Here is a 53,554-nt window from a genome sequence, read left to right on the forward strand (position 1 = left end):
CGGTGCCGGCCGGCTGGTGAGCGGGCCTGTCGGGCGCGGGCGGGGCCGGTGGTGGGGGGGGGGGGGGGGGCGCCCCCCCCCCCCCCCCCCCCCCAACCCCCCCCCCCCCCCCCCCGCCCCCCCCCCCCCCCCCCCCCCCCCGCCCGCCGGCCCCCGCGCCCCCCCCCCCGGGGGGCCCCCCCCCGCCCCCCCCCCCCCCACCACTGTGTTGTGCGGGTCAGGCCCGGCCGGCGGGGGCCGGTTCGGCGGCCCGGCGGCGGCCGGTCAGCAGGTGGTCGACGCTGAGCCGGCCGGCCCCGACCGCCGCCAGCAGCAGGCTCGCCGCGCCGAGGGCGAGGACCAGCTCGTAGCCGCCCTTGTCCACGAACAGGCCGTTGCCGGCGTGCACGAAGACGAACGCGCCGAGCATGTCCAGCGCGAGCAGGACGCCGGCGATCGGGACGACCGCGCCGAGGATCAGCGCCGCGCCGCCGAGCAGCTCGACGCCCGTGGCGAACCACGCGGACAGGGTCGGCAGGGGTACGCCGGCCTGGTCGAAGAAGGCGGCGGTCCCGTCGACGCCGTTGGTGACCAGCTTCTGCCAGCCGTGGGCGAAGAAGACGATGCCGACGCCGATCCGGGCGAGCAGCATCGCGACGTCACGGACGGTGGTGGGCAGGGTCATGGTTCTGCTCCTCATGCTGGGTGGACTGCCGAACGGCCGGTCGGGTCGACGCGCGCCGTGTCGCGGGCGGCCGGCCGCGACGCGACCGGCCGACGGAACACCTCGCCGGCCCGGATCTCGGTCCGCCGGGCCTGTCGGGTGCCGCCTGGGGACCACCGTACCGGCAGATGGTTGAAGGCTCAATGGTTGACGGGGAAAGTGATTGTCGCCGCGCCCGCCGATCGCCGTCCGAGCTGCGCGGTCGTGCCCGGAGAAAGTGGCCTCGGGGTCGCCGCCCGGGCGCGGCGGACCGCCGGAACGGCGACGCGCCACCTCCCGGGGCGCGGTGTCAGCCGGCTTCGGAAGGTGGCGCGTGTCGTGGCCCGGGGGCCCGTCGGAAGGGTGGGTGGGCGGTGGACGGGTCAGGCGGCCGTGGTCCAGATCGCCTGGAAGGCGGCCGCCTCGCCGGCCAGCCAGCGCTCGATCTGCTCGGGCCGGGCGTCGGCGGGCATGTGGTGGGCCTCGCCCCGGCGGACGTCGACCAGGACCGGCTCGGCGTGCGGGAGCACCGCGTCCATGTGCCGGGTCATCAGGTGCAGGGTGGCCAGCACCGCCTCCGGGCTGGGCGGGGTCTCGTCGAAGTGCAGGCGGACGGCCTCGGCGCGACCGTCGGCGTGGCGTACGCCGAACTGGGGGTTGATCTTGACGGGCAGGTCGCCGAGCATGGCGAGCGCGTCGCGGGTCTGGGCGAGGTCGACGGCCCTCGGCTCGCCGAGGGAGTGCAGCCAGGCCTTCGCGCCGGGGACGAGGGCCTCGTAGAGCGGCCGCCAGCGGGGCTTGACCACGTCGACCACCTGTTCGAGGTGGGTGCCGCCGGTGTGGAAGGCGATGTCGGCCTTGAGCGCCTTGACGAACTGGCCGTGCGGGTTGAACCCGGAGCGGCTGGCCCGCTGCTTGCGCAGGCCTCCGACGAAGGTGGCCTTGGTCGGGCCGGTGCGGTCGACGTAGCGGGTGAAGCCGAGCAGGGTGGCGTAGGGGGTGAGTGGGGCGGAGGCGGGCGTGTTCACGGACGTCCTCCCAGGTCAGGACTTCGATTAGTACATACATTCTAATCGACGGGTGTGACATCGCCCAGGGAACAAAAGGGGCCGCCCGGGCATCCCGGACGGCCCCTTCGAAACAAATCTAGAGCTGGCCCACCGAGGTGATCCGGACCACCGCGGCGCCCGCCTCGTCGGAGGCGGCGAGGTCGACCTCGGCGCTGATGCCCCAGTCGTGGTCGCCCTCCGGGTCGTCCAGGATCTGCCGGACCGTCCACTTCTCCCGGCCCTGCTCGATCATGAGCAGCGCCGGCCCGCGCGCGTCCGGCCCCACCCCGACCGAGTCGTACGCCTCGAAGTACGGCTCCAGCGCGTCGGCCCAGGCGTCCGCGTCCCAGCCCGACGCGCCGTCCAGCTCGCCGAGGTCGTACCAGCGGCGCAGCGCGGCCAGCTCGACCCGGCGGAACAGGGCGTTGCGCACCAGCACCCGGAAGGCGCGGGCGTTGCGGGTGACCGCCGGGACGCGGTCGTCCAGCGCCTCGGCCGCCTCGGCGGCGTCGGTGGGGTTGCGCAGCCGCTCCCACTCGTCGATCAGGCTGGAGTCGACCTGGCGGACCAGCTCGCCGAGCCACTCGATGAGGTCGACCAGCTCGTCGGTCTTCGCGTCCTCGGGCACGGTCTGCCGCAGCGTCTTGTACGCGTCCGCGAGGTAGCGCAGCACGAGGCCCTCGGAGCGGGACAGCCCGTAGAACTGGACGTACTCCGTGAAGGTCATCGCCCGCTCGTACATGTCCCGCACCACGGACTTGGGGGAGAGCTGGTGGTCGGCCACCCACGGGTGGCCCTGCCGGTACATCTCGTACGCCGACTCCAGCAGCTCCGCGAGGGGCTTGGGCCAGGTCACCTCGTCGAGCAGTTCGAGCCGGGCCTCGTACTCGATCCCCTCGGCCTTCATCGCGGCGACCGCCTCGCCGCGGGCCTTGAACTGCTGCGCGGAGAGCACCTGGCGCGGGTCGTCGAGGATCGACTCGATCACCGAGAGGACGTCGAGGGCGTACGCGGGGGAGTCGACGTCGAGCAGCTCGATCGCCGCGAGGGCCAGCGGTGACAGCGGCTGGTTGAGGGCGAAGTCGAGCTGGAGGTCGACGGTGAGACGGACCCGCCGGCCGGTCTCGTCCGGCTCGTCGAGCTGCTCGACCACCCCGCCGGCGCGCAGCGCCCGGTAGATCGCGATGGCACGCCGGATGTGCCGGCGCTGGGCAGCCCGGTCCTCGTGGTTGTCGGTGAGCAGGTGCCGCATCGCCGCGAACGCGTCGCCGGGGCGGCCGATCACGTTGAGCAGCATCGAGTGGCTGACCTGGAAGCTGGACGTGAGCGGCTCGGGCTCGGCCTCGACCAGGCGCTCGAAGGTGGGCTTGCCCCAGCCGATCGACCCCTCCGGCGGCTTCTTGCGCACCACCTTGCGCCGCTTCTTCGGGTCGTCGCCGGCCTTGGCCAGGGCCTTCTCGTTGTCGATGACGTGCTCCGGGGCCTGCACCACCACCCGGCCGATGGTGTCGAAGCCGGCCCGACCGGCCCGCCCGGCGATCTGGTGGAACTCGCGGGCCTTGAGCAGCCGGGTGCGCACGCCGTCGTACTTGGACAGGCCGGTGAACAGCACGGTGCGGATCGGCACGTTGATCCCGACGCCGAGGGTGTCCGTGCCGCAGATGACCTTGAGCAGGCCGGCCTGGGCGAGGGTCTCCACCAGTCGGCGGTACTTGGGCAGCATGCCGGCGTGGTGCACGCCGATGCCGTGCCGGACCAGCCGGGACAGGGTCTTGCCGAAGCCGGAGGTGAACCGGAAGTTCCCGATCGCCTGGGCGATCATGTCCTTCTCGGCCCGGGTGCAGACGTTCACGCTCATCAGGGCCTGGGCGCGTTCCAGGGCGGCGGCCTGGGTGAAGTGCACGACGTAGACCGGCGCCTGCTTCGTCTCCAGCAACTCCTCCAGGGTCTCGTGCAGCGGCGTCATCGCGTACGAGAAGAGGAGCGGGACCGGCCGCTCGGCCGAGCGGACGACGGCGGTGGGCCGGCCGGTGCGTCGGGTCAGGTCGTCGACGAAGCGGGTGGTGTCGCCGAGCGTGGCCGACATGAGGACGAACTGGGCCTGCGGCAGCTCGATCAGCGGCACCTGCCACGCCCAGCCGCGGTCCGGCTCGGCGTAGAAGTGGAACTCGTCCATGATCACCTGGCCGACGTCGGCCCGGTCGCCCTCGCGCAGCGCCAGGTTGGCCAGGATCTCGGCGGTGCAGCAGATGATCGGGGCGTCGGCGTTGACGCTGGCGTCGCCGGTCAGCATGCCGACGTTGTCGGCGCCGAAGACCTCGCAGAGGGCGAAGAACTTCTCCGACACCAGGGCCTTGATCGGGGCGGTGTAGAAGGTGGTCCGGTCGTCGGCCAGGGCCGCGAAGTGCGCCGCGATCGCCACCAGGCTCTTGCCGGAGCCGGTCGGCGTATTCATGATCACGTTGGCGCCGGAGACGATCTCGATGACCGCCTCCTCCTGGTGGGGGTAGAGGTCGAGGCCGCGCTCCTTCGCCCAGCCGGCGAACGCGTCGTAGAGGGTGTCGGGGTCGGCGCTGGTCGGCAGCGCGGCGGTGAGCGTCATAGCGGGTCCCATGGTGCCTGGATCATGCCCCCGCGCGCCAACCGGCCCCGGCGGCGGTGGTGTTAGGAAGGGCCCCTTCTACAACAAAATCCGCTAGTAGGGGGCCCTTCCTTTCACCTTCGCCGGTAGATCAGGTCGAAGACCGGCCGGCCGGCCGTCAGGGCCCGGCGCTCGAACTTGGTGACCGGGCGGTGTGGCGGGCGGGGGGCGAAGCCGTCGTGCGCGTTGACCAGCCCCGGGTCGGCGTCCAGGGTCTCCTGCATCGCCTCGGCGTACTCGGCCCAGTCGGTGGCGCAGTGCAGGGTGCCGCCGGGCGCCAGCCGGGAGCGCAGCAGCGCGACGTGGGCCGGCTGGATGATCCGCCGCTTGTGGTGCCGCGACTTGGGCCACGGGTCCGGGAAGAAGACGTGCACCGCGTCCAGCGACGCCGCCGGCAGGCCCGCCACCAGGTCCAGCGCGTCGCCCTGCGCCACCCGCACGTTGCGCAGGCCGTGCCGGTCCACCAGGTCCAGCAGGTTGGCGATTCCGGGCGTGTGCACCTCGACCGCCAGATAGTCTCGATCCGGGTCGGCGGCGGCCATCGCGGCGGTGGTGTCGCCCATCCCGGACCCGATCTCCACCACCACCGGGGCCCGACGGCCGAACAGGCCGGCCAGGTCCACCGGCGTGCCGGGCTCGTCCGGGACGAGCAGGCCGTGGACCGGCCAGAGCCGGTCCAACGCCTCCGTCTGGCGGCTGCTCATCCGGCCGCGGCGCGGATGGAAGGTGCGGATGGTCCGGGCGGCGGGCGGCGCGGGCGCGGCGGCGGGAGAGTCGATGGAGGTCACAACGACCCGAGCGTACGCGACGACCGCGCCGGATCGGATGTGATGTTCGCCCGGGGATGAGAGGATCCATCCCGTACGGCAGACCGGGCTCCTGGTGTTGCCCGGCACTGCCTCAACGCGCCGGGAGGTGGCGTCGTGTCGGTGCACCGCGGTGGTCTGGCGCTGGCGATCGCGACCGCGCTCGCCGGCCCGCTGCTCGCGGCCCTGCCGGCCGGGGCCGCTCCGCCGACCACCGCCCTCCCCGCTGTCACCGCCCTCCCCGCTGTCACCGGCCGCCCCGTTGCCGCCGGCCTTCCCGTTGTCGCCGGCCTCCCCATCGTCGGATTGCGGGCGGAGCCCGCGCCGGGGGGCCCGCCGCAGCCGAAGCCGCCGGAGCCCGCCGTCTTCGTCGAGGTCAGCCCGAGCACCGTGCAGCCGGGCTTCCTCGTCGGCATCCGGGCCAGTTGCAATGACAACTCGATCCCCGCGATCGTGGTCTCGGACGCCTTCGGCCGGGTGCAGGTGCAGCCGCAGCGCGGGCTGCTGACCGCCGCGCCGATGGTGCGCGAGCGCACCCGGCCCGGCAACTACCGGGTCAAGCTGGAGTGCCCCGACGGGGCGACCGCCTCGACCATGCTCCAGGTGGTCAAGGCGGTGAAGCCCAGTCGCGGCCCGGCGACGGGCTTCGGCGGAGGCGACGGCGGGTTCACCGGCGGGCTGCTGCTTCCCGGTGGTCTCGCGCTGACCGTGGCCGGCATCGTCCTCGCGGTGGTCGCGGCGCGTCGCCCGCGCTCCGTCCGTGACGCCGCCCGACGCTGAGCCCGCCCATGGCCACCTCGCCCGCCCCCCAGCCGCCCGCCGCAGCGGCCCGCCGGCGTCCGCCGCCCGGACGCCGCCCCTGGTCGGTGCCGCTGGCCGTGGTGCTGGTGCTGGTCGGGGTCTTCGCCACCGGGGCGGGGCTGGGGCGGACGGCCGGGCCGTTCGACTGGGCCGCCGGCGCGGGGGAGTCACGTCCGGCCCGCGGCGCGAGCGGCGCCCTGTCGGCCAGCCGGCCCGTACGCCTGTCGATCCCCTCGATCGAGGTGGCCGCGCCGGTGGCGCCCGTGGGCGAGGCCCGGGACGGCTCGATCGCCGTCCCGCCGCTGGACCGGGCCGACGAGACCGGCTGGTACGACCGGGGCCCGACCCCGGGCGAGCCGGGCCCGGCGGTCATCGTGGGGCACGTGGACACCAGGAGCGGCCCGTCGGTCTTCTACGACCTGCACAGGCTGCGCCCGGGTGACCCGGTCGAGGTGACCCGGGCGGACCGCTCGGTCGTGGTGTTCCGGGTCGACTCGGTGGAGCACTTCCCGAAGGAGCGGCTGCCGGCGGAGCGGGTCTACGGCGACGAGGGCCCGCCGGGTCTGCGCCTCATCACCTGCGGCGGCGACTGGCTCGGCGGCCGGACGGGCTACGCCGACAACATCATCGCCTTCGCCACCCTGCTCTCCTCCCGCCCCGCCTGACCCACCCGGGACGGGTCAGGGGCGGGGCGGGACCTGCTGGACGACCTCGAACTCCAGGAGGCTGGCGCCCGAGGCGACCGGGGGGCGCCGCTCGCCCGTGCCGGCGTGGGCGGCGCGGGAGGGGCCGGCGGCCCACGCCTGGTAGGCCTCCTCGCTCTCCCAGCGCGTGTAGACGAAGTAGCGGTTCTCCCCGGCGACCGGGCGGAGCAGCTCGAAGCCGAGGAACCCGGGGGAGTTCTCCACGGCGCCGGCCCGGGCGGCGAACCGCTTCTCCAGCTCCTCGCCCGCGCCGGGAGGGACGTCGATCGCGTTGATCTTCACGACTGCCATGGCTCCACCCTAGTCACGCCGTCGGGGCTCAGAACGACTCGACCGCCGGAACCAGGTCGGCGTCCACCACGATCGGGGCGTGGTCGGACGGGCCCTTGCCCTTGCGGGCCTCCCGGTCCACGTACGCCGAGCGGACCGCCCGCGTGAACGGCGCCGAGGCGTACACGAGGTCGATCCGCATGCCCTTGTTCTGGTGGAACATCCCCGCCCGGTAGTCCCAGTAGGTGAACGGGTGGGGGCCCTTCATCGGGGTGGGCACCACGTCGGAGAGCCCGAGGTCGCGCAGCGCCGCGAGGGCCGCCCGCTCGGCCGGGGTGACGTGCGTGGAGTGGGTGAACACCGCCGGGTCCCAGACGTCGGCGTCGGTCGGGGCGACGTTGAAGTCACCGCAGACGGCCAGCGGCACCCCGCTCGCCAACTCCGTCTCCAGGGCGTCCCGCAGCGCCTCGAACCAGGACAACTTGTACGCGTAGTGCGGGTCGTCGGGCGTGCGGCCGTTCGGCACGTACACCGACCAGACCCGCACCCCGTCGCAGGTCGCGGAGATGGCCCGGGCCTCCGGCTCGGGGAACCCCGGCTCGCCCGGGAACCCCACCACCACGTCGGCCAGGCCGACCCGGGACAGGATCGCCACCCCGTTCCACCGGCCGTCGCTGTGGCTGGCCACGCGGTAGCCCAGCTCGCCGACCTCGGCCACCGGGAAGGCCCCGTCCGGGCACTTCGTCTCCTGCAGGCAGACGACGTCCGGCCCGGTGCCGGCCAGCCACTCCAGCAGCCGGGGCAGGCGGGCCTTCACCGAGTTCACGTTCCAGGTCGCCAGGCGCATGGGTCCAGCCTGCCCCATCCGCGCCCGCGCCGCCGCGTCAGCTCCCGGGGTGTCGCGCCGGCGACCCGTCAGGTGTTCGGGGTGTCACCCGGGCGGGTCTGCTCGGCCAGGAACCGCTCCAACTCGGCGCCCAGCTCGTCGGCGGTCGGCAGCGGCCCCGTCTCCTTGGCGAGCAGGCTCCGCTCGCCCCGGCCGCGCGCGAACGCGTCGTACTGCTCCTCGAGGGCCTGCACCAGCTGGGCGGCCTCGTCGGTCTGCGCGACCTGCCGGTCGATCTCCAGCCGGACCACCTCGGCGGCCGAGCGCAGCCCGTCGCGGGGCAGCAGCAACCCGGTGCTGCGGGACACGGAGGCGAGCAGCACCTCGGCGGCGGCCGGGTACTCGGTCTGCGCCACGTAGTGCGGCACGTGGGCGGCGAAGCCCAGGGCGTCGCGGCCCAGCTCGCCGAGGCGGAACTCCAGCAGGTGCCCGACGCTGCCCGGCACCTGCACCCGCTGCAACCACGGCTCGTAGCCGGCGATCAGCTCGCGCCGGGTGGCGTGCGCGGTCACCCCGGCGGGACGGGTGTGCGGCACGGCCATCGGGATCGCGTTGAGCCCCACGGTGAGCCGGACGTCCAGCCGCGCGGTGAGCGCGCCGACGGCGGCCACGAAGCGCTCCCACTGCAGGTCCGGCTCCGGGCCGGTGAGCAGCAGGAAGGGCGTCTCGTCGTCGTCGCGCAGCACGTGCAGCTCCAACGCCGGGGCGTCGTACGACTCCCAGTGGTCCTCGACGAAGGTCATCACCGGCCGGCGCGAGCGGTAGTCGAAGAGCTGGTCGACGTCGAACCGGGCGATCGGGCGGGCGTCCAGCGAGGTGAGCAGCTGCTCCCTGGCCAGTCGGGTGGCGCTGCCGGCGTCGACGAACCCGGTGAGGGCCTGGATCAGGACGGGCTGACCGAGGTCGGGCAGCTCGTCGATGAGTTCGTAGAGCTCGTGTGGGTCGAGCACCGGTGCGGACCTCCCTGGTCGTGCGTACGGGTCGCCGCGTGGGGACGGCACCCGTTCGGGGAACGTACCCGCCATCCTCGTGCATTCCTGCCGGCGGCTCCCGCGGGGCCGCTGCGTGATCAGCAATCAGGGCGTATCCCCGCAACTCCACCGTCGGGTGCCCAGCGATGACCGTGGGGTGGAGCAGCCTATCGGCCGAAAGGGTGAACTCGGGGATCGTGCACTCGGCGTCGACGCTTCGTCCCTCTTCCGTGCGACCAGGGGGCGCGCGGGTGCCACCGCGAGGTCTGCCCGGTACGCGAGGTGCGTCCCCGGCTCGCCCCGGAACGGCCGGGCCGTCCCGCGGGTGGGGGCGCTTTCGTGAAAAATGCCACGAGATCACCCGGGGTGATCGGAGTTTGGGTCTGCCTAGCCTCGGCTGATGCGTGACGACCGCACCCTCGACCATCAGATCACCCCCGGTGACCCGATCGACCGTTCGGACGATACCCCCTCGCACGATCGGCCGGCTGGCCTCCGTTCCGTCGGGACGTACGCCCGGATGCTGCTGCCCGCACCGGCCCGGGCGCGGGTCGCCCTCGCCGCCGGCGTGCTGTGCTGCCTCGGCCTGACCGCCGTCGCCCAGGGCGCCCGGGACGACTCCGCCGCCGACCCGGCCCCCGTCGCCGCCCCCTCCGCGCTCGCCGAGCGCGCCGAGGCGGACGCCGCCTCCCGCGGTCTGGAACGCGCCCCCGCCGCCACCCCCGCCAGCCCCACCCCCGCCGCCGACCCGGACACCGCCACCCCCGCCCCGAAGAAGACCAAGCGCAAGCCCGTCGACCCCGCCCCCGTGGCCGGTCTCGACAACGCCCAGATGGAGAACGCCGAGGTGATCGTGCGGACGGGGCGGAAGATGGACATGCCCCGGCGCGCGTTCGTCATCGCGGTCGCCACCGCGATGCAGGAGAGCAACCTCTACAACGTCGCCAGCGGGGTGCTCCCCGAGTCCCAGAACTACCCCCACCAGGGCATCGGTTGGGACCACGACTCGGTCGGGCTGTTCCAGCAGCGCTCCAGCAGCGGGTGGGGCGAGGTGGGGCAGCTGATGGATCCGGAGTTCGCCACCCGGCAGTTCCTCGCCGCGCTGGCGCAGGTGCCCGGCTGGCAGCAGATGCGGCTGACCGACGCCGCCCAGGCGGTGCAGATCTCGGCCTACCCGGAGCACTACGCCAAGCACGAGTGGCGGGCCACGGAGGTCGTCGAGGCGATCCTGGAGGCCGGCCAGTAGTCTTCCGCCGACCACAGTGGACGGTTGCGGTTCGGGTGTCCGGGGTACGGATGTTGTCGTTCCGAGGTACACATGGAAGAGGCACCACCGACAGGAGGACGACATGTCTCTGATGCAGCGGATCAGCACCTTCCTGCGCTCGCCGAAGGGCCAGCAACTGGTCGACCGTGGCCGGCGTGAGCTGGCCAAGCCCGGCACCCAGCAGAAGCTGAAGGGCCTCGCGGCCAAGCTCCAGAACCGCCGCTGACCCCCCCGACGACCTCTCCGACCCCCGGGAGAACCCGTGACCGATTCCGCGCCCGCCGACGGCCAGCCCGCCCAGCCCGCCGCGGGAGCGCCCCAGCCGCCGGCGGTGGTGCCGGCGCCTCCGCAGGAGGTCCCCGAGGCGCCGCCGCTCAAGCTCTGGGACCGGATGCGGGAGGATCCGCAGTACGCCCCGGAGCACCTCGCCCTGGAGGCCGTGCGCCGGCTGGGGCCGGAGGCGGCGCAGTGGGCCGCGCGGGCCCGGGCCGAGCAGCCCGGGGCCTCCGTCGAGGCCCTGGCGGAGCAGGCCGTACGCAAGTTCGTCAACCACGCCCGGCTCTCCGGCGCCGTCTCCGGGGCGGCCGGGCTGCCCGGTGCCGTGATCGACGTGGGCGTGCTGGCCTGGACCCAGGCCCGGATGGTGCTGCACGTCGCCGCCGCGTACGGCGTCGACCCGCGGCACCCCGATCGGGCCACCGACCTGCTCGTGCTGCAGAAGGTGCACAAGGTGGCCGAGAGCGCCCGGCTCGCGCTCGGGGTGGCCGCCGGGCGGGAGCGCGCCGGCGCCCTGTTCGGCAGCGGCGGGCAGAACCCGCTCGGCAGGGTGATGCTGCGCCTGGGCGTACGCCTGGCCCAGATGGCCGGGGTGCGCGCGGCGAAGCGGCTCTTCGCCAAGGTGGTGCCCGGGGCGGCGATCATCCTCGGCACCTGGGCCAACTCGTCGGCCACCAAGGACCTGGCCGTGCGTTCCCGCGCCCTCTACCGCCACTACGGCACCCTCGCCGTCCCCGAACCCCGCCGACCCTGACCCCTCGGGTCGGCTCTCCGTCCGCGCCGGTTTCCCGACCGGTCCGCGCCGGCGACGACCCGGTCTGGGTCGGTCAGGAGGCGAGGCCCGAGGCGCGCCAGGCCACGTCGGCCAGGCGGTCCTGGCCGGCGGCGTTGGGGTGGAACCAGTCCAGCGGGTTGACGAGGTCCAGGTCGAACCGCACCCGGTGCACCGCCCCGCCGTCGTAGCGGCAGCGTGAGCCGTACGCCTTGCAGGCGGCGGCGAGCTGGGCGTTGTAGTCGTCGATCCGCTCCCGGACGGCCGCCCGGCGGGCCCGGTCCAGCGGGTCCGTCGAGGCCGGGTCGGCCAGCAACGCCGGGCATACGCCCCGCTTCCAGGCCCGGACCGCCCGGGCGTCGGTGTGCCCGACCTCCCAGAGCCGGTACAGGTCCGGGATGCTCACCACCAGCACCCGCGCCTTCGGCCGGCCCTGCCGCAGCACCCGCAGGCCCCGGTCCACCTCCGCGCGGAACCGCGTCACGGGCGTCATCGCCTCGATGCCGCCCCGGCACACGTCGTTGGCCCCGATCAGCACGGTCACGTGGTCGACGCGGTCGCGTACCGCCTGCTGGGCCTGTCCCTCCAGCGACGCCGCGCGCGCTCCCGGGCGGGCGTGGTTGTAGGCCCGGCCGCGGATGGCGGGGGTGCGGTCGAGCAGCCGGCGGTAGAGGCTGTCCACGCGCAGCCCGTCCCCGGTGGACCACGAGTTGCGCTGGCACGAGGTGAGCACCAGGCAGGAGCCGAAGCCGGTGCTGATCGAGTCGCCGAGCGCCGCGATGCCGCCGGACGCGCCCGGCGACGGTGTCTCGCGCGGCGGGCGGGAGCCGGAGTCCCCGCCGCCCTCGCAGGCGAGGGCGACCAGTGCCAGCAGACAGGCGACGGCGGCGACCCAGCGTCGAGGCATCTCTTCCCCAGTCCCGCAGCGGAGAGCAACAGCGCGGTAACTGTACGCGCGGGTGGGGGTGCGGTCACCCGCTGCTGTCGGCTATGCGGCACAGCCCTGTTCCGCCGCGCCTCGACCTGCTAATGGCCGCGCCTCGACCTGCTATTGGCAGCCCGCGTGCGAGGCGGGCGACGGGGTGTCAGCGGGCCGGGCGCCACGGCGGGCGCTGCCCGTGCAGCCACCAGTGCAGGGACGCCGTGATCCGGGGCAGCACCAGGTAGGTCATCAGCGGGGTCAGCGTGAGGGTCATCAGCAGCACCCGGGCGGCCAGCGGCACGTCGGGGAGGAGCCGGCTGGTCAGCAGCGTCGCGGTGAGGCTGAGCGGGAAGAAGGCCAACCAGATCGTCACGGCCTGCTTCCAGCGCGGCGGGGACGGCGGCACGGTGAGATCGGCGCTGACCGGCACCGTCTCGACGGCGTGCTCCCGCGGCGGGTCGAACCAGCCCTCGATCCCGGTGCGCCGCTCCACCCGGGTGTGCTCCACGATGCCCTGCGCCGAGGACAGCCACCAGTGCCGCTGCGGCGACTCCTCCCACCGGCGCAGCGTCTCGTGGTCGGCGAAGCGGTAGATGATGTGCCACTCGCCGGAGCCGGGCGCGCTGCGTACCCAGCCCGAGCCGAGGAACCCCGGGAACGCCTCGGCCAGCGCCGTGCCGGCCCGCATCCAGGCCACCATCTCGCTGGTCCGGGCGGGATCGGTGCGCCGCGCGACGGCGACGGTCACCGGCAGGGCGTGGGTCATGGTCATGCCGACCATCCTCCCCGGCCACGGCGGGATCCGGCGGCTCATGGCACACGGGTGTAACGCACCTTACCGGCGGCGTGACGCGGCCCACGCGACCCGCGGCGGGGGCCCGGGTGGCCGCGGAGCGGGTTAAGCCGGCCGATCGGGGGTAGGTCCGTGCAATGACGAGATCGCAGCCCCGGCGCGCCCGTGGCACGGTCGGCCACGCCTACAGCGCGCTCAACATGCGGCTCCTGCTCGCCGGGTTCGGGCTGGTCACCATGGCCGTGTTCGCGGTGCTGGCGTTCCGCGCCGACCTGGTGTGGCTGGGGGTCCTCTGCGTGGTCTTCGCGGTGGTCGCCGTGGTCGACCTGATCATCATCCAGCGCCGCCGTGCCGCCCGCCGCCGGGAGGAGCCGGGCGCCCGCCACTCACTCTTCGAGTGACAGGAGTACGAGATGCCCATCGCGACCACCAACCCCGCCACGGGACAGGTGCTCAAGAGCTACGACCCGATGACGGCCGAGCAGATCGACGCCGCCATCGAGCGCGCCGACCTGGCGTACCGCCAGCTGCGGGGCACCACGATCGTGCAGCGCGAGCGGTGGCTGACCGCGGCGGCCGACCTGCTGGAGGCCGAACGAGACGAGACCGCCCGGCTCATGACCACCGAGATGGGCAAGACGTACGCGGCGGCCAAGGCCGAGGTCACCAAGTGCGCCACCGCCTGCCGCTTCTACGCGGCGAAGGCCGCCGAGTTCCTCGCCGACGAGCCCGCCGACGCGACGGCGGTCAAGGCCACCCGGGCGTTCGTCCGCTACCAGCCGATCGGGCCGGTGCTCGCGGTGATGCCCTGGAACTTCCCGCTCTGGCAGGTGATGCGCTTCGCCGCGCCGGCGCTGATGGCCGGCAACACCGGCCTGCTCAAGCACGCCTCCAACGTGCCGCAGACCGCGCTGCTGCTGGAGGACCTCTTCCGCCGTGCCGGCTTCCCGGAGGGGGCGTTCACCACGCTTCTGGTCGGCTCGGCCGAGGTCGACCGGGTGCTCAGCGACCCCCGCGTACGCGCGGCGACGCTGACCGGCAGCGAGCGCGCCGGCCGCTCGATCGCCCAGATCGCCGGCCGGGAGCTGAAGAAGACGGTGCTGGAACTGGGCGGGAGCGACCCGTTCGTGGTGATGCCCTCGGCGGACCTCGACCGGGCCGCCGAGGTCGCGACCACCGCCCGCTGCCAGAACAACGGCCAGTCCTGCATCGCCGCCAAGCGGTTCATCGTGCACGCCGACGTGTTCGACGCCTTCGCCGGGAAGTTCGCCGCGCACATGTCGGCCCTGCGGGTCGGGGACCCGATGGACCCCGACACCGACGTCGGCCCGCTGGCCAGCGAGGGCGGGCGCGACGAGATCCACGCCCAGGTGCGGGACGCTGTCGACAGGGGCGCCACGGTGCTCTGCGGCGGCGAGCCGCCCGCCGGCCCCGGCTGGTTCTACCCGCCGACCGTGGTGACCGACCTGAGGCCGGAGATGCGGATGTGGTCCGAGGAGGTCTTCGGCCCCGTCGCCGGCCTCTACCGCGTGTCGTCGTACGACGAGGCGATCGAGGTGGCCAACGGCACCGCCTTCGGGCTCGGGTCGAACGCCTGGACCCGGGACCCCGACGAGCAGGAGCGCTTCGCCACCGACCTGGACGCCGGCAACGTGTTCGTCAACGGGATGACCACGTCCTACCCGGAACTGCCCTTCGGCGGGGTGAAGAACTCCGGCTACGGCCGGGAACTCTCCGCGCTGGGCATGCGCGAGTTCTGCAACACCAAGACCGTCTGGGTGGGCGAGGGGGCCGCCACGGCCGGCGCGGGCGCGCACGCCGAGTAGCAGCGCGAGCGGGGGACAGCTTTAGCCGGATACCGTCATGGGTACGGAGTGACGCCATGACGGTGTTCGGCTTCCACGCGTCCCACGAGCAGATCCATCCCCGCGCCCTGCTGGACACGGTGGTCCACGCCGAGCGGGCCGGCTTCGACGCCGCCATGTCCTCGGACCACTTCTCGCCCTGGAGCGAGCGGCAGGGCCAGTCCGGCTTCGCCTGGTCCTGGCTCGGCGCGGCCCTCCAGGCCACCAACCTGCCCTTCGGCGTGGTCAACGCGCCCGGCCAGCGCTACCACCCGGCGATCATCGCGCAGGCGATCGGCACCCTCGCGGCGATGTACCCGGGCCGGTTCTGGGCGGCGTTGGGCACCGGCGAGGCGAGCAACGAGCACATCACCGGCGACGGCTGGCCGCGTAAGGACGTCCGCAACGCGCGGCTGCGGGAGTGCGTGGACGTGATCCGCGCACTGCTGGCCGGCGAGGAGGTCAGCCACGACGGCCTGGTCCGGGTCGACCGGGCGAAGCTGTGGACCAGGCCGGAGCAGCCGCCTGCGCTGATCGGCGCGGCGGTCAGCGTGGCCACCGCCCGCTGGTGCGCCGAGTGGGCGGACGGGCTGATCACCGTGAACGCGCCGACCGCGCACCTGCGGCAGATGATCGAGGCGTACCGAGGTGCCGGCGGGCGCGGGCCGCTGCACCTGCAGGTGCACCTGAGCTGGGCGCGGGAGCAGGCCGAGGCCGAGCGGCTCGCGTACGACCAGTGGCGCAGCAACGTCTTCGCGCCGCCGGTCTGCTGGGACCTGGACACGGCGGAGCACTTCGACGTGGTCTCGGAGCAGGTGCCGATGGAGCGGGTCCGCGAGGTCGTCAACGTCTCCGCCGACCCGGGCCGGCACGTCGGCTGGCTGGAGGAGTACCTGGACCTCGGTTTCGACCAGATCGCTCTGCACCACGTCGGGCAGGAGCAGCGGGCCTTCATCGACACGTTCGGGGCGGAGGTGCTGCCGAAGCTGCGCGGCGTCGGGTGAGCGGAGCGCGCCCTAGGCTCGTACCCATGGAAGCCCTGTTCGACGTCGTCGTCTTCCTCGCGATCGCGACGCTGGGCGCGGCGCTGGCCCGGAAGCTCGGGCTGCTCGCGCCGATCCTGCTCGTGGTGCTCGGCCTCGCCCTCGCCTTCGTGCCGGGCTTCCCGCAGGTGCGGCTCGACCCCGAACTGGTGCTCGTGGGCATCCTGCCGCCCCTGCTCTACGTCGCCGCGCTCGAGACCTCGGTGCCGGCGTTCCGGCTCAACCTGCGGCCGATCCTGCTGCTCGCCGTCGGGCTGGTGCTGTTCACCGCGTTCGCGGTCGGCCTCGTCGTGCATCTGATGCTGCCGGCGGTGCCGTTCGCGATCTGCCTGGCCCTCGGCGCGGTGGTGGCACCGCCCGACGCGGTCGCGGCCACCGCGGTGGCCCGGCGCATCGGGCTGCCCCGACGGGTCGTGACGATCCTCGAGGGGGAGAGCCTGCTCAACGACGCGACGGCGCTGGTGCTGCTGCGGGTCGCCACCCTGGCCAGCGTCGGTGCCGCCGTCGGCGTCACGGAGGTGGCCGTGGAGGTCGTCACGGCCACCGGCGGCGGCATCGTGGTCGGCGTGCTCGGCGCGGTCGTCTTCGGCTTCCTGCACCGGCACATCACCGACCCGCTGCTGGACAACGCGCTGTCGCTGATCATCCCGTTCGCGGTCGCCTTCGCCGCCGAGGAGATCCACGCCTCCGCGGTGGTCGCGGTGGTGGTCACGGGACTGGCGCTCGGGCACCGGCTGCCCCGGCTGATGTCGGCCGCGTCCCGACTCCAGGTCGGGGCGTTCTGGCGGTTGGCCCGGTTCCTGCTGGAGGGCCTGGTCTTCCTGCTGGTCGGCCTCCAACTGCCGGAGGTGCTGCGGGAACTCGACGAGCCGGCCGGATTCCTGGCCGCGATCACCGCGGCGGTGCTGCTCACCGTCTTCCTGACCCGGTTCGTCTGGCTCTTCCCGGCCACCTACCTGGCCCGGCTGGTGCCCAGGATCCGTCGCCGGGAGTCCCCGCCGTCGCCGCGCTACCCGATCGTGCTCGGCTGGGCCGGCATGCGCGGCGTGGTCACCCTGGCCGCCGCCCTCGCCCTGCCGCTCACCCTCGCCGACGATCGGTCCTACCCGCGCGCGCTGTTCATCTGGCTGGCCTTCGCGGTGATCGTGGTGACCCTGGTCGGCCAGGGCGCCACCCTGCCGTTGGTGGCTCGCCGGATGCAGCTGCCGCCCGACGACCCGGTGCAGGACGCGCTCTCGGCCGCGGGCGTGCAGCAGCAGGCCAGCCACGCGGCCCGGGAGCGCCTCGACGCGCTCGCCGACACCGCCCCCGCGCCCGTGGTGGAGCGGCTGCGCCGGGCGCTGGACGAGCGCACCAACCTGGCCTGGGAGCGCCTCGGCGGCACCGCGCGGGAGACGCCATCCCAGGCGTACGGTCGGCTGCGGCAGGAGATGATCGACGCAGAGCGGGAGGTGTTCCGGGACGCCCGGGACTCCGGCCGCATCCCCGAGGAGGTGCTGGTGCGCGCCTACCGGGAGCTGGACCTGGAAGAGTCGTTGCTGCGGCGGGAGGTCGTGGAGTGAGTTGTCAGCACCTGACCGGGGCGGGCGCCGCCGTGCCGGAGACCACCGACGTCTGCCCGGAGTGCGTGGCCATCGGCAACGAGCACTGGGTGCACCTGCGTTCCTGCCTCACCTGCGGGCACGTCGGCTGCTGCGACTCCTCGCCGTACCAGCACGCCTCGGCGCACTTCGCCGCCACGGAGCACCCGGTCATGCGGTCGATCCAGCCGGGGGAGACCTGGCGCTGGTGCTTCGTGGACGAGGAGATCGGCTGAGCCCGCCCGGAGTCAGGGCAGGCGGCGGGCGAGGACCTGGCCGGGCCACGGGTCGCGGCCCGGGCGCTCGACCGTGAACGGTTCGGTGGAAGTGAAGCCCTGCTGCTCGTACCAGCGGACCAGCGCGCCGTCCCCGCCCGCGTAGCAGTCGACCCGGAGCAGGCTGAGCCCGCGCCCCCGGGCCAACTCCGCGGCATGGGCGAGAAGCCGGCCGCCGATCCCCGAACCGCTGTGCGCCCTGTCGGTGACCAGCAGGTTGACGTACAACTCGGGCTCGGTGGCCGGCGGCACGTAGTCCGTCGCCGCGCCCACCACCAGCGCCCCGACCGGCCGGTCGCCGAGCGTCGCCAGCCACAGCCCGCCGCCCGCCGCCCAGGCGTCGGCCTGCGCGATCCGCCGCGGATCGGTCGACGCCGGCTCGGTGCCCCACTGGCCGCTGCGCCCCCGCGCCACCAGCCAGGCGGTCGCGTCGTCGAGCAGCCGCAGCACGGCTGGCGCGTCGGCGGGGCCGCCGGGACGCAGGGTGAGGCTCCGCCGCTCGGTCATGGTGGGCATCGTGCTACAGCGGTGAGCGTCGATTGCTGCCGCGGTCGTGCGTCGAGTGGCAGCCCGGTTGCGCGGTTCCGCGACCATCGCCCCTCCGTAGCCGCCTGGCGAACGCTGTCGAGCTGCCCCGTCCATGGGACCAACCGTGCCCACCCCTGCCCCATCTGTGCGGGCAGCTCGACAGTCCCGTATCACCTGCCCGGCCCCCGCGCTCGGCTCAGGGCCGCCGGGCGTCGGGGGCGTCGGCCCCGGCCGGGGCTCCGGGGCCGCCGGCCAGCGCGGCGAGCCGCTCGGTGGCCAGGCAGGAGATCAGGCAGCGTTCCTTGCGGTCGCCGGCAAGCTGGGCGGTCCAGTCCGTGAAGCCGCCGTCGCCGAGCTCGACCTCGTGCCCGCCGTCGCCCGCGGTGAGCCGCAGCGCGGCGTCCACGTAGTAGCCCCGGCCGCGCCGGCGCTCCGGCTCGTCCACCAGCGGCACGGTGGACGGGCCGAGCGCCGGCCGGACGGTGTCCGCGATCCGCTCGCCGACGACGGGGCTGTCGAGGACCGTCAGGCGTAGCCGCGCCGACGCCTGCGGCAGCAGGCTGGCGAGCACTGCCCGCCAGTACGCCAGGTGCAGCGTGAGCAGCCGCGCCTGGGTGCTGCCCGACCCGCTGTCACGGGCGCTCGAGACCAGCGCGAAGAGCCGGAAATGCGCCGAGAGTCCCGGCCCGAAGTCCTGCGCCCGCAGCACCCGGTGGCAGGCGGCCAGGTGCACCGTGCCGTCGGCGGGCTGTTCCCGGCGGCGCACCGCGGCCTCGATCGCGAGGGCGTTGGTGGGATCGCTCAGCACCTCGGTGAGCCGCAGGGTGGTGACGATCCGGTGCTGGCTCACCGGCGCGACCGCGGCGCAGGTCCCGAGCGGCGCGACGGGGGAGAGGTCGACGCCCGCGACGTCGGCGGGCAGCAGGTCCCACAGGCGGGCCTCGACCCCGGCCAGCACCCGCGGGTCGACCGCCGCCGGCCGGGTGAACCGGTCCGTCCGCCAGCGGCGGACCAGGTCCGCCGGGCGTACCGCCGCGGCCCGGTCCCGGGCCACCGCCAGCAGCAGCGTGCGCAGGTCCGCCGGGGCCAGGCGGGCCAGCGCGGCGCGGACGCCGTCCGGCAGCCGCCCCCACACCCGCCGCTCCGCGTCGTCCATGCCGGCCACCATCCCGTACGCCCCGGGCCCGGTCCACCGATATCGGCGCCGGCGTCCGGGACGCGGTGGCCTTCCGTCGTGCGGCGGCGCGCGACAGTGAGATTCGCCGCGCGACGCGCCGAGGTGCTGATCTCCTAGAGACAACTGCGCCCTCGGCCTGGCAGGCTGCCACCCATGACCCTGAAGCTGCGTTCCGTGGGAACGAGCGACCGTGGGCTGATCCGCAGTGGGAACCAGGACGCCCTGCACGCCGGCCCCTGGCTCGTCGCCGTCGCCGACGGCATGGGCGGGATGGCGGCCGGCGACCTGGCCAGCGCGATCGCCATCGAGGCGGTCGCTCCGCTGGACGTGGAGACCCCGGAGGACGCGCTGGTGGCCGCGTTGCAGAGCGGCATCGAGCTGGCCACCGCGCGGATCCGCCAGGCGGTCGCCGAGGACCCGGAGCGGCAGGGCATGGGCACCACGCTGACCGCCCTGCTCTTCGCCCGGACGGGCAGCTGCCTGGCCCTCGCCCACGTCGGCGACTCCCGTGCCTACCTGTTCCGGGAAGGGGTGCTCAAGCAGATCACCCGGGACGACACGTTCGTGCAGATGCTCGTCGACCAGGGGGTGATCACCCCCGACCAGGCCAGCAGCCACCCCCGCCGGGCCGTGGTCACCCAGGCCTTGCAGGGCGACGAGGTCTCCCCGGCGTACGCGACGATGGTGCCCTGGCCCGGCGACCGCTGGTTGCTGTGCAGCGACGGCCTGTCCAACGTGGTCCGCCCGGACACGCTCGCCGAGGTGCTCGCCGAGCACCCGGACCGCGCGGAGTGCGCCCGCAGGCTGATCGACCTGGCGCTGCGCGCCGGCGGGCCGGACAACGTCACGGTGGTCATCGCCGACGTGGTGGAGGAGTAGCCCGGCTCAGCGGCGGCGCGGGGTGGCGTGCCGGGTGGGCGCGGCCGTGGTCGGGTCCTCCGGCCACGGGTGGCGCGGGTAGCGGCCGCGCAGCTCCGCCCGCACCTGCGGATAGCCGGTGCGCCAGAACGACGCCAGGTCGGCGGTGACCGCCACCGGCCGCCCCGCCGGCGAGAGCAGGTGCAGCAGCACCGGCACCCGGCCGTCGGCGATCCGCGGCGCGTCCCGCCAGCCGAACGTCTCCTGGAGTTTCACCGCGAGGACCGGCGCCGCCGGGTCGGCGTAGTCGAGCCGGATCCGGGAACCGCTCGGCACGGTGATCCGCTCCGGCGCCACCTCGTCGAGCCGGGCCGCCAGCGCCCACGGCAGCAACCGGCGCAGCGCGCCGGCCACGTCGACCCGGGCCAGGTCGGCCCGGCGGCGGGCGGCGGCCAGCTCCGGGCCGAGCCAGGCCGGCGCGTCGGCGAGCAGCGCCTCGTCGCCCACGTCGGGCCAGTCGCCGCCGAGCGCGTGTCGGCAGAACGCCAGCCGCCCGCGCAGCGCCCGCGCCGCCGGGGTCCAGGTCAACAGCCCGAGACCGGTACGGCGCAGGCCCGTCAGCAGGGCCGCCGCCACCTCCTCCGCCCCGGGTCGGACCGGCCGCTCGGCCAGCTCGATGGCGCCCAGCCGCACCACCTCACGCGCCACCACGTCCTCGCCGGACCAGCCGACCTCCCGCTCGGCGCGCAGCAGCGGCCCGCCCGCCTCCCGGGCGGTCGCCTCGTCGAGCGGGGTCGCCAGCCGCACCCGGGCGGCCGGCGCGCCGGGGGAGCGGTCCGCCACCGCCACCGCCAGCCACCCGGCGCCCGCCAGCCCCGACCCGGGCGCCAGCTCCGCCGCGGTTCCGCCGCTCATCAGGTACGCCGCGCCGCCCGGCCGCCGCGCCCGGGACAGCCGCTCGGGGTGGGCCAGCCCGACCAGTAGCCCGGCGGCGAGGTCGTCGGTCAGGTGGTCCCGGCCGGGGTTTCCCGTCGGGCCGAGGTCGTCGGCCGGCCGCGCCCGGCCGGTGTCTCCGGCCGTCGCGGGGCGGTGGGTCGGGCGGCCCCGGCCGGTGCCGGCCGCCGGCGCCGGTCCCGAGGGGGCCGGGGGCAGGGCGGCGCGCAGGCGGCGTACCTCCGCCCGCCAGCGGGCCGTGGCGCCCGGGTCCGCGCCCGCGCGCAGCCGGCGCCACGCGGCGGTCAGGTCGTCGCCCGGCCCGGCGACGGTGTCCTCCGCGAGCAGCGCCACGACCTCGGCCGCCCGGTCCGCGCCCACCCGGGCGGCCCCGTCCAGCAGCGCCCGGGCCAGCCGGGGATGCGCCCCGACGGCGGCGATCGCCCGGCCCCGGTCGGTGATCCGGCCCTGCGCGTCGACCGCGCCGAGGGTGGTGAGGGCGTCCCGGGCCACCGTCATCCCCGCGGCCGGCGGCGGGTCCGGCAGGGCCAGCCCGGCGCCGTCGGGCGACCCCCAGGCGGCGAGTTCCAGGGCGAATCCGGTCAGGTCGGCGGTGGCGATCTCCGGCTCCGGTTGCGCGGCCAGCCGCTCGTGAGTGGCCGCCGACCAGCAGCGGTAGACGTGCCCGGGCGCCTCCCGGCCGGCCCGGCCGGCCCGCTGGGTCGCCGCCGCCCGGGACACCGGCACGGTGACCAGCGCGCCCAGCCCCCGGGCCAGGTCCGTCCGGGCCACCCGGGACAGCCCGGCGTCCACCACCACCCGGACCCCCGGCACCGTCAGGCTGCTCTCCGCCACCGAGGTCGCCAGCACCACCCGTCGCCGGTCGGCCGGCCGCAGCGCCGCGTCCTGGTCGGCGGCGCGCTGCCGGCCGTGCAGCGGGAGCACGGCGACCGTGTCGCGCAGGTCGGCCAGCCGGGCCGCGACGGCGGCGATCTCGCCGGCCCCGGGCAGGAAGACCAGTACGTCCCCGTCGTGTTCGCGCAGCGCCCGGCGCACCGTCGCCGCGACGTGGTCGAGCAGGCCCCGGTCGACCGGGCCGGCACCGGGCGCGGCCACCGGCCGGGGTGGCGGCGCCCAGATCCGCGTCACCGGGTGCAGGGCCGAGGAGGCCCGGACGACCGGCGCGGCGCCGCCCGCGCCGCCGAGCAGCGCGGCGAACCGGTCCGCCTCGGGGGTCGCCGACATCGCCAGCAGCCACAGGTCGGGGCGGAGCGCGGCCCGGGCCTCCACCGTGAAGGCGAGCGCCAGGTCGGCGTCGAGGTGCCGCTCGTGGCACTCGTCGAGGAGCACCGCGCCCACCCCGGCCAGCTCGGGGTCACGGTGCAGGCGGCGGACCAGCAGGCCGGTGGTGACCACCTCGACCCGGGTGCGCGAGCCGGACCGCCGCTCGCCGCGCACGGCGTACCCGACCCGTTCGCCGACGGGCTCACCGAGCAGGGCGGCCATCCGGCGTGCCGCCGCCCGGGCGGCCACCCGGCGCGGCTGGGCGACCAGCACCCGGCCCGTCACCTCGTCGGCCACGGCCAGCGGGGCGAGGGTGGTCTTGCCGGTGCCCGGCGGGGCCACCAGCACCCCGGCGCCGGCCGCGCGCAGCGCCGCGACCAGTTCCGGCAGCACCGGCCGCACGGGCAGGTCGAGGGGCACGTCCGAGAGCACGGCCCAGTCTCGCACCGCCCGCCGCGGCTCAGCCGGGGCGGGCGGTGGATCCCGGCGACGAAGGCCCACCAGGCCAGCACCGGCCCACGCCGGTCGTCGGTCGGTGCCGCGGGTTCGGACGCGGCGAGGGCCGGACCCACCGGCCCGGCCCTCGCCCACCATTTCCTAGTACGTGCCGTCGAGCTGTCCCCGCAGCTTGGTCAGCGCGCGGGCCAGCAGCCGGGAGACGTGCATCTGCGAGACGCCGATCTGCTCGGCGATCTGCGACTGCGTCAGGTTGCCGTAGAACCGCAGCGTGAGGATCTTCTGCTCCCGCTCGTCGAGGGTGGCCAGCGCCGGGCCGAGGGCGACCCGCAGCTCGGCCAGCTCGAACTCGCCGTCCTCGCCGCCGAGCATGTCGCCCAGCTCCGTCGCGCGGTCACCGTCGCCGGTGGGCGTGGAGAGCGAGACCGCGTTGTAGGCCCGCGCGCCCTCCAGGCCCTCCAGGACCTCTTCCTCGGTGAGCTTGAGGTGGGCGGCGATGTCGGCGACCGTCGGCGAGCGGCCGAGGGTCTGCAGCAGCGAGCTGTTGGCGTCGGAGATGGCCAGCCGCAGCTCCTGGAGGCGGCGCGGCACCCGGATGTCCCAGGTGCGGTCGCGGAAGTGCCGCTTGAGCTCGCCGATGATGGTCGGGATGGCGTAGCCCGCGAAGTCGACGCCCCGCGACGGGTCGAACTTGTCGATCGCCTTGATCAGGCCGACGGCGGCGGTCTGGGCCAGGTCGTCGGTGGGCTCGCCGCGACCGCTGTAGCGGTGGGCGAGGTGGTTGGCGAGCGGCAGCCAGGCCTCGATCGCCTTGTCGCGCAGGGCGGCGCGGGACGGGTGGTTGGCCGGCAACGCGGCCATCGCGTTGAGCAGGTCGGCGGCGCTGTCGGTGAGCGCCCGCGGGTCGAGCTTCTCGGTGGTGCTCGGGGCCGCTGTGGTCGCCTGCTCGCTGATCGTTGGCGCGGTCATGGGTGGTCCTCCCTGCACCTCGTCCGCGGATAGAAAGACGTGACGCTTTGGTTTAGCTTCAGATGTCCGTTCGGAAGCCACCTTAGCCCGATCGGCCCGACGAAATCTAGCCGAAAGTACGATGTACTTACGTGATTTTCCATCGCCAAGGATGCGAAAGGGACAAAATCCCATCGGATTGTGAGTCGGCTTACGCGACGCGTACGGTCAGCCCGGCACCGGCCGAACATCGACGCGTCGACATCTGGTGGGCCAGGTCGGTCGGCCGGGTGGCCCTGCGGGCGCGGATGACCGGCCGCCAATGTCGGCTTTCCGTCGTTGTCCTATGTACGGGACCGGCCGTAGCGTGCGGTTACATCCTTCCGGAGGTGCCGTGCTCGACCCCGTCGCTCCCCAGCTCGTCGTGAACAGCCGCACGCTGTTCTTCAGCTGGCTGCCGGCGGACCCGCAGGCGGTCGCGGCGCTGGTGCCCCCGGGGTTGACCCCGTGCCCGGACCGGCAGGTCTTCATCAACCAGTACGTCGTCGACGACGAGAGCCAGACCTCCGGCTTCGGCGCCCACTCGCTGGCCTACCTCGGGGTGTGCCTGGCCGGCGTCGACGCCCCCGGCGGGGCCAGCCTCGGCGGCTGGTGGACGCACTACGTGACCTCCAGCGACCGGGTCCGCGACTACGCCACCGCGCGCGGCGCGCCCGCCGTCGTCGGCCGCACGAGCATCACGCGCCGGGGCGAACACCTGGTCGCCGAGACGGCGATCGCCGGCACCCCGCTGATCCGCGCACGCTGCCAGGTCGGTGAGACGGGCCAGACGATCAACAGCGGCCACCACCGGTACTTCACCGCCCGGGACGGGGAGCTGCTCAGCGCCGTGTACCCGTTCGTCGCCGAACCGGTCGACCCGTTCGTGATCGACTCGGTGGAGTTCCTGGACCCGGGGCACCCGCTCTACGCGCTACGTCCGGAGAACCCCCTCACGATCGGCTTCGGCTTCTACTCCCCGCGCGCCTCGTTCGCCTACCCCGGCGGCCTGACCGTGTACACCCCGGAGACCGACGGCACGTCCCGGGCCGCCGGGCCCGTACGCGCCCGGGCCGCCGTGGTCTCCGTGCCGGCGTAGCCCCTCACCAGGTGCAGGCCCGGCGCGCCCGCAGCGGCCGACCGTCGGGGTCGTAGACCAACCGGTACGCCGGCAGCGCCCACGCGCGGGTGTACCAGGGCAGCCGCTCCGGCCGGTGCGGCAGCAACCGGCCCGGCGGCCGGGGCCCGACCCGCCCGGAGTCGTGCCACCGCCGCAGCGCGTCGGCGGCGGCTGTGATCGCCGCCACGGCGTCGGCGGGGTCGATCAGGTCGGCGTCCTCGCCGCCCTCGGGGTCCCGGTCCAGGTGCTCGCGCCACAGGCGCAGCCGCAGCTCCCGGGCGAAGACCCGGGCCCCGTCGCCCAGGCCGCCCGGGTCCGTCGGCGCCCGCCCGTCCCGGGTGTCGTCCAGCACGGCGCAGGAGAGTTCGCTGTCGTGGGTCCAGGACCGGCGGTTGAAGTTGTCGCTGCCGACGCTGGCCCAGACGTCGTCGACCACGCACACCTTGGCGTGCACGTACACCGGCGTGCCGGCGTGGTTCTCCAGGTCGAAGACGTGCACCCGGTCCGGGGCCGCCCGCTCGCACAGCGACAGCGCCTGCTCGCGGCCGACGGAGTTGGGCGGCAGCGCCAGCCGGCCGTCCACGTCCGGATAGCGGGGGACCACCGCGACCAGGTGCAGGTCGGGGCTGTCCCGCAGCGCGCGGGCGAACAGGTCGGCCACCTCCGTGGACCACAGGTACTGGTCCTCCAGGTAGATCAGCCGGCGGGCCCGGCGGACCGCCTTGGTGTAGCCGCGAGCCACCGTACGCTCGCCGTCCGGGGCGAAGGAGTAGCGCGGGCGGACCACCGGGTAGGTGCGCAGCACCTGGACGTGGTGCGGGCCGCAGGGCGGCGGGTCGGCCGGCTGGTCCGGCAGCGGGTCGGGGCGCAGGTCCGAGCCGCGCAGCCGGTCCCGCAGGTAGGCCAGGGGGTTCTCCGAGTCCAGCGGCATCGGGTCGGTCCACCGTTCGCGGAAGGCGGTGTCCAGCGCACCCACCACCGGTCCCCGCACCGCGAGCTGCACGTCGTGCCAGGGCGGGTGCTGCCCGTATCGGGCGGACATCTGCACGACCTGCCGGTCGCCCCGGTGGCCGGCGTCGTCCCGCCGGCTGTGGCACAGGTCGATGCCGCCGGCGAAGGCGACGTCCCGCTCCGGCGCCCGCGGGTGGCGCAGCACCACCAGCTTCTGGTGGTGCGAGCCGCCCCGGCGGACCCGCTGGTCGAGCAGCACCTCGCCGCCGGCGGCGGAGACCGTCTCGCTGAGGTTGCGGTTCTCCGCCTCGCTGTAGGCCAGCGCGTCGAGGTGGGAGCGCCAGATCAGGCCCTTGACCACCACGCCGCGCTCGGCGGCCTGGGCGAAGAGCTGGGCCACGGTCGGTCCGTCGGGGCGCAGCAGCTGGTCGGGGTCGCCCCGCCAGTCGGTGAAGTAGAGATGGTCGCCCGCCTCCAGCGCCGACACCTCGTCGACCAGCCGGCCGAAGTACGCGGCACCGTGAATTAACGGCTCCGCAAGGTTTCCGCTGGTCCAGACGGGTAACTCTGACACCGGGTTGGCGCGTTCCCGTGCGCTGAGGAACCAGTTGCGCGGTCCCACCGTTCCAGCCCCCCGAGGTCGACAACGTCCTCACGGTAGGACCCCCGTCGCGGGTCCGCATCCCGGCCGGCGCCCCCGGCGACCGGTCGGCCGACCCCCGACGCAACCCGACACGACGCGAGCAACCGAGGAGGCAACACCATGCCCGGCGAGACGACGAACTCCGTGCCCGAGTACCGCGAGCAGGCGGTGGAGAGCGAACGGGGTGCGCTGGTGGCGGTGTTGCTCATGGTGATCCTGGGCGTCGCCGGCATCTTCGCCGTCTCCTGACCCCACGCGCCGCCGTCCGGTGACGGCACCGCTCCCGACGCGCCGGTGGCGCCTCCGGTCGTCCGCCGGAGGCGCCACCGCCCGCGCCCGTGCTCAGGGCCGGGGCGCCTGGCCGTCGGTGTGTGGCAGCCGCTCGGCCGGGACGACGCCGAGCCGGCCGGCCTGGAAGTCCTCGACCGCCTTGAGCAGCTCGTCGCGGGTGTTCATGACGAACGGGCCGTAGTGCGCCACCGGCTCCCGGATCGGCTCGCCGCCCATGATGTAGAGGTCCAGCGCCGGGGTGTGGCTGTCCTGGCGGGCGTCCGCCGCGAAGGTCAGCGCGTCGCCCGGGCCGTGCACGGCGAGCTGACCCGTGTGCACCGGCCGCCCGTCGGTGCCGACGGTGCCGCGGCCACCCAGCACGTAGACCAGGGCGTTGAAGTCCGGCCGCCACGGCAGGTCGACGCGCGCGCCCGGCTGCACGGTCACGTGGGTGATGGTGATCGGGGTGTGGGTGGAACCCGGCCCCCGGTGCCCGGCGACCTCGCCGGCGATGACCCGGATCAGCGCGCCGCCGTCCGGCGTGGTGAGCAGCGCCGCCTCCCTGCCGCGGATGTCCTGATAGCGGGGCGGGCTCATCTTGGCGACCCGGGGCAGGTTGACCCAGAGCTGCGTGCCGTGGAACAGCCCGCCGCTCGTCACGAGGTGCTCCGGCGGCGCCTCGATGTGCAGCAGGCCGCTGCCGGCCGTCATCCACTGGGTGTCGCCGTTGGTGATGGTGCCCCCGCCGCCCTGCGAGTCCTGGTGGTCCATGATCCCGTCGATCATGTAGGTCACGGTCTCGAAGCCGCGGTGCGGGTGCCAGGCGGTGCCCTTCGGCTCGCCCGGCGCGTAGTCCACCTCGCCCATCTGGTCGAGGTGGATGAACGGGTCCAGCTCGGTCACCGGCACGCCGGCGAAGGCCCGGCGGACCGGGAAACCCTCGCCCTCGTAGCCGCTCGGCGCGGTGGTCAGCCGGCGGACCGGCCGGAACGCGGTGGACTCGTCGAGCCGGGGCAGGCGCGGCAGGACGAGCACGTTGTCGACGGTGATGGCGGGCATCGGAGGCTCCTCAGTTGTCGGGGTGCGGGGTCGACGCGTCGCGGTCCGCGCGCAGGCGCCGGCCGAGCCGCTCGAAGATCCGGGTGAGGCAGGCGACCTCGGCGTCGTCGAGGTCGTCCATCAGGTGGGCGCGCACCGACCTCAGGTGGTGCGGGGCGGCTTCGCGCAGGGCCAGCAGTCCGGCGGCGGTGAGCACCGCCTCGCTGCCGCGGCGGTCCTCGGGACAGGGCTCCCGGGCGACCAGGCCGCGCCGCTGCATCGCCGAGATCTGGTACGTCAGGCGGCTCGGCGAGAAGACCAGGCGCCCGGCCAACTCGCCCATCCGCAGCCGCTGACCCGGCGCCTCGGAGAGCAGAACGAGCACGTGGTAGTCGGCGAAGCTGAGCGCGCTGTCGGCGCGCAGATCCTCCTCCAGCCGCGTGAACAGCCGCTGGCTGGCCTCGATGTAGGCCCGCCACGCGGCGAGTCGGGGGGCGTTCAGGCTCTCGGTCACGCCGCTACAGTAGCACTCTTTCAAAATTTAACTAGTGGCGTGTGAGCGCGGTTACCGCCGCTGTCCAGAACGGATCCTCCAGCTTTGAAGGACGACGTCGGAAAACCAGAGTGGCGGGGTGCGCGGGTGTGTCAGACTCCGGCGTCGTGGACCATCTCGAACTGACCGCCCCGGGCCTGCTGCTGCGTCCGTGGCGGGAGGAAGACGCGCCGGCGGTCCTCGCCGCGCTGCGCGAGCCGGCGATCGCCCAGTGGAACCCCCCGGCGGGGCCGGTCGACCGGGAGGCGGCGCTGGCGTGGGTGCGTCGCCGGGCCGACTGGTCCGCCGGGGACCACGTCTCCCTGGCGGTCGCCGACCCGGCCGACCCCGCCAGGCTGCTCGGCTCGGTGTCGCTGTTCCGGATCCACGACCGGAACGCCTCCATCGGCTACTGGACGGTGGCCGCAGCGCGCGGTCGCGGAATCGCCTCCAGGGCCGTCGTCCGGCTCACCGGGTGGGCGTTCGCGGCGCTCGGGCTGCACCGGATCGAGCTGTGCCACGCCGTGGCCAACCCGGCCTCCTGCCGGGTGGCCCAGCGGGCCGGCTATCTCGCCGAGGGCACGCTGCGGGAGTCCTACCGCTACGGCGACGGCCGCCGCTACGACGAGCACCTGCACGCCCGCCTCGCCACCGACCGCTGAACAACGCCCCGCGCCACGCCCGCCGCCCACCCGGGCCCGGCAGCTACCCACCCGGCCGCCCGGGGCGGGACGTCCCCGGGCGGCGGTCGCCCGGGTGGCGGACGTCACCGGGTCTGCGGCGACGCGGTGAGGTGCATCCGGCCGACCAGTTGCCGAGCCTGCTCGGCGAACTGCGCGTCGACGATGACCGCGTACTGGGCGGCGCGCAGCGAGCTGGCGGAGGTGAAGTCGCGCTGCCCGCCGGTCATCGCGTGCGTGACCGCGCCGAACACCGCCCCCCAGATCGCGCCGACCACCAGCGCGACCAGGATGATCGCGATCCAGTTGTTGCCCGCCGTGAAGATGCCGAACAGCAGTCCGACGAAGAGCCCGAACCAGGCGCCCGTGCCGGCGCCCAGCAGCGCCGCCCGGCCGGTGGTCAGCCGGCCGAGCACCGTCTCGACCAGGGTGAGGTTCGTGCCGACGATGGCGGTGTGCTCCACCGGGAAGCGGTTGTCCGCCAGGTAGTCCACCACTCGCTGGGCGGACGGATAGTCCGGGTACGAGCCGATCGTCACGGTGGGCGGGCCCATCTCCGGGCCGTGCCCGTCGCCGGCATGGGCGGCCGGCCGACCGGCGGGACCGGACGGGAGGGTGTCGCCGCCAGGCATGCCGGCCCGCCAGCCCGAGGTCCCACTCGACGGTGTGCTCATGAGCCTCCTCCTTCGTCAACCGCCCGGGTTCCCGCCGCTGCCCACGGGTAACGCCGCCGGGGGCGCGGACCGGACCCGTCGGGCCGGCCCGGTTCGACAGGACGCCGCGTCCGGCCGGCCCGTTCGAGAGCACGCCGGGTCCGGCCGGCCCGCCGCGGCGGTCACCGGCGGTCGGGACGGGGTCAGCGGCCGGCGTCGCGCAGGTACGCCGAGGTGGCCTCGTCCGCCGGGAAGAACGACTCGATGGAGAGCTCCTCGACCGTCACGTCGAGGGGGGTGCCGAAGGTCGAGACGGTGCTGAGGAAGGAGAGCTCGCCGCCGGGACGGCGCAGCCGCAGGGGCACCACGACGTCACCCGCGCGGGGCAGTTCGGCGTCCGGATCGGCCGACCCGCCCGGGTAGCCGCGCAGCTCCTCGTGGAGCGCGGTCAGCTCCGGGTCGGCCGTCAGCCCCAGGTGTCGGCGCAGCCGGCCGAGCAGGTGGTCGCGCCACTCGGCGAGGTTGACGATCCGGGGGGCCAGGCCCTCGGGGTGCAGGGTCAGCCGCAGCGCGTTGACGGGCGACCGGAGCAGGTGCGCCGCGACGCCCTCGGTGAGCAGCGGCAGGGCGGCGTTGCCGGCGACCAGGTTCCAGAGCCGGTCCACCGCGACCGCCGGGTACGGCTCGTGCGCGCGCAGGACCCGGCGTACCGCGTCGAGGACCCGGCGCAGCTCGGGGGAGTCCAGCGGCGCGTGGGAGTAGACCGGGGCGTACCCGGCGGACAGCAGCAGCCGGTTGCGGTCCCGCAGCGGCACGTCGAGGTGCTCGGCCAACCGCAGCACCATCTCCCGGCTCGGCGTCGCGCGGCCGGTCTCCACGAAGCTGAGGTGCCGGGTGGAGATCTCCGCCTCGACCGAGAGGGCGAGCTGGCTGAGCCCGCGCCGCTCCCGCCACTGCCGCAGCAGCGCCCCCACCGGCGCCGACCGCCCCTCGACCACCGCGGCAGCGCCCACGTCCCGATCCTACGGCCGGATGGACGGGCGGTGGGCGTCGCCGCCGCCGTCGCCGTCGCCGAGAATGGGGGGATGCGTCTGGTGATCACCGCCGACACCCACGTGCCGGCGCGGGCCAAGGACCTGCCGGCGCCGCTCTGGGCGGCCGTCGACGCCGCCGACGTGGTGCTGCACGCGGGAGACTGGGTGGACGAGTCGCTGCTCGACGCCCTGGCCGCCCGGGCCCGCCGGCTCGTCGGCGTGTACGGCAACAACGACGGGCCGGCGCTGCGCGCCCGGCTGCCGGAGGTCGCCCGGGTGGAACTCGACGGGCTGCGGATCGCGGTCGTGCACGAGACCGGGCCGAAGGCCCGGCGCGAGGAGCGCTGCGCGGCCCGCTTCCCCGACACCGACCTGCTCGTCTTCGGCCACTCGCACATCCCGTGGGACACGGCCGCCCCGGGCGGGCTGCGCCTGCTCAACCCGGGCTCGCCGACCGATCGGCGCGCCCAGCCGTACGCCACCTTCGTGACCGCGCGGGTGGCGGCGGGACGGCTCGACGAGGTCGAGTGGCACCGCCTCCCGCCGCGTCACTGACCGCGGCCGGTCTCCTCCTGGAGCTCGTCGATCCGCTTGGACGCCTCGGCCTTCGTGAGCCCCTCCGGCAGGTCCTCGCCGGCCTCGCGGGCCAGCGTGGCCAGGTACGACTCCTGGGCCGCCGTCGGCGGTTCCTCGCCGGTGACCCACTCGTCGGGGTCCTTGATCGCGCCCTGCGGGTTGGCCCGGGTGCTGTCGCGGTCCGTCATCATCTCCACCTTCCTTCGAACAGACGTGCCAATACCTCGCCCCGGGCCCATCCATGCGGATCCCCGGACGGGTCCTGCCGTCCGCCGGCGCGCCGGCTCGGACCCCCACCCGTCCCGCCGGCCCGCCGGGGGCCCACGCGCGCCGACATGCCCGGGTCGATCTCGTCCGCCCGCCGGGCGTCGGGCGCATACGATCACCCGGTGAGCGCGGACCGGGCGGGTGTGGTGGTGGTCGGCGCCGGCATCGCCGGGGTGGCCTGCGCGACGGAACTGGTCCGCGCCGGCGTGCCGGTGGAGATCCGGGAGCGCGCCCGGGTGGCCGGTGGCCGGCTGGCCAGCCGCCGCTTCGACGGCCGGCCGGCCGACACCGGCGCCGCGTACCTCACCGTCAGCGATCCCGACTTCGCCGAGGTGGTCGAGGGGTGGCGGACCGCCGGGCTGGCCCGGGAGTGGACCGACACCTTCGTCGCGTACGGCGCCGACGGCCGGCGCGAGGTGCCCGGCCCGATGCGCTGGGCGGCGCCCCGGGGGCTGCGGTCCCTGGTCGAGCACCTGGCCCGGGACCTGCCGGTGACCGTCGACCGGCTCGTGCTGGGCGTCGAGCCGGGGCCGGTGGTGGACGGACGGGCCTGCGAGGCGGTGGCCCTGGCGATGCCGGGGCCGCAGGCGGCCCTGCTGCTCGACCCGGCCCTGGACGCCGCCACCCGGGTCGTGCAGGCGCAGCGGTGGTCGCCGTCGCTGGCCGGGGTCCTACGCTTCCCGAGTCGCCGGTGGGCCGCCTTCCGGGGCGCGTTCGTCAACGACCACCCGCTGCTGAGCCTGGTCTGCGACGACGGCGACCGGCGCGGCGACGGCGCGCCGGTGCTGGTCGCGCACACCACGCCCGGGTTCGCCGCCGGCCACCTCGCCCAGCCCACCGGCGCCGGGCCGGCGATCGAGGAGGCCGTCCGGGACCTGCTGGGGCTGCCCGAGCCGGCGGAGCACGTGCACGTGCACCGCTGGAGGTACGCGAAGCCGACGGCCGGCCGGGGCGGCACCCACCACCTGGACGCCGACGGCGTCGGGCTGGCCGGCGACGCCTTCGGCGAGCCCCGGGTGCAGAGCGCCTGGCTCTCGGGCCGCGACCTCGGCCGCGCCCTGGTCGCCCGCCTGACCTGACCGCCGTCCCGGACCGCAGGTCGCCGCCGACCGACCGGTCGCCCCGCCGGACCGAGCGCCCGCCGCCGACTGACCGGTCGCCCCGGTCTCAGCCGACCGGTCAGCTCGTGGCGGCGACGGGCTCGCCGGCACGGCCCCGCTCGGACGGGTCGGCGGTGCGCTCGCCCCTGCTGTCCAGCAGTTGCATCACCGGGGTCGCCGCGACACCGTGCACCACCACCGACACGATCACCACGAGGCCGACGGTCGCCCAGATCAGGTCCGCCTGCGCGAAATCGGTCTTCGCCGTCGCGTACGCGAGGTAGAAGAACGAACCGACGCCGCGGATGCCGAACAGCGCGATCACCCAGTGCTCGGCGGGCCGGCCCGGCGCGCCGAGCAGGGACAGCCGGCCGACCAGCGGCCGGACCACGAAGACCAGCGCCAGCCCGACCGCGGCGGCCGGCCAGGTCAGCGGGGCCAGCAGCCCGCCCACCACCGCGCCGCCGAAGAGCAGCAGCAGCATGACGGTCAGCAGCCGTTCGATCTGCTCGGCGAAGGCGTGCAGCACCGAGTGGAACTCGTGGGTCCGTTCGGCGGCCCGGATCGCCCGGGCGGCCACGAAGACCGCCAGGAAGCCGTACCCGCCGACCACCTCCACCAGCCCGTACGCCAGGAAGGTCGCGGCGAGCGCGAGAAAGCCCTCGGCGTGCCGGGCCAGCCGCAGGTGGCTCGGGGCCCGGAAGAAGAGCTTGCCGAGCAGCCAGCCGATCAGCCAGCCGCCGGCCACCCCGGCGACGACCTTCCAGAGCACGTCCACGGCGAGCCAGCGGCCCAGCCAGTCCGCCGGGGCGAGGCCGGTGGTGGCGATGGCGATGGCCGCGTACACGAAGGGGAAGGCCAACCCGTCGTTCAGCCCGGCCTCGGAGGTGAGGGCGAAGCGGACCTCGTCCTCGGAGTCCTCGACGTCGCTGGGCTCGCCGACCTGCACGTCGGCGGCGAGCACCGGGTCGGTGGGGGCGAGGGCCGCCCCCAGCAGCAGCGCGGCGGCCGGCACGAGCCCGGCCCACCACCAGCCGAGCAGCGCCACCGCGGCGATGCACACCGGCATGGCGATGGCCAGCAGCCGCCACGTCGACGACCAGCGCGCCCAGCTCAGCGGCCGGTCGATCTTGAGGCCGGCGCCCATCAGCGCGACGATCACGCCGATCTCGGGGAGGTGGGTGGCGATCTCCGGGTACGCGAGCGGATCGGGGTTCGGCAGCCCGGTGGGAAGGACGAAGACCAGCATGCCGAGCCCGAGGAAGGCGATCGGCATCGACAGCGGCCGGCGTTCGAGGACCCGGGGCAGGACCCCCGCCAGCAGCGCACCCAGACCGACCACCGCGAACGCCACGTCTACCGGCTCCACGACACCACCTCTCCGCGTCGCCCACGGCGTGCGGGCAGGCGGAGAGAGTCCTTGCCCCCGGAGGTCCTTTCGTATTCCTGTCCCGATCGACTCCGTGTCCCGGTCGGTGCGACGCGACCCTCAGGCCGCGGCGGCGATCGGCGAGCCCGGGAGGGCGGCGAGCAGGGCCGCGGGATCGTCGTAGACCGCCAGCGCCCCGGCCCCGGCCAGCTCGCCCCGGCTCGTCCCGCCGCAGGTCAGCCCGACGCACGGGATGTCCAGCCTGCCGGCGGCTGCGACGTCCCAGACCGAGTCGCCGACGAAGACCACCCGCTCGGCGGCCAGCCCGGACTGCTCCAGCGCGGCCACCAGGATGTCGGGTGCGGGCTTGCTCTCCTGCGCGTCCGCCGCGCAGGTCACGGTGTCGATCACGTCGTCGGCGGCCAGGGCCCGGCGCAGCGCGGCGACCTCGTGCTCGGCGGCGGAGGTGGCCAGCACCACCCGCAGCCCCCGCTCCGCGCAGGCCCGCAGCAGGTCGGCCGCGCGGGGCAGCGGCACCAGCCGCTCCCAGTACTCCGCGAAGAGCGCGTCGTGGGCGTCCCGCAGCTTCCCGTCCGCGTCGCGGTCCCGCTCCGGGCCGAGCAGGTGGTCGAGCAGTTTGTCCGAGCCCATCCCGATGGCGCGGTGGATCTCCGCCATCGGTACGTGCCGGTCGGTCTGGCGCAGCGCCTCCCACCAGCTCACGGTGTGCAGGTATGTGGTGTCGACCAGGGTGCCGTCCACGTCGAAGAGGACACCGGCGGGCTGTTCGGTGGGCATGTGTTCCTCCTACCCCGTGCCGGGCCGGCTGACGCCACCGCTCACTCGGACGGGATCAGCAGCTCGAACCAGACCGTCGAGCCGCGTACGGTCGGGTCCGTCCCCCACGCGTCGCTCAGCTCCTCGATCAGCCCGAGCCCCCGGCCCCGGCTGCTGAGCGTGTCGGTCTGCGCCCGGGTGACCGTGCCCCGGGTGCCCGAGTCGGCGACCGACACCAGCAGCCGCTCCGGGCTCAGGTCGACCTCCACGCGGGCGGCGGTACCCGCGTGCAGCAGCGCGTTGGTGGTCAGCTCGCTGGTGCAGAGCACCGCCGCACCGATGATCGACTCCGGCACCTGCCACTCCGTGAGCTGCCCGGTCATCCAGTGCCGCACCCGGCTCGGCGCGGTCGGCTCGGCCGGCACCTCCATGCTCGTCGACCGGCTCGGCCGCAGCGCGTGCTCCACCGCCAGCACCGCGACGTCGTCCTCGGTGGCGCCGGGCACCGCCGCGGTCGCCACCGCGCACAGTGCGCGGGGGTCGCCGCTGCCCGCCCCGGCCACCGCCTCGGCCAGGGCGTCCAGGCCCGCCGTCAGCCCCTGCCAGCGCCGCTCCACCACGCCGTCGCTGAACAGCAGCAGCGTGTCGCCGGGGGCGAACCGGACCGTCGCGGTGGGCGGCCGGCAGCCCAGGCCCAGCGGGGCGCCAGCGGGCACGTCGACGTACTCGGCGACCGGCTCGCCGTCCGGGGCGCACCGACGGATCAGCGGGGCGGGGTGGCCGGCGCTGGCCAGGGTGAGCTGCTGCCGCTCGGCGTCGACCACCCCGAAGACCACGGTCACGAAGAGCTCGTGCGTGTCGCCCTCGGCGCCCAGGCTGGTGACCAGCCGGTCGAGCCCGGCCAGCACGGCGTCCGGGCGCGGGTCGGTCAGCGCCAGCGCGCGCAGCGCGGCCCGGACCTGCCCCATCCGGGCCGCGGCCTGCACGTCGTGGCCGGCGACGTCGCCGAGCACGATGCCCAGGCCGCCCGTCGGCAGCAGGAACGCGTCGTAGAAGTCCCCGCCGGCGGCGTTGCCGTCGACGCCCGGGTCGTAGCGGGCGGCGATCCGCATCCGGGGCAGGTCCGGCAGGTGCTCGGGCAGCATGCTGCGCTGCAGGAGCTGGGCGGTGCCGTGCTGCGTCTCGAACCGGCGGGCCCGCTCGGCGGCCTGGCCGACCAGCTCGGCGGACGCGGCCAGCAGGGCCCGTTGGGCGGCCGACCAGACGCGCGGGGCCTGGTAGCCGACGGCCAGCCCGCCGCGGACCACCGACGCCCGCAGCGGCACCGCGGCCAGCGCCCGGATCTTCTGGTCGTGCCGGTCCACCGCGATCTCCCGCAGCGGCTGGCCGTCGTCGACGAAGATCGGCACGCCGGTGCGGGCGGCCGACGCGACCGGGCCCTCCCAGTCCGGCGGGATACGCCGCCACAGCGGGGGGAGCCGTTCGTCGGCCTCGTCCATCAGTTCGCCGCGTACGCGCCGGACCATCCGCCACCCGCCGCCGCCCTCGTCCACCGCGAACGAGACCCGGTCGGCGTCGAACGAGGTGATCGCGTAGCGCAGCGTCACCCGGGCCACGTCGTCCAGGGTGAGGGTGCCGGCGAGCGCGGCGGCGAAGTCGCTGAGGCTCTGCAACTGCTGGGTGACCTGGGCGGTCTCCGCGGCCACGGTCAGCACGCCGACGATCCGCCCGGCGCTGTCCCGCACCGGGGAGTGGCCCCGGGTGAAGACCCGCTGCTCGACCGGGCCGGTACGCCGACGCAGGGGAAGGGTGGACTCCCTCTCCAGGAACGGCTCGCCCGAGTGGTAGGCGCGCTCGACGGCGTCGCCGACCCCGGGCATCGGCCAGACCTCCGGGAACACCTCGCCGGCCGGCCGGCCCACCGCCCCCGGGTGCCGGTCGCCGATCAGCTCCGCGTACCCGTCGTTGTAGAGCAGCAGGTGGTCGGCGCCCAGGGTGAGGGCCATCGGCACGGGCGAGGCGAGGACGACCTCGGCCGTCGCGCGGACCGCCGGGTCCCACGAGTGCCACGGGCCGAGCGGGGTGCCGGCCCAGTCGTGGCCGAGGACGGCGGCCGCCGCGCCCGAGGCGGAGGGCACCCCCGACACCGGGGCTGGTGGGTTGGGGACCCGTCCGACCGTTCCTGGCATGACCGCAGCCTAACCGGACCACCCGGCACCCGTTCCCGATCATGTCCCGCGCGTCGTGCACGGTCAACGTTCGGCCAGGCCGGGACGGGTCTGCGATGACATGTCGGGAAAAAGACGGGGACCGGCACGGCGTGCCGCGTCGGTGACCGGGTAAGCGCCCGGCGGAGTCCATGCGACAGGAGGGACATCATGCCGGAAACCCTCGCGGTCAGGCAGGTCGACATCGGCGACGCCGTGGCCGACATGTGGAGGTCGGTGCTGCTGTTCATACCGCGGGCCGTCGCGTTCATCGCGATCCTCGTGGTCGGATGGCTCATCGCCAGAGCCGTGCTGAAAATCGTCGACGCGGCGCTGGAACGGGTCAACTTCGACAAAGCGGTTGAACGGGGCGGCATCAAGCGCGCGCTGGAACGCACGAAGTACGACGCCAGCGACATCCTGGCGAGACTCGCGTACTACGCCGTGCTGCTGTTCACCCTGCAGTTCGCCTTCGGGGTCTGGGGACCCAACGCGATCAGTGACCTGATCCGCGGCGTGGTCGCCTGGCTGCCACGCGCCTTCGTGGCGATCATCATCGTCGTCGTGGCCGCCGCGATCGCCAACGCCGTCCGGGATCTGGTCACCGGGGCGCTGGGCGGGCTCGCGTACGGCAAGGTCCTGGCCGACCTGACGGCGATCTTCATCCTCGCGCTGGGTGTGATCGCCGCGCTGAACCAGGTGGGCATCGCCACCACGGTGACCACACCGGTGCTGATCGCGGTGCTCGCCACGGTGGCCGGCATCCTGATCGTCGGCGTCGGCGGCGGTCTGGTGAAGCCGATGCAGAACCGCTGGGACGGCTGGCTGAACCGGATGGCCGAGGAGTCGCGGGCGGTGCAGGAGCATCGTCGGGCCCGGGAGGCCGGCCAGACCGACGTCGGCCGGCAGATGGCCGACCGGGCGGCGGCCGAGCGCACGCAGGTCATGCCGCAGGAGTCGACGACGGCCGGCGGGCGCGGCACCTACCAGTCGGGGAACGTGGGCGACGAGACCCAGCAGTTCCGCCGCTGACCACGCCGGTGACGCCGGTCGGGAGGGGTGTCCGCGAACGTGGCGGGCGCCCCTCCGGCACGCCGGTGGACGCGGTCGGCCCGCTCAGACGCTGGGGAGCGGACCCGGCGCCGGGGTGCCCAGCGAGCGGGCCAGCGCGCAGACCGCGAGCAGCCGGGTGAGCAGCCAGTCCGGCTCGGACCAGTCCACCGGCGCCGCCGCCGGCTCCCAGCCGTGCTCCAGCGCGGCCGCGCGTATGCCCTCCGCGTAGCCCGCGAGCGCGGCGGCGCTCAGCGACCGCCGGTCGCCGTCCAGGCTCTCCCGCACCGCCGCGGCGTGCTGGTCGACCAGGGCGAGCAGCCCAGGCCGCGCCGCGGCGGCGGCCAGCCCCTCGACGCCGACCGAGGTGGACAGGAGGGCCAGGGTGGCTCGCGCCGACCTGGCGGCGGAACGGGCCTCGACCCGGTTGAAGGGCACACGCATGGGAAACGAGGCTATCCGGCCGATTCCCCGGTCGACCTCGGCCACTCGGCGGGTTTTTGGTCCTCCACCGATCGGTCAACCCGGCCCGCCGGGATTGACCCGGCGCGGGCGGGGCAGGAGGAGAACCGCCCGGACGGGCGCAGCCGACACCGTGGAGGAACGGATGGGACAGCACGTGGACGGACCGGACGAACGGCACCGCCGGCCGGCCGGGGTCAGCGACGAGACGGTGGCCGCGCTCGGCAAGCTCAGCGAGGCGCTGGAGTGCGTCGAGCGGGTCCGCGGCCACCTCTACTCGCTGCACCAGCTCGTCGGGCACGCCGACCTGATGCTCGACGACGCCGTGGAGATGTTCCGCGCCGCCGGGCACCCGCACATCGCCGAACGCATCGACACCGAGCTGCTGGGCCGCAACGTGATCGCCGGCCGCTGGACGTTCCAGATCGTCGAGGACTTCGACGACGGGTACCACGCCCTCTTCCGCGACCTGGACCGGGCGGCCCGCGAGGAACTGGTCGGCGGTCGCCGGCACCTCTACGAGGCGGAGATGAAGGAGCGGCGGCGGAGCCGGGGCCGCCCCGGCCACGAGGCGCGCCCCGGCGGAGCGGGCTAGCGGCCTTCCTCCGGTCACGAGGCGCGCCGGAAGCGGCCCTGCGCGGGCGCCCAGGGGGCCGCCCGGCCGCGAGGCGCGCTCGGCAGAGCGCTAGCGTGCCGCCACCGCGTGCTCCTCGGCCGCGATGCGCAGCGCCGCGACCAACCGGCGGTAGAGGTCGTCGCCGGCCAGCAGCTCGGAGTGGGTGCCCTGGGCCCGGATCCGGCCGTGCTCCATCACCACGATCCGGTCGGCGTCGAGCACGGTGGAGAGCCGGTGCGCGATGGTCACCACGGCCCCGGCCGCCGCGCGCTGTCGGACGCACTCCTGCAACGCCGCCTCGGTCAGCCCGTCGACCTGTGCGGTCGCCTCGTCGAGCAGCAGCACGTCGGGGGTGCGCAGCATGGCACGCGCCAGGGCGATGCGCTGGCGCTGCCCGCCGGACACCTCCGTCGACGACAGCGACGTGTCCAGTCCGTCCGGCAGCGAATCGACCTTGTCGTCGAGCCGGACGGCGCGAAGAACCGCCCGGATCTCCTCGTCCGTGGCGTCCGGGTGGGTGAAGCGCAGGTTGTCGCGGATGGTGCCGGGCACCACGGGGGTCTCCTGCTCGACGTACGCGAGCCGGGCCCGCACCTCGTCGTGTCCGTGGGCCGCGTACGGGCGGCCGTCGAGGAGCAGTTGCCCCCGCTCCGGCTCAAGGAAGCGCAGGATCAGCGAGAACAGCGTGGTCTTGCCGGCCCCCGACGGCCCCACGATCGCGGTGTGCCCGCGCCGGGGGATGGCCAGGTCGATGTCGTGCAGCGCAGCGGGCGCGTCCGGCCCGTACCGGGCGGTGACCCCACGGAACACCAGCACCGGCTGCTCCGCGTCGGGCATGCCCGGGCGCTCCGTCGGGGCGGACACGGGGCCCGCCGGCTCGACCGGGATGGTCTCGACCTCGCGGATCCGCCCCGCCGCGGCGATCCCGGCCTGCAACGCCGTGGTGTTCTGGGTCAGCTCGGTGATCGGCCCCATGAGCTGGAACGTGTACAGCAGGAACGCGATCAGGCTGGAGATCTCCAGCAGGTCACGCTGGGCCCGCCAGGCGCCGATGCCCAGGATCGCGATCACCGCGAGCTGGATCCCCGTCCAGGCGACGGTCCAGACCGACGCGGTCACCCGCGCCGCCCGTACGCTGTGCGCCGCCGCCTGCCGTGCGTCGGCGACGATCCGCTCGGTCAACCGGGCCTCGGCCCGGCTGGCCTTGACCGTCCGGATCGCGCGCAGTGCCCCCTCCAGCGCGCCGCCGAGCGTGCCCATCGACTCCTGCGCTGCGGCCTGCGCCGTCGCGATGCGGGGCATGAGCGCGCCCATGACCGCCGCGACGACCAGCACGGCCACGATGGTGCAGCCCAGCAGGAACAGGTCGAGCACGCCCATCAGCACCAGCGTGCCGAGCAGGGCGATGCCGGCGTTGACCAGGCCGACGATGCTGCCGGACGCCTCGCGCAGCAGTTGCGTGTCGGAGGTGGCCCGGGTGACCAGTTCGCCCGTGGGCCGGCGTTGCAGGTCGCCGACGCGGGCCCGGAAGTAGTGCCGGACGATCGCGGCCCGGGCGTCGAGCACGATGTGCTCGGCCAGCGTCCCGAGCAGCCGCCACTGCCACAGCGAGATGGCCGCGCCGCCGACGACGAGCGTCAGCAGCACGCAGATCGGGCGGGCCATCGACCCGCCGGTGCCCAGGGTGTCCAGGACCCACTTGGTGACCATCGGCGTCGCGAGCCCGGCCGCGTTCGCGGCGAGCCCCAACACGAGCCCGAGGGCCATCGTCCGCCTGTGCGGGGCGAGGAACGACGCGAGCGTACGTAACCGGGGTAGCGCAAGCGCGGAGGAAGTCATGCCCTGAATGGAACAGTGGTGTTCCAATCCAGTCAAGCGCTATACCGAAAACGACGTATTGCTATCCTCGCCGCGTGACCGATACGCAGGTGTCCGGCAGTCGGGCCCGGACCCGCCAGGCCATCGTCGGCGCGGCGATCGAGGTGCTGGGGCGCAACCCCGCCGCCTCCCTCGGCGACATCGCCGCCGCCGCCGACGTGGGGCGTACGACGCTGCACCGCTACTTCGCCGAGCGTGCCGACCTGCTCGCCGCCGTCGGCACTGAGGCCGCTGCCCGGCTGGCCCGCGCGACCGCCCAGGCGCGGATGGCCGAGGGCAGCGGGGCGTCGGCCGTGCGCCGGCTCTGCCAGGAGTACTTCGACCTCGGCAGCCTGCTCTCGCTGATCTTCACCGAGCCGGGCCTCGCCGCCCCGGCCACCGAGGGGCCGGCCGGCTGCGATCCGGAGTTCGCCGCGATGGTCCAGCGCGGCCACCACGACGGGACCATCGACCCGGAGCTGCCGGCGGGCTGGGTGCAGAGCCTGATCTGGTCCCAGCTGTACGCCGGTTGGGCCTACGTCGCCGAAACCGGCGCCTCCCGGCACGAGACGCTGCGCCTGATCCTGCGTACCGTCGACGGCGCGATCGCGGTCAAGCCGGGCTGATCCCGCGCGGCGAGGGCCGCGATGTCCGCGGCGCTGCCGTCGCGCCTAGTCCGTCGAGCGCGCGTCGGCCGGGCGGCGCCGGGCCGCGTCGTCGGCGATGATCACGGTCGCCACCATCAGCGCCACGCAGAGGCTGAACAACCAGGAGTCGTCCGAGACCAGCTTGGCGGAGACGGGAGCCTGGAGCGCGGCGAGAAGAAAGCCGAGCCAAGCCAGGCGGCGCTGACGCGTGGAGAGGAAGCCGGAGCCCTGTTGCATCCCGAAAGTCTTGCGCGCGACCCAGGGGTTGCCGTCAGCCGAACGGCCGATTCTGGATGAGCTGTCCGTTTCTCCACCCGTCCGGACCGCACTTTTTGTCCCTGCGGGGGAGGCCCGGTCGCGGCGCCGGCGACACGAGGCAGGATGGTCGTCCGTGCCCACTGTCCCGCCCCGCGCCTCGCTGCTCCTGCTGGCCTACCTCGCCTTCGTCAGCCTCGGCCTGCCCGACGGGCTGATCGGGGTGGGCTGGCCCTCGATCCGGGCCGACTTCGGCGTGCCCACCGAGGCCGTCGGCCTGGTGCTCACCGCCGGGACCGTCGGCTACCTCACCTCCAGCGTGCTGGCGGGCTTCACGCTGGCCCGGCTCGGGGTCGGCTGGCTGCTCGCCGGCAGCACCCTGCTGGCCAGCCTCGCGCTCACCGGCTACGCGCTGACGCCCGGCCTCGCCCTGATGGTGGGCTGCGCCCTGGTGCTCGGTCTGGGCTCCGGCGCGATCGACTCCGGGCTCAACGCGTACGCCGCCGGCGCCTTCGGTCCGCGCCACATGAACTGGATGCACGCCTTCTTCGGCCTCGGGGTGGCGCTCGGACCGCTGATCATGACCGGGGCGCTCAGCGCGGGGCTGGCCTGGCGCTGGGGGTACGGCCTCGTGGCGACGGCCCAGCTCGTCCTGGCCGTCGCGTTCGCGCTGACCGTCCGGGCCTGGCGGGACCGGGCCCCGGCCCGCGAGTCCGCCGGGCCCCCGGCCGGCGCGGCGCCCGTCGCCCCGCCGACCGTCACGCCGGTACGCGAGACGCTGCGGCTGCCGGCGGTCTGGATCGGCGCGTTGGCCTTCGCCGTCTACGTGGCGATCGAAGTGGCCGCGGGGCTCTGGGCGTTCCTGCTGCTCACCGAGGGCCGCGACCTCGGCGCGGCGGTGGCCGGCGTCTGCGTCTCGGGCTACTGGGGGAGCCTGTTCGTCGGGCGGGTGGTGCAGGGCGTGGTGGCCGAGCGGCTGGGCGCGGGGGTGGTGCTGCGGGGCAGCCTGGTCGGGATGGCCGTCGGCGCGGCCCTGATCGCGGTGCCGGCCCCGGCCTGGCTGGCCGTGGCCGGGCTGTTCGTCGTCGGGTTCGCCGCCGCCCCGGTCTTCCCGCTGCTCACCCTCACCACCGTCGACCGGGTGGGCGCGGCGCACGCGGACCGGACCATCGGGCTCCAGATCGGCGCCGCCGGGCTGGGCGGGGCGCTCGTCCCGGCGGGGGTCGGGGTGCTGCTCGGCAACACCTCGGTCGAGCTGCTCGGGCCGGCGCTGGTCGTGCTCGCGCTGGCGCTGATCGCGCTGCACGCGGCGGGCACCCGCCGGCAGCACGACCGCCACCGGGCCGGAGGCGCCGACCGGCCGGTGCCGGCGGCCCGCTGAGCGGGACGGCGCCAGCCCCGGCCGAGGGTGCTGACCGGCCGGTGCCGGCGGCCCGCTGAGCGGGACGGCGCCAGCCCCGGCCGAGGGCGCCGATCGGCCGGTGCCGGCGGCCCGCTGAGGGGGACCGACGCGGGCGGCCGGGTGACCGCCGCGCCGGCCGCGGCTCACATCGTGTCGGGGCCGGTCCGTCCGGTAGTGGAGGGCCGGTAGGCGCGCTGCGGGTCGGTCGGCTCGCGGCCCGCCCCGGCGGCCTGCCCGCCGCGGTCCACCGCCTCCGGCCCGTGCCCGAACGCGGCCTCCTCGCCGGCGTCGTTGCCCGTCGCGTCGTCGGTCTGGCCGTCCAGGGTCGACCGGGCGACGGCCTTGTCCAGTTCCGGCAGGGGAATCCGTTCCTCGTCCCGCCACACCGTGTTCTCGTCCGTCATACCCATCGCGGTACCCGGGCCCGCTCCCCGCAAACGGCGATGGCCGCCGGGGGAGCCGGCGGCCATCGGAGTTCGTTGCCCGGGGGGCGGGGGATCAGGGCTGCGGCCGGTCGACCCTGCCGCGCCAGGCGCCGGTCTCCTGACCGCGCCGCTCGATGAACTGCTTGAACCGATCGAGGTCGCCCTTGGCGCGCCGGTCGACGATGCCCAGCTTGTCGCCGGCCTGCTCGACCACGCCGTGCGGCTCGAACTCGAGCTGCAGGGTGACCCGGGTGGTGTCCGGGTCCAGCCGGTGGAAGGTCACCACGCCGGCCTGCTTCGTGCCGCCGGTCGAGCGCCAGGCGACCCGTTCGTCGGGGAGCTGCTCGGTGATCTCGGCGTCGAACTCGCGCTTCACCCCGGCGATCTCGACGGTCCAGTGGGTCATCGTGTCCGACAGCTGCCGGACCTCCTGCACCCCCTCCATGAAGTGGGGGAACTCCTCGAACTGGGTCCACTGGTCGTACGCGGTGCGCACCGGGACGGAGACGTCCACGTGTTCGGTAACGCCACTCATCAGGCATCCTCCTTCGTCCGCCGGTGTCGGGCCGGATCGTGCGGGGATCCGGTCACCAGCGGGTCGTCTCGTTCTTGTGGCCGAGCGCCGCCCACACCTCGGAGACCGTCTGGTAACGGGTGCCTTCGGGCAGCCGCTCCAGCTCCGCGAGGATGTCCGCCGGCGCGTCGTTGTCCCGCGCGTTGGCGATCAGCGCCTCCCGGTCGCCCGGCAGGGCGGCCATCGTGATGAACCGTCCGAGCCGGCTGCGCCGTTCGACGTCCTGGGAACTCATCCCCTTGGGCGCGCCCGTACGCAACTCGCCGGCCGGGGCCGTCGTAGGCTCCGGCTGGTCCTCACCGGCCGGCTCCGGCACACGGGACTCGTCGACCCGCGAGCCGCCGGTCCCCGGCCCCTGCACGAGGCCGCTGACCTCCCGGCTCATCTGCTCGTCGACCCTCGGTCCGTGCTTGCTGCTGCCACGTTCCATGCCTTCTGCGCTACCCGGTGGCACCGGCGGTAAACCGGCAGCGGTCACGCGTCGGCGGGCGTCTTCGGGGGCAGGACCGGCTCGTCCGGGTCCGGCTCGCCGGCCTGGAGCACGCGGCCCCGCTGCAACTCGGCGTTGATCTGCACGCCGAGCATCAGCGCCGAGTTGGACAGGTAGAGCCAGACCAGGAACGCGATCACGGCGCCGAGGCTGCCGTAGGTGGCGTCGTACGAGCCGAAGTTGGCCACGTAGAGGCCGAAGCCGAAGGAGGCGACGACCCAGGACACCAGGGCGACCGCCCCGCCCGGGGTGAGCCAGCGGAACCGTGGCTGCCGGACGTTCGGCGCGATCCAGAACAGCAGGCTCAGCAGCACCATCATGACCATGGCCAGCACCGGCCACTTGGCGACGCTCCAGGCGGTGCGGGCCAGCCCGCCGGCGTTCAGCAGGTCGCCCACGGCGTCGGTGACCGGGCCGCTGACGATCAGGCCGGTGGCGACGACGGCGAGCAGCACCAGTGAGACCGCCGCGAGCCCGATCTGCATGGGCCGCAGCTTCCAGACCGGCCGCCCCTCCGCCACGCCGTAGACGGCGTTGGAGGCCCGGGTGAACGCCCCGATGAAGCCGGACGCCGACCAGAGCGCGCCGAGCAGACCGAAGCTCAGCAGCACGCTGGCCGAGTCGTTCTGGTCGACCACGCCCCGGACCACCGAGACGAAGCCCTCATTGGCCACCACCGAGCCGGCGCCCATGTCCCGGGCCAGGTCGAGCACGGTGTCCACGGTCTGCTCGCCGTTGGAGACCAGCCCGACCAGGGCGACCACCACGATGGTGGACGGGAACAGCGCGAGCACGCCGTAGTAGGTCAGCGCGGCGGCCCAGTCCGCGCAGTTGTCCTTGACGAAGTTCCGCGCGCTGCGCACCAGCACCCCGCGCCAGGTCCGCCAGCTCAACTGCCGCACCCTGCGGGGGATCCGCAGCCGCTGCTCCCCGGTGCGCGCCGTGCCGGGCTCCGTCGTCGTCATGGCCCGCCCCCTGTGCCCCCGGCCGCCGGACGCCCGGGTGCTTCCGGCTCAGCCTGGCCCCGCCGGTACCCCCGGCCGGAAAACGACAAACCCGGCCGCCCGGTTTGCCGACCGGCGGTGGGGGAACGGTCAAAGCAGAACCCATCGACGCGGAGGAGGACGAGATGCCCGGGCGCGAGGTACTGCCCAGCACGCTGCGACGCTCCCCGGAGAAGGCGCAGCGCACCTGGGAGAAGACGCACGACTCGGCCGTGGAGACGTACGGCGAGGGGGAGCGGGCGCACCGCACCGCCTTCGCCGCGGTGAAGCACGAGTTCGAGAAGGTGGGCGACCACTGGGAGCCCAAGGGCCGCACGGGCCCGAGCGACCGCCAGGCGGCCGGCGGCGGACCGGAGCGCCGGGCGCCCACCGCCGGCGGGGTGGACGCCAACGCCACCAAGGACCACCTGATGAAGGTGGCCCGCAAGCTGGACGTCCCCGGCCGGTCGAGCATGACCAAGCCCGAACTGGTCAAGGCCATCGAGAAGGCGAACAACCGGCAGACCGCGAAGGCCCGCGGCCGCTGAGGCCACCATCGCGTACGACGCAGGGGCTGCCCGACCGCGGGCAGCCCCTGCGTGCGAGTGCTCACCAGTGGCCGCCGCCGGGCGCCTCGATGTGCACCGCCTTGGTGGCGGTGAACTCGTCCAGCAGTTCCGGGCCGTACCCGAAGCCGTGGCCGCTGCCCCGGCGCGGATGCGCGGCACCGCCCGGCGCCCCGCCGAACACCGCGTTGATCTTCACGGTGCCCACCGGCAACTCCCGCCAGGCGCGCTGGGCGTGGCTCATCGACCCGGTCAGCACCGTGGCGGACAGCCCGTACGGGGAGTCGGCGGCGCACCGCAGCGCCTCGGAGAACGAGTCGACCACGACGATCGCGGCGACCGGCCCGAACGTCTCCTCGCGCACCAGCGTCATGTCGTGCCGGCAGTCGGTGACCACCGTCGCCGGGTAGAACGCCCCCGGGCCCTCGGGCAGCGTCCCGCCGGTGCGGATCCGGGCCCCCTCCGCCACCGCCGCGGTCACCTGCCCGTGCACGTGGTCGCGGTGCCGCCGGTCCACCAGCGGCCCCAGCTCGGTCGCCGGGTCCGCGCCCGGGCCGACCCGCAGCCGCTGCGCCCGCTCCACGAGGGACCCCGTGAGGTCCTCGGCGACGTCCCGGTGCGCGTAGATCCGTTCCACCGCCACGCAGAGCTGCCCCGCGTTGGCGAACGCGCCCGTCGCCGCCTGCCCGGCCGCCCACACCGGGTCGACGTCGCCGTCCACGACCAGCGGGTCGCTGCCGCCGTTCTCCAACACCACCTTGGCGCCGGTCCGCGCCGCCGCCGCCGCGATGGCGCGCCCGGTGGCGGTGGAGCCGACGTGCGCGACCACGTCGACCTCCTGCGCGGCCAGCGCCGCCCCGACCTCCGGGCCGCCGGTCAGCAGCGACAGCACCCCGGGCGGCAGCGCGGAGTCCAGCGCCTTCGCCAGCAGCCAGCCGGTCGCCGGGGCGCGCTCGCTCGGCTTGTAGAGCACCACGTTGCCGGTGACCAGGGCGGCGCCGAGCAGCCCGCACGAGACCGCCACCGGGTCGTTCCACGGGGTGATCGCGGCGACCACCCCGCGCGGCTGCGGCACCATGAAGTCGAGGGCGTGCGTGTCGCCGTGCAGGGTCCGCCCGCCGCGCACCGGGGCGAGCTCCGCGTACTGTCGCAGCGTGCCGATGCCCGCCTCCACGCCGCCCCGCGCGTCCGCGAGGGGCTTGCCCATCTCGGCCGTCGTCGCGCGGGCCAGATCGTCGGCGACCGCCGCCACCGCGTCCGCCGCCCGGTGCAGGGCCGCCACGCGCTCGGCGGGGGCGGTCGCCGCCCACTCCGCCGCGACGCCGCGCGCCGCCTCCACCGCCTTGCCGACCTCGTCCGCCGTCGCCACCGGCACGGAGCTGACCGGGGAGCCGTCGGCCGGATCGCGTACGACCAGTTCGCCCCCCTCGCCGCCCGCGCCCCACACTCCACCTATGAGCTGCGCAACCGTGTACATGCGGCGGTGGATCCCCGTGCCCCGACGAGGCAAACGCGTTTCGCCCGGTTGCTGGCAGGGTAGGCGGACCGGATGAGTTCGCCCGGCACGGAGAGCGCGGACGCCGTCGTCGTCGGAGCCGGTCACAACGGTCTGGTCGCCGCCAACCTGCTGGCGGACGCCGGCTGGGACGTCCTGGTGCTGGAGGCCACCGCCGCGCCCGGCGGGGCGGTGCGCTCCGCGGAGGTGACCGCCCCCGGCTACCTCAGCGACCTCTACAGCTCCTTCTACCCCCTCGGCTACGCCTCGCCCGTGCTGCGCGGGCTGGAGCTCGACCGGTACGGCCTGCGCTGGCGGCACTCGCCGGACGTGCTGGCGCACCTGCTGCCCGACGGTCGGGCGGCCGTGCTCAACCGCGACCCGGAGGCGACCGCGGCCTCGCTGGAGGCGTTCGCGCCCGGCGACGGCAAGCGCTGGCTGCAGGCGTACGACGACTGGCGGCCGGTCGCCGAGCCGATGCTGGACACCATCACCAGGCCGTTCCCGCCGGTGCGCGGCGGCCTGGCCCTGCTGCGCCGGCTGCGGGTCTCCGGCGCGCTGCGGCTGGCCCGGCGGCTGGTGGTGCCGGTCCGCAAGCTCGGTGACGAGCTCTTCGACGGGGAAGGGGGCCCCGCGCTGCTGGCCGGTTGTGCCCTGCACACCGACCTGTCGCCGGAGGAGGCCGGCTCGGGCGTGTACGGCTGGCTGCTCGCCATGCTCGGCCAGCAGGTCGGCTGGCCGGTGCCCGAAGGCGGCGCGCAGAAGATCACCGATGCGCTGGTGGCCCGGCTGACCGAGCGCGGCGGCCGGATCCTCTACGGCGCCCGGGTCGACCGGGTGCTGACCGCCCGGGGCCGGGCGATGGGCGTGCGCACCGTCGGTGGCGCCCTGTGGCGGGCCCGCCGGGCCGTGCTCGCCGACGTCCCCGCCCCCGCGCTCTACCTGGACCTGGTCGGTGCGGCGGCGCTGCCGCCCCGGCTGGTGGAGGACCTGGCGCACTTCCGGTGGGACGGCTCGACGCTGAAGGTGGACTGGGCACTGTCCGCGCCCGTGCCGTGGACCAACCGCGCGGTGGCCACCGCCGGCACCGTGCACCTCGGGGCGGACCTGAACGGGCTGACCGGCTACGCGGCCACACTGGCCCGCTCGGAGGTCCCGCGCGACCCGTTCCTGCTGGTCGGACAGATGTCGGTGGCCGACCCCAGCCACTCGCCGCCGGGCACCGAGTCGCTCTGGTCGTACACGCACCTGCCGTTCCGCCGGCACTGGCGGGCCGAGGAGATAACCGACCACGTCGACCGGATGGAGCGGGTGCTGGAGGAGGCCGCGCCCGGTTTCCGCAGCCTGATCGTGGGACGGCACGTGGCCGGGCCGGCCGACCTGGAGGCAGGCGACCCGAACCTGGTCGGCGGGGCGGTCGGCGGCGGCACCTCCGCCGCGTACCAGCAGCTCTTCCTGCGCCCGATCCCCGGCCTCGGCCGCGCGGACACCCCGGTGGACCGGTTGTTCCTGGCGAGTGCATCGGCGCATCCGGGCGGCGGGGTGCACGGCGCCCCCGGCGCGAACGCCGCCCGCGCCGCCCTGGTCCGCGACCGCGCCCTCACCGGTCCGGTGTATGCCGCCACGATCGACGCGGCGCACCGCGCGATCTACCGCTGACGGGACCGGCGGCTGACCCACGCTGCCGTCACCAGTTTGTCGAAGATGCCGCTGCTGGCTGCTGGCTGCTGGCTGGCGGCTCTGCTGCCCCGTCGGCGGCAACGGGGCCCGGCGGTGGCACGGCGGTTCGTGCGCTCGGGCCTACCAAGAGTGATGGCCCGTGCGTCTCCCGGACCACCTACAATTCGCCTTTGCTCTGCACCCGGGTACGCACCGGCAACCGTCGGTAACACCACGCGACCGAGGCTTCCCGGACCGCTGCCGGATCAGGGCAGGTCAAGGTGGTGGTGCGTGGATGGGTGCAGAGCAAAGCGCCAAACCGGTAGTCCAGCGACTCGGGAGCAATTGTCACGGAGCGTGACGTGACAATCCGTGACGGCGATGGGCGAGTGGACGGCGCTCGGCGGGGCGGATCGGCTGCCGCACCGCGCCGCGCACCGAACCGCGCGCCGCGCCGAGGCGGCGCCGGTCGCCCCGCGTCCCGCGCCGTCGGCGCGGGACGGTTCCGCGCCCGGCGCCCGGCCGTTCCCGGTGTCTCAGCGTTCGACGTTGCGGTGCTTGGTGCGCAGCTTGAACGGCATCAGCGCGCTCTCGATCTTGGTGGCGGTGGTCATCTTGGATGCGCCGTCGCGCCGCTCCTCGAAGCGGATCGGCACCTCCAGGATGGTGTGCCCCAGCTTGGTGGCCAGGTAGTGCATCTCCACCTGGAAGCTGTAGCCGTTGGACTGCACGCGCTCCAGGCCGATGTCGCGCAGCGCGTCCGCCCGCCAGATCTTGAAGCCGGCGGTGAGGTCGCGGATCCGGACCCGCAGCAGGGTGTGCACGTAGAGGTTGGCCCAGCCGCTGAGCGCCCGCCGGTAGAGCGGCCAGTTCTCGTCGAGTTCGCCGCCGGGCACGTACCGGGAGCCGATGACCACGCCCGCCTGGGTGGAGAGCAGCGCGCCGAGCATGCCCGGCAGCGCCTCCGGCGGGTGCGACAGGTCGGCGTCCATCTGCGCCACGTACTCCGCGCCGCCGTCCAGCGCGCGCCCGATCCCGTCCACGTACGCCCGGCCCAGGCCCTCCTTGCCGGCGCGGTGCACGACCTCGATCCGGTCGGGGTGCTCGATGGCCAGCTTGTCCGCCACCTCGCCCGTGCCGTCAGGGGAGTTGTCGTCGGCGACGAGGATCTTCAGGCCCGGCAGCGGCAGGGCCAGGAGCCGCTCGACCAGCACCGGGAGGTTGCCCGCCTCGTTGTAGGTGGGAACCACGACGGTCAGGCGTGCGTCCCGCCAGGGCGCGGGCAACTGCACGGGTTCGATCATGTCGGACATCCTCGGTCGGCGGACAGGACTCCCTGAGAGCGTAGCCAGTTGCCACATCCGGGTCGAAAAGGCACCCCGTTCCGCCGGTCATCCGCCCCCTGGTGGGAGCGAGGACGGGCCTGAGCGGTGCTCCGTGGATCAGCGAAGGCGACGGGTGAGGGCGGTGACGGCCAGGGCCAGGCCGGCGAGGGCGACGGAGACGGCCGGCTTGTGCGTACCGACCCAGAGGGCGGCCGAGCGGGTGCGGGCCCGGTCCGTGAAGACGCCCTCCACGCCGCGGTCCCGCTCGTCGTCGCCGGGGCGGTCCAGGTTGTCCCGCCAGGTGGCCGGGTCGACGGGCGTCCCGGTCTGCTGGCTGTCGTAGCCGTCACGGGCGAGCTTCCGGTCCAGCAGGCCGGGCGCCAGGATGTCGCCGAGCCGGGCCCGCCAGGTCGGCCCGCCCACGTTCAGCTCGCGCGGCCCGTGGTCGGCCGCCCAGATGATCGCCTTCGCGGCCACCTCGGGCGCGAAGATCGGGGGCACCGGCTGCGGATGCCGGGGCAGCCGCGTGCGCACCCAGGAGAACTGCGGGGTGTTGACCGCCGGGAGCTGCACCATCGACAGCCTCACGCCCGGGCAGTCGTGCAGCAGTTCCGCCCGCAGCGAGTCGTTGAAGCCCTGGATGGCGTGCTTGCTCGCGCAGTACGCCGACTGCAGCGGGATCCCCCGGTAGGCCAGCGCCGAGCCGACCTGCACGATCGCGCCCCGTCCGCGCGCCCGCATGTGGCGCAGCGCCGCGAGGGTGCCGTGCACGGTGCCGAGGTAGTTGACCTCGGTGACCCGGCGGAACTCCGGAGCGGGGATCTCCCAGGCCGGGGCGAGGACCGAGACCATCGCGTTGTTCACCCACACGTCGATCCCGCCGAACCGGCGCGCCACGTCGTCGGCGGCCCGCTGCACCGCGCCGGCGTCGGCCACGTCGACCCGGTAGGCGTGCACCTCGGAGGCGCCCAGTTCCCGGCAGTCCCGCTCGGCGGCGGCCAGGCCGGCCTCGCCCCTGGCGAGCAGCGCGAGCCGGGCGCCGCGCTCGGCGTACCGGCGGACTACGGCGCGTCCCACGCCGGCACTCGCCCCGGTCACCACCACGGTCTGCGTCATCCGTCCGCCTTCTGCCGCTTGGCGATGTCCGTCAGCCGGGTCAGCGTCTCCCTGTTGCGCTGGTGCAGCACGAGGTCGTTGATCTTGTTGCGTACCCAGCGCAGCGGGCCGGCGGCGAAGTCCTCGCCGATGCGCACCCGGGTCGCGCCGTCGCCGACCGGTTCGAGGGTGAAGGCCACGATCGCCTCACCCGCCGGCCAGAGCCCGGCGCGGATCACGAGCCGGCGCGGCGGCTCGCAGGCGAGCACCGTGGACGAGTCCTGGAGGGAGAGCGGCCACGGCCCCGCCTTGTGGTGCAGTTGGGTGCCCACTCGGGGCCAGGCGTCGTCCACGTCCCGGACGTGCACCGTGCCGACGACCCAGTCGCTGTAGGTCCACCCGTCGGCCAGCACCGCCCAGACCTGCTCCGGGCGAGCTTCGATCACTTTCTCCACAATCGCCACTGCGTCCCCATACCCTGGCGCGGCCCGGCCTAACAGCGCCCGCGGGTTAGCTTCTCCGGGGCGACGGGTAACGCCACCCCGGGCCGGCGTCTGGACGCCGCGGCCCGGGTGACGCGGCGGCGCGTTGAAGATGACGTTTACTCCCCTGGGCGCCGGGAACCCGCCGGCTGTGCGACAGGACCAGGTGGAGCCGGATCAGCGCAGGTCAGCCCGGGTTTGTGCCGGCGCTGACCGGGCCGCGTCCGGCCCCGTCCTGTTCGACGCGGTGCTGCTCGACCGCGACGGCACGTTGGTGGAGGACGTGCCGTACAACGGTGACCCGGAGAAGGTGCGGCCGATGCCGGGGGCGCGGGCGGCGTTGGACCGGTTGCGGGCCGCCGGCCTGAAGCTGGCGGTGGTGACGAACCAGTCGGGTCTGGCGCGGGGCTGTTTCGGCGAGGCGCAGATGCGGGCGGTGCACGCCCGGGTCGAGGAACTGCTGGGGCGGTTCGACGCGTGGTTGGTGTGCCCGCACGACGACGGTGACGGGTGTGGGTGCCGCAAGCCGGCGCCGGGGCTGGTGCACGCCGCGGCCCGGGAGTTGGGCACGGTGCCGTCGCGGTGTGTGCTGGTGGGTGACATTGGCCGGGACATGACGGCGGCGTTGGCGGCGGGGGCGGCGGGGATCCTCGTGCCCACGCCGGTGACCCGACCCCACGAGGTGGCTGCCGCCCCGCAGGTCGCGGCGGACCTGCCGGCGGCGGTGGCGGAGATCCTGCGCCGCCAGACGGCTCTCGACCCGGCCACCTACGGCCAGCCGGCCCTCGACCCGGCCAACCCCGGCCGGGCCGGCACTCGACCTTCCCGGTGGACCGGGACCGGCACCGGTCCGCCGGTCGGCCGGCGGGAGCGGGGCGGGACGGTGCTGGTGGTGCGGTCGGACTCCGCGGGGGACGTGCTGGTCACCGGCCCCGGCATCCGCGCCGTCGCCGCCACCGCCGGCCGGGTGGTGATGCTGTGCGGGCCCCGGGGGCGGGCCGCCGCGGAACTGCTGCCCGGCATCGACGAGATCGTCGAACACCCGCTGCCCTGGATCGACCCCACCCCGGAGCCGGTCGACCCGGCCGACATGGCGACATTGACGGATCGGCTGACCGCCGTCGGCGCCGACGAGGCGGTCATCTTCAC

At 74.8% G+C, this 53,554-nt stretch carries 56 protein-coding genes (1 of these 56 cut by a window edge); 23 read left to right on the forward strand and 33 right to left on the reverse strand.

From position 1 onward, the window contains the following. Positions 1-217 precede the first annotated feature (217 nt). The 4 genes from ACGFZ2_RS21565 to trmB all read right to left on the reverse strand — a co-directional run bounded on the left by ACGFZ2_RS21565 (position 218) and on the right by trmB (position 5,076). Positions 218-664 (reverse strand): DoxX family protein, encoded by a 447-nt coding sequence (locus ACGFZ2_RS21565; RefSeq protein ID WP_393267431.1) that lies wholly within the window; start codon positions 662-664, stop codon positions 218-220. Positions 665-1,065: 401 nt separating this feature from the next. Beyond that, the gene (locus tag ACGFZ2_RS21570; RefSeq protein ID WP_393456197.1) at positions 1,066-1,710 is read right to left on the reverse strand and encodes a hypothetical protein; all 645 of its coding nucleotides are present in this window, start codon (positions 1,708-1,710) and stop codon (positions 1,066-1,068) included. A 118-nt stretch (positions 1,711-1,828) separates the two neighbouring features. Next, on the reverse strand, positions 1,829-4,333 hold the full coding sequence (locus ACGFZ2_RS21575) for a DEAD/DEAH box helicase (RefSeq protein ID WP_393267427.1): 2,505 nt from the start codon (positions 4,331-4,333) through the stop codon (positions 1,829-1,831). A 113-nt stretch (positions 4,334-4,446) separates the two neighbouring features. Beyond that, entirely contained in the window at positions 4,447-5,076 is a 630-nt protein-coding gene (gene trmB, locus ACGFZ2_RS21580) for a tRNA (guanosine(46)-N7)-methyltransferase TrmB (protein ID WP_393456596.1), read from the reverse strand. Between the two features lie 225 nt (positions 5,077-5,301). On the opposite strand from trmB, the gene ACGFZ2_RS21585 reads away from it, so the two are divergent. Continuing rightward, a complete protein-coding gene (locus ACGFZ2_RS21585) occupies positions 5,302-5,958 on the forward strand; it encodes a hypothetical protein (protein WP_393456599.1) in 657 nt (218 codons plus the stop codon). A gap of 8 nt (positions 5,959-5,966) precedes the next feature. Next, positions 5,967-6,644 carry a class F sortase gene (locus ACGFZ2_RS21590; RefSeq protein WP_393456200.1) on the forward strand — a complete coding sequence of 226 codons (678 nt, stop codon included), beginning with the start codon at positions 5,967-5,969 and terminating at the stop codon, positions 6,642-6,644. Between the two features lie 15 nt (positions 6,645-6,659). Here ACGFZ2_RS21590 and ACGFZ2_RS21595 read toward each other — a convergent pair whose 3' ends face one another. The 3 genes from ACGFZ2_RS21595 to ACGFZ2_RS21605 all read right to left on the reverse strand — a co-directional run bounded on the left by ACGFZ2_RS21595 (position 6,660) and on the right by ACGFZ2_RS21605 (position 8,789). Beyond that, positions 6,660-6,974, reverse strand: coding sequence for an antibiotic biosynthesis monooxygenase (locus tag ACGFZ2_RS21595; protein WP_357452010.1), 315 nt, complete (start codon positions 6,972-6,974; stop codon positions 6,660-6,662). A gap of 28 nt (positions 6,975-7,002) precedes the next feature. Then, entirely contained in the window at positions 7,003-7,800 is a 798-nt protein-coding gene (locus ACGFZ2_RS21600) for an exodeoxyribonuclease III (protein ID WP_357697607.1), read from the reverse strand. Between the two features lie 68 nt (positions 7,801-7,868). Beyond that, positions 7,869-8,789, reverse strand: a complete 921-nt coding sequence (locus ACGFZ2_RS21605) for a PAC2 family protein (RefSeq protein ID WP_357452016.1) — start codon at positions 8,787-8,789, stop codon at positions 7,869-7,871. 421 nt (positions 8,790-9,210) lie between these two features. Between ACGFZ2_RS21605 and ACGFZ2_RS21610 the strand changes: the two genes are divergently transcribed. From ACGFZ2_RS21610 to ACGFZ2_RS21620, 3 genes are all read left to right on the forward strand, one after another. Next, on the forward strand, positions 9,211-10,056 hold the full coding sequence (locus ACGFZ2_RS21610) for a peptidase M23 (protein WP_393456204.1): 846 nt from the start codon (positions 9,211-9,213) through the stop codon (positions 10,054-10,056). A 103-nt stretch (positions 10,057-10,159) separates the two neighbouring features. Continuing rightward, positions 10,160-10,303 carry a hypothetical protein gene (locus tag ACGFZ2_RS21615; protein WP_176737248.1) on the forward strand — a complete coding sequence of 48 codons (144 nt, stop codon included), beginning with the start codon at positions 10,160-10,162 and terminating at the stop codon, positions 10,301-10,303. Positions 10,304-10,339: 36 nt separating this feature from the next. Next, positions 10,340-11,107 (forward strand): EcsC family protein, encoded by a 768-nt coding sequence (locus tag ACGFZ2_RS21620; protein WP_393456207.1) that lies wholly within the window; start codon positions 10,340-10,342, stop codon positions 11,105-11,107. A 73-nt stretch (positions 11,108-11,180) separates the two neighbouring features. On the opposite strand, the gene ACGFZ2_RS21625 is transcribed toward ACGFZ2_RS21620, so the two are convergent. Beyond that, positions 11,181-12,032 (reverse strand): GDSL-type esterase/lipase family protein, encoded by an 852-nt coding sequence (locus ACGFZ2_RS21625; protein WP_393456210.1) that lies wholly within the window; start codon positions 12,030-12,032, stop codon positions 11,181-11,183. 178 nt (positions 12,033-12,210) lie between these two features. Next, the gene (locus ACGFZ2_RS21630; protein WP_393456213.1) at positions 12,211-12,819 is read right to left on the reverse strand and encodes an antibiotic biosynthesis monooxygenase; all 609 of its coding nucleotides are present in this window, start codon (positions 12,817-12,819) and stop codon (positions 12,211-12,213) included. A 158-nt stretch (positions 12,820-12,977) separates the two neighbouring features. Between ACGFZ2_RS21630 and ACGFZ2_RS21635 the strand changes: the two genes are divergently transcribed. The 5 genes from ACGFZ2_RS21635 to ACGFZ2_RS21655 are packed head-to-tail and all read left to right on the forward strand — an operon-like array spanning position 12,978 to position 17,543. Continuing rightward, positions 12,978-13,241, forward strand: a complete 264-nt coding sequence (locus ACGFZ2_RS21635) for a DUF6343 family protein (protein ID WP_350682876.1) — start codon at positions 12,978-12,980, stop codon at positions 13,239-13,241. A 12-nt stretch (positions 13,242-13,253) separates the two neighbouring features. Continuing rightward, positions 13,254-14,666: an NADP-dependent succinic semialdehyde dehydrogenase gene (locus ACGFZ2_RS21640; RefSeq protein WP_393456216.1), complete on the forward strand. Its 1,413-nt coding sequence runs from the start codon at positions 13,254-13,256 to the stop codon at positions 14,664-14,666. Between the two features lie 56 nt (positions 14,667-14,722). Continuing rightward, positions 14,723-15,688 (forward strand): TIGR03885 family FMN-dependent LLM class oxidoreductase, encoded by a 966-nt coding sequence (locus ACGFZ2_RS21645; RefSeq protein ID WP_393267413.1) that lies wholly within the window; start codon positions 14,723-14,725, stop codon positions 15,686-15,688. 26 nt (positions 15,689-15,714) lie between these two features. Continuing rightward, a complete protein-coding gene (locus ACGFZ2_RS21650) occupies positions 15,715-17,289 on the forward strand; it encodes a Na+/H+ antiporter (protein WP_393267409.1) in 1,575 nt (524 codons plus the stop codon). Next, positions 17,286-17,543 (forward strand): UBP-type zinc finger domain-containing protein, encoded by a 258-nt coding sequence (locus tag ACGFZ2_RS21655; protein ID WP_393267407.1) that lies wholly within the window; start codon positions 17,286-17,288, stop codon positions 17,541-17,543. The genes ACGFZ2_RS21650 and ACGFZ2_RS21655 overlap by 4 nt, the downstream gene beginning before the upstream one ends. Positions 17,544-17,555: 12 nt before the next feature. Here the strand turns inward: ACGFZ2_RS21655 and ACGFZ2_RS21660 are convergent, their stop codons facing one another. Next, positions 17,556-18,089 (reverse strand): GNAT family N-acetyltransferase, encoded by a 534-nt coding sequence (locus ACGFZ2_RS21660; RefSeq protein ID WP_393267405.1) that lies wholly within the window; start codon positions 18,087-18,089, stop codon positions 17,556-17,558. 217 nt (positions 18,090-18,306) lie between these two features. After that, a complete protein-coding gene (locus tag ACGFZ2_RS21665; protein WP_393267403.1) occupies positions 18,307-19,266 on the reverse strand; it encodes a hypothetical protein in 960 nt (319 codons plus the stop codon). A gap of 174 nt (positions 19,267-19,440) precedes the next feature. Here ACGFZ2_RS21665 and ACGFZ2_RS21670 point away from each other — a divergent pair, with 174 nt between their 5' ends. Further along, entirely contained in the window at positions 19,441-20,166 is a 726-nt protein-coding gene (locus ACGFZ2_RS21670; RefSeq protein WP_350706369.1) for a PP2C family serine/threonine-protein phosphatase, read from the forward strand. 6 nt (positions 20,167-20,172) lie between these two features. On the opposite strand, the gene ACGFZ2_RS21675 is transcribed toward ACGFZ2_RS21670, so the two are convergent. Both ACGFZ2_RS21675 and ACGFZ2_RS21680 read right to left on the reverse strand, forming a co-directional pair. Further along, on the reverse strand, positions 20,173-22,794 hold the full coding sequence (locus ACGFZ2_RS21675; protein ID WP_393456602.1) for an ATP-dependent RNA helicase: 2,622 nt from the start codon (positions 22,792-22,794) through the stop codon (positions 20,173-20,175). A 165-nt stretch (positions 22,795-22,959) separates the two neighbouring features. Continuing rightward, positions 22,960-23,787 carry a SigB/SigF/SigG family RNA polymerase sigma factor gene (locus tag ACGFZ2_RS21680; RefSeq protein WP_393267400.1) on the reverse strand — a complete coding sequence of 276 codons (828 nt, stop codon included), beginning with the start codon at positions 23,785-23,787 and terminating at the stop codon, positions 22,960-22,962. A 373-nt stretch (positions 23,788-24,160) separates the two neighbouring features. Between ACGFZ2_RS21680 and ACGFZ2_RS21685 the strand changes: the two genes are divergently transcribed. Next, positions 24,161-24,904 (forward strand): hypothetical protein, encoded by a 744-nt coding sequence (locus ACGFZ2_RS21685; RefSeq protein WP_393456219.1) that lies wholly within the window; start codon positions 24,161-24,163, stop codon positions 24,902-24,904. A 4-nt stretch (positions 24,905-24,908) separates the two neighbouring features. Here the strand turns inward: ACGFZ2_RS21685 and ACGFZ2_RS21690 are convergent, their stop codons facing one another. Further along, positions 24,909-26,450, reverse strand: coding sequence for a phospholipase D family protein (locus tag ACGFZ2_RS21690; RefSeq protein WP_393456222.1), 1,542 nt, complete (start codon positions 26,448-26,450; stop codon positions 24,909-24,911). 189 nt (positions 26,451-26,639) lie between these two features. Between ACGFZ2_RS21690 and ACGFZ2_RS21695 the strand changes: the two genes are divergently transcribed. Continuing rightward, entirely contained in the window at positions 26,640-26,768 is a 129-nt protein-coding gene (locus tag ACGFZ2_RS21695; RefSeq protein WP_350706359.1) for a hypothetical protein, read from the forward strand. A gap of 93 nt (positions 26,769-26,861) precedes the next feature. Here ACGFZ2_RS21695 and ACGFZ2_RS21700 read toward each other — a convergent pair whose 3' ends face one another. Both ACGFZ2_RS21700 and ACGFZ2_RS21705 read right to left on the reverse strand, forming a co-directional pair. Next, entirely contained in the window at positions 26,862-27,848 is a 987-nt protein-coding gene (locus ACGFZ2_RS21700; RefSeq protein WP_393456225.1) for a pirin family protein, read from the reverse strand. Between the two features lie 10 nt (positions 27,849-27,858). After that, positions 27,859-28,341 (reverse strand): MarR family winged helix-turn-helix transcriptional regulator, encoded by a 483-nt coding sequence (locus ACGFZ2_RS21705; protein WP_393269458.1) that lies wholly within the window; start codon positions 28,339-28,341, stop codon positions 27,859-27,861. Between the two features lie 146 nt (positions 28,342-28,487). Between ACGFZ2_RS21705 and ACGFZ2_RS21710 the strand changes: the two genes are divergently transcribed. Next, the gene (locus tag ACGFZ2_RS21710; protein ID WP_393456228.1) at positions 28,488-29,021 is read left to right on the forward strand and encodes a GNAT family N-acetyltransferase; all 534 of its coding nucleotides are present in this window, start codon (positions 28,488-28,490) and stop codon (positions 29,019-29,021) included. Positions 29,022-29,125: 104 nt separating this feature from the next. Here the strand turns inward: ACGFZ2_RS21710 and ACGFZ2_RS21715 are convergent, their stop codons facing one another. Both ACGFZ2_RS21715 and ACGFZ2_RS21720 read right to left on the reverse strand, forming a co-directional pair. Continuing rightward, positions 29,126-29,593 carry a general stress protein gene (locus tag ACGFZ2_RS21715; protein ID WP_393456605.1) on the reverse strand — a complete coding sequence of 156 codons (468 nt, stop codon included), beginning with the start codon at positions 29,591-29,593 and terminating at the stop codon, positions 29,126-29,128. Between the two features lie 302 nt (positions 29,594-29,895). Then, positions 29,896-30,705, reverse strand: coding sequence for a helix-turn-helix domain-containing protein (locus ACGFZ2_RS21720; RefSeq protein WP_393456231.1), 810 nt, complete (start codon positions 30,703-30,705; stop codon positions 29,896-29,898). 72 nt (positions 30,706-30,777) lie between these two features. Here ACGFZ2_RS21720 and ACGFZ2_RS21725 point away from each other — a divergent pair, with 72 nt between their 5' ends. After that, the gene (locus ACGFZ2_RS21725; protein ID WP_393456234.1) at positions 30,778-31,281 is read left to right on the forward strand and encodes a metallophosphoesterase family protein; all 504 of its coding nucleotides are present in this window, start codon (positions 30,778-30,780) and stop codon (positions 31,279-31,281) included. Here ACGFZ2_RS21725 and ACGFZ2_RS21730 read toward each other — a convergent pair. Further along, a complete protein-coding gene (locus ACGFZ2_RS21730; RefSeq protein ID WP_393456236.1) occupies positions 31,275-31,490 on the reverse strand; it encodes a DUF3072 domain-containing protein in 216 nt (71 codons plus the stop codon). The genes ACGFZ2_RS21725 and ACGFZ2_RS21730 overlap by 7 nt on opposite strands. A 222-nt stretch (positions 31,491-31,712) precedes the next feature. Here ACGFZ2_RS21730 and ACGFZ2_RS21735 point away from each other — a divergent pair, with 222 nt between their 5' ends. Further along, entirely contained in the window at positions 31,713-32,648 is a 936-nt protein-coding gene (locus tag ACGFZ2_RS21735) for an NAD(P)/FAD-dependent oxidoreductase (RefSeq protein WP_393456608.1), read from the forward strand. Between the two features lie 100 nt (positions 32,649-32,748). Here the strand turns inward: ACGFZ2_RS21735 and ACGFZ2_RS21740 are convergent, their stop codons facing one another. From ACGFZ2_RS21740 to ACGFZ2_RS21750, 3 genes are all read right to left on the reverse strand, one after another. After that, on the reverse strand, positions 32,749-34,038 hold the full coding sequence (locus ACGFZ2_RS21740) for a cation:proton antiporter (protein ID WP_393456239.1): 1,290 nt from the start codon (positions 34,036-34,038) through the stop codon (positions 32,749-32,751). Between the two features lie 120 nt (positions 34,039-34,158). Beyond that, complete coding sequence (locus ACGFZ2_RS21745; RefSeq protein WP_393456242.1) at positions 34,159-34,836, reverse strand: HAD family hydrolase; 678 nt, start codon at positions 34,834-34,836, stop codon at positions 34,159-34,161. 41 nt (positions 34,837-34,877) lie between these two features. Next, complete coding sequence (locus tag ACGFZ2_RS21750; protein ID WP_393456245.1) at positions 34,878-37,004, reverse strand: SpoIIE family protein phosphatase; 2,127 nt, start codon at positions 37,002-37,004, stop codon at positions 34,878-34,880. 189 nt (positions 37,005-37,193) lie between these two features. Between ACGFZ2_RS21750 and ACGFZ2_RS21755 the strand changes: the two genes are divergently transcribed. Next, on the forward strand, positions 37,194-38,054 hold the full coding sequence (locus tag ACGFZ2_RS21755; RefSeq protein WP_393456248.1) for a hypothetical protein: 861 nt from the start codon (positions 37,194-37,196) through the stop codon (positions 38,052-38,054). 84 nt (positions 38,055-38,138) lie between these two features. Here the strand turns inward: ACGFZ2_RS21755 and ACGFZ2_RS21760 are convergent, their stop codons facing one another. Next, on the reverse strand, positions 38,139-38,516 hold the full coding sequence (locus ACGFZ2_RS21760) for a DUF6401 family natural product biosynthesis protein (protein WP_393456251.1): 378 nt from the start codon (positions 38,514-38,516) through the stop codon (positions 38,139-38,141). A gap of 163 nt (positions 38,517-38,679) precedes the next feature. On the opposite strand from ACGFZ2_RS21760, the gene ACGFZ2_RS21765 reads away from it, so the two are divergent. Further along, the gene (locus tag ACGFZ2_RS21765) at positions 38,680-39,129 is read left to right on the forward strand and encodes a hypothetical protein (RefSeq protein WP_393269480.1); all 450 of its coding nucleotides are present in this window, start codon (positions 38,680-38,682) and stop codon (positions 39,127-39,129) included. 90 nt (positions 39,130-39,219) lie between these two features. Here the strand turns inward: ACGFZ2_RS21765 and ACGFZ2_RS21770 are convergent, their stop codons facing one another. Further along, positions 39,220-40,989: an ABC transporter ATP-binding protein gene (locus ACGFZ2_RS21770; RefSeq protein WP_393456254.1), complete on the reverse strand. Its 1,770-nt coding sequence runs from the start codon at positions 40,987-40,989 to the stop codon at positions 39,220-39,222. Positions 40,990-41,063: 74 nt separating this feature from the next. Here ACGFZ2_RS21770 and ACGFZ2_RS21775 point away from each other — a divergent pair, with 74 nt between their 5' ends. Further along, entirely contained in the window at positions 41,064-41,633 is a 570-nt protein-coding gene (locus ACGFZ2_RS21775) for a TetR/AcrR family transcriptional regulator (protein WP_357697665.1), read from the forward strand. A 45-nt stretch (positions 41,634-41,678) separates the two neighbouring features. Here ACGFZ2_RS21775 and ACGFZ2_RS21780 read toward each other — a convergent pair whose 3' ends face one another. Further along, positions 41,679-41,891 carry a hypothetical protein gene (locus ACGFZ2_RS21780; protein WP_350682944.1) on the reverse strand — a complete coding sequence of 71 codons (213 nt, stop codon included), beginning with the start codon at positions 41,889-41,891 and terminating at the stop codon, positions 41,679-41,681. Between the two features lie 154 nt (positions 41,892-42,045). On the opposite strand from ACGFZ2_RS21780, the gene ACGFZ2_RS21785 reads away from it, so the two are divergent. After that, entirely contained in the window at positions 42,046-43,290 is a 1,245-nt protein-coding gene (locus ACGFZ2_RS21785) for an MFS transporter (protein ID WP_393456258.1), read from the forward strand. A 164-nt stretch (positions 43,291-43,454) separates the two neighbouring features. Here ACGFZ2_RS21785 and ACGFZ2_RS21790 read toward each other — a convergent pair whose 3' ends face one another. The 4 genes from ACGFZ2_RS21790 to ACGFZ2_RS21805 all read right to left on the reverse strand — a co-directional run bounded on the left by ACGFZ2_RS21790 (position 43,455) and on the right by ACGFZ2_RS21805 (position 45,765). Next, positions 43,455-43,715 carry a hypothetical protein gene (locus ACGFZ2_RS21790; RefSeq protein WP_393456261.1) on the reverse strand — a complete coding sequence of 87 codons (261 nt, stop codon included), beginning with the start codon at positions 43,713-43,715 and terminating at the stop codon, positions 43,455-43,457. 94 nt (positions 43,716-43,809) lie between these two features. After that, positions 43,810-44,271, reverse strand: coding sequence for an SRPBCC family protein (locus tag ACGFZ2_RS21795; RefSeq protein ID WP_350706327.1), 462 nt, complete (start codon positions 44,269-44,271; stop codon positions 43,810-43,812). A gap of 52 nt (positions 44,272-44,323) precedes the next feature. Then, positions 44,324-44,740 carry a DUF2795 domain-containing protein gene (locus ACGFZ2_RS21800; RefSeq protein ID WP_357452113.1) on the reverse strand — a complete coding sequence of 139 codons (417 nt, stop codon included), beginning with the start codon at positions 44,738-44,740 and terminating at the stop codon, positions 44,324-44,326. Positions 44,741-44,784: 44 nt separating this feature from the next. Then, a complete protein-coding gene (locus ACGFZ2_RS21805; protein ID WP_393456264.1) occupies positions 44,785-45,765 on the reverse strand; it encodes a YihY/virulence factor BrkB family protein in 981 nt (326 codons plus the stop codon). 164 nt (positions 45,766-45,929) lie between these two features. Here ACGFZ2_RS21805 and ACGFZ2_RS21810 point away from each other — a divergent pair, with 164 nt between their 5' ends. Then, positions 45,930-46,331, forward strand: coding sequence for a ChaB family protein (locus ACGFZ2_RS21810; protein ID WP_393456267.1), 402 nt, complete (start codon positions 45,930-45,932; stop codon positions 46,329-46,331). A gap of 61 nt (positions 46,332-46,392) precedes the next feature. Here the strand turns inward: ACGFZ2_RS21810 and ACGFZ2_RS21815 are convergent, their stop codons facing one another. Next, positions 46,393-47,826, reverse strand: a complete 1,434-nt coding sequence (locus ACGFZ2_RS21815) for an aldehyde dehydrogenase family protein (protein WP_393456270.1) — start codon at positions 47,824-47,826, stop codon at positions 46,393-46,395. 72 nt (positions 47,827-47,898) lie between these two features. On the opposite strand from ACGFZ2_RS21815, the gene ACGFZ2_RS21820 reads away from it, so the two are divergent. Further along, positions 47,899-49,503, forward strand: a complete 1,605-nt coding sequence (locus ACGFZ2_RS21820; protein WP_393456273.1) for a phytoene desaturase family protein — start codon at positions 47,899-47,901, stop codon at positions 49,501-49,503. 536 nt (positions 49,504-50,039) lie between these two features. Here the strand turns inward: ACGFZ2_RS21820 and ACGFZ2_RS21825 are convergent. The 3 genes from ACGFZ2_RS21825 to ACGFZ2_RS21835 form a co-directional block, all read right to left on the reverse strand. Then, on the reverse strand, positions 50,040-50,807 hold the full coding sequence (locus ACGFZ2_RS21825; RefSeq protein WP_357697678.1) for a polyprenol monophosphomannose synthase: 768 nt from the start codon (positions 50,805-50,807) through the stop codon (positions 50,040-50,042). 138 nt (positions 50,808-50,945) lie between these two features. After that, positions 50,946-51,944 carry an SDR family oxidoreductase gene (locus ACGFZ2_RS21830; protein WP_393456276.1) on the reverse strand — a complete coding sequence of 333 codons (999 nt, stop codon included), beginning with the start codon at positions 51,942-51,944 and terminating at the stop codon, positions 50,946-50,948. After that, entirely contained in the window at positions 51,941-52,369 is a 429-nt protein-coding gene (locus tag ACGFZ2_RS21835; protein WP_393456279.1) for an SRPBCC family protein, read from the reverse strand. Before ACGFZ2_RS21835 ends, ACGFZ2_RS21830 begins: the two co-directional genes overlap by 4 nt. Before the next feature lie 148 nt (positions 52,370-52,517). Here ACGFZ2_RS21835 and ACGFZ2_RS21840 point away from each other — a divergent pair, with 148 nt between their 5' ends. Next, positions 52,518-53,554, forward strand: the 5' portion of a protein-coding gene (locus ACGFZ2_RS21840) for an HAD-IIIA family hydrolase (protein ID WP_393456611.1). The gene runs 811 nt beyond the window's last position; 1,037 of the gene's 1,848 nt are visible here — the first part of the coding sequence; it begins with the start codon at positions 52,518-52,520; the stop codon falls past the right edge of the window.

Origin of the sequence: Micromonospora sp. NPDC048063 (assembly GCF_043202855.1) — a bacterium.
Classification (GTDB): Bacteria; Actinomycetota; Actinomycetes; order Mycobacteriales; family Micromonosporaceae; genus Micromonospora.

Excerpts from the sequence above, each read along its gene's own strand:
- ACGFZ2_RS21790 (WP_393456261.1), bottom strand. The coding sequence starts at position 43,715 with ATGACGGACGAGAACACGGTGTGGCGGGACGAGGAACGGATTCCCCTG.
- ACGFZ2_RS21765 (WP_393269480.1), top strand. The coding sequence starts at position 38,680 with ATGGGACAGCACGTGGACGGACCGGACGAACGGCACCGCCGGCCGGCC.
- ACGFZ2_RS21815 (WP_393456270.1), bottom strand. The coding sequence starts at position 47,826 with ATGTACACGGTTGCGCAGCTCATAGGTGGAGTGTGGGGCGCGGGCGGC.
- ACGFZ2_RS21650 (WP_393267409.1), top strand. The coding sequence starts at position 15,715 with ATGGAAGCCCTGTTCGACGTCGTCGTCTTCCTCGCGATCGCGACGCTG.
- ACGFZ2_RS21610 (WP_393456204.1), top strand. The coding sequence starts at position 9,211 with ATGCGTGACGACCGCACCCTCGACCATCAGATCACCCCCGGTGACCCG.
- ACGFZ2_RS21645 (WP_393267413.1), top strand. The coding sequence starts at position 14,723 with ATGACGGTGTTCGGCTTCCACGCGTCCCACGAGCAGATCCATCCCCGC.
- ACGFZ2_RS21700 (WP_393456225.1), bottom strand. The coding sequence starts at position 27,848 with ATGCCCGCCATCACCGTCGACAACGTGCTCGTCCTGCCGCGCCTGCCC.
- ACGFZ2_RS21625 (WP_393456210.1), bottom strand. The coding sequence starts at position 12,032 with ATGCCTCGACGCTGGGTCGCCGCCGTCGCCTGTCTGCTGGCACTGGTC.
- ACGFZ2_RS21695 (WP_350706359.1), top strand. The coding sequence starts at position 26,640 with ATGCCCGGCGAGACGACGAACTCCGTGCCCGAGTACCGCGAGCAGGCG.
- ACGFZ2_RS21630 (WP_393456213.1), bottom strand. The coding sequence starts at position 12,819 with ATGACCATGACCCACGCCCTGCCGGTGACCGTCGCCGTCGCGCGGCGC.
- ACGFZ2_RS21635 (WP_350682876.1), top strand. The coding sequence starts at position 12,978 with ATGACGAGATCGCAGCCCCGGCGCGCCCGTGGCACGGTCGGCCACGCC.
- ACGFZ2_RS21805 (WP_393456264.1), bottom strand. The coding sequence starts at position 45,765 with ATGACGACGACGGAGCCCGGCACGGCGCGCACCGGGGAGCAGCGGCTG.
- ACGFZ2_RS21800 (WP_357452113.1), bottom strand. The coding sequence starts at position 44,740 with ATGGAACGTGGCAGCAGCAAGCACGGACCGAGGGTCGACGAGCAGATG.
- ACGFZ2_RS21745 (WP_393456242.1), bottom strand. The coding sequence starts at position 34,836 with ATGCCCACCGAACAGCCCGCCGGTGTCCTCTTCGACGTGGACGGCACC.
- ACGFZ2_RS21730 (WP_393456236.1), bottom strand. The coding sequence starts at position 31,490 with ATGACGGACCGCGACAGCACCCGGGCCAACCCGCAGGGCGCGATCAAG.
- ACGFZ2_RS21565 (WP_393267431.1), bottom strand. The coding sequence starts at position 664 with ATGACCCTGCCCACCACCGTCCGTGACGTCGCGATGCTGCTCGCCCGG.
- ACGFZ2_RS21660 (WP_393267405.1), bottom strand. The coding sequence starts at position 18,089 with ATGACCGAGCGGCGGAGCCTCACCCTGCGTCCCGGCGGCCCCGCCGAC.
- ACGFZ2_RS21780 (WP_350682944.1), bottom strand. The coding sequence starts at position 41,891 with ATGCAACAGGGCTCCGGCTTCCTCTCCACGCGTCAGCGCCGCCTGGCT.
- ACGFZ2_RS21715 (WP_393456605.1), bottom strand. The coding sequence starts at position 29,593 with ATGGGCCCGCCCACCGTGACGATCGGCTCGTACCCGGACTATCCGTCC.
- ACGFZ2_RS21670 (WP_350706369.1), top strand. The coding sequence starts at position 19,441 with ATGACCCTGAAGCTGCGTTCCGTGGGAACGAGCGACCGTGGGCTGATC.
- ACGFZ2_RS21770 (WP_393456254.1), bottom strand. The coding sequence starts at position 40,989 with ATGACTTCCTCCGCGCTTGCGCTACCCCGGTTACGTACGCTCGCGTCG.
- ACGFZ2_RS21810 (WP_393456267.1), top strand. The coding sequence starts at position 45,930 with ATGCCCGGGCGCGAGGTACTGCCCAGCACGCTGCGACGCTCCCCGGAG.
- ACGFZ2_RS21795 (WP_350706327.1), bottom strand. The coding sequence starts at position 44,271 with ATGAGTGGCGTTACCGAACACGTGGACGTCTCCGTCCCGGTGCGCACC.
- ACGFZ2_RS21590 (WP_393456200.1), top strand. The coding sequence starts at position 5,967 with ATGGCCACCTCGCCCGCCCCCCAGCCGCCCGCCGCAGCGGCCCGCCGG.
- ACGFZ2_RS21575 (WP_393267427.1), bottom strand. The coding sequence starts at position 4,333 with ATGACGCTCACCGCCGCGCTGCCGACCAGCGCCGACCCCGACACCCTC.
- ACGFZ2_RS21820 (WP_393456273.1), top strand. The coding sequence starts at position 47,899 with ATGAGTTCGCCCGGCACGGAGAGCGCGGACGCCGTCGTCGTCGGAGCC.
- ACGFZ2_RS21750 (WP_393456245.1), bottom strand. The coding sequence starts at position 37,004 with ATGCCAGGAACGGTCGGACGGGTCCCCAACCCACCAGCCCCGGTGTCG.
- ACGFZ2_RS21825 (WP_357697678.1), bottom strand. The coding sequence starts at position 50,807 with ATGATCGAACCCGTGCAGTTGCCCGCGCCCTGGCGGGACGCACGCCTG.
- ACGFZ2_RS21615 (WP_176737248.1), top strand. The coding sequence starts at position 10,160 with ATGTCTCTGATGCAGCGGATCAGCACCTTCCTGCGCTCGCCGAAGGGC.
- ACGFZ2_RS21725 (WP_393456234.1), top strand. The coding sequence starts at position 30,778 with ATGCGTCTGGTGATCACCGCCGACACCCACGTGCCGGCGCGGGCCAAG.
- ACGFZ2_RS21760 (WP_393456251.1), bottom strand. The coding sequence starts at position 38,516 with ATGCGTGTGCCCTTCAACCGGGTCGAGGCCCGTTCCGCCGCCAGGTCG.
- ACGFZ2_RS21600 (WP_357697607.1), bottom strand. The coding sequence starts at position 7,800 with ATGCGCCTGGCGACCTGGAACGTGAACTCGGTGAAGGCCCGCCTGCCC.
- ACGFZ2_RS21595 (WP_357452010.1), bottom strand. The coding sequence starts at position 6,974 with ATGGCAGTCGTGAAGATCAACGCGATCGACGTCCCTCCCGGCGCGGGC.
- ACGFZ2_RS21640 (WP_393456216.1), top strand. The coding sequence starts at position 13,254 with ATGCCCATCGCGACCACCAACCCCGCCACGGGACAGGTGCTCAAGAGC.
- ACGFZ2_RS21830 (WP_393456276.1), bottom strand. The coding sequence starts at position 51,944 with ATGACGCAGACCGTGGTGGTGACCGGGGCGAGTGCCGGCGTGGGACGC.
- ACGFZ2_RS21755 (WP_393456248.1), top strand. The coding sequence starts at position 37,194 with ATGCCGGAAACCCTCGCGGTCAGGCAGGTCGACATCGGCGACGCCGTG.
- trmB (WP_393456596.1), bottom strand. The coding sequence starts at position 5,076 with ATGAGCAGCCGCCAGACGGAGGCGTTGGACCGGCTCTGGCCGGTCCAC.
- ACGFZ2_RS21680 (WP_393267400.1), bottom strand. The coding sequence starts at position 23,787 with ATGACCGCGCCAACGATCAGCGAGCAGGCGACCACAGCGGCCCCGAGC.
- ACGFZ2_RS21665 (WP_393267403.1), bottom strand. The coding sequence starts at position 19,266 with ATGGACGACGCGGAGCGGCGGGTGTGGGGGCGGCTGCCGGACGGCGTC.